This window comes from Photobacterium makurazakiensis, assembly GCF_050336715.1.
GTDB classification, from domain to species: domain Bacteria; phylum Pseudomonadota; class Gammaproteobacteria; order Enterobacterales; family Vibrionaceae; genus Photobacterium; species Photobacterium makurazakiensis.
Map to the genome: position 1 here is coordinate 1 of NZ_JAKJSJ010000015.1, position 57,671 is coordinate 57,671.

Sequence of the window (57,671 nt, forward strand, 5' to 3'; positions counted from 1 at the left end):
TCTTAGGTAATATAACGTTTGAGTCACAAGAAGAAATACCAATTCGTGAAAATCGCGTACTCAACGAAGATGAGTTTGTGTGGGCGAATACGGCATGGACATATTTTGAAAATAATTATCAAGAAAATACAGGGCTAGTTAACTCGGTTGATGGTTACCCTTCTACTACGATGTGGGATACCGCATCATATTTAATGGGGCTCTTAGCAGCCGAAAAATTAAATGTGATCAGTAAATCTCAATTTGAGTTACGGATGGAAAAGGCACTTCATACCTTGGCTAGATTACCGCTTATTGATGGTAAGCTTCCTAATAAAGCGTACAACACCCAAACGTTACAAATGGTAGATTATGCTAACCAACCTGTGGAAAATGGTATTGGTTGGTCTGCGATTGATATTGGACGTATTCTTGTACCTCTAAATATTATGGTCTGGCAGTATCCTCAGTTTAATAAACATGTGAACGATGTACTGAACCACTGGGATGTAAGTGTCATGATTAAAGATGGCTACTTATATGGTTCCCGTCCTTCAAAGAAAGATGACGGCATGGAGTTGGTTCAAGAAGGGCGTATCGGCTATGAGGAGTATGCATCTAAAGCTATGTCTTTGATGGGGCGTGATGTATTTAATGCAATGAAATATATCGATTACCTTGAATTGGTGGAAATTGATGGTGTTGATATTCCTACGGATTTACGTGACCCTGCAAGGTTCCATGCACATAACTATGTGGTGAGTGAGTCTTATATTCTTGATAGCTTAGAATTTGGTGCAGATAGCGTGTCGAAAATATTTTCACACCGAGTTTATAAAGCGCAAGAGAATCGCTATAACCGTACTGGCATATTAACCGCAGTGAGTGAGGATAATGTCGATGAAGCTCCTTACTTCGTATACAACACGGTTTTCTCTGATGGTAAAGCGTGGAATGCGATTTCAGATCAGGGCGACGATGCCTCGCATTTGAAAACACTATCGACTAAAGCAGCATTTGGTTGGTATGCACTTTATGATACACCATATACAGGCTTACTTATTGATGATGCAAAAGAATTGTTTTCTGAAGATAAGGGGTGGTATTCAGGTCGTTACGAAGTTGATGGACGAATAAATAAAGCAGTTACAGCAAATACAAATGGTATTGTTCTTGAGTCTTTGGCTTATATCGAAAACGGAGCATTGCTGAGTGTTGGTGATAAGTAAACCGCAACTGTGATAGGGAGTGTCGTATGCGTTATATCATTGTTTGCCTTTTAGGGGTGTTGGCTACCGGTTGCGGTAATAAATACAATAGTTTTTCTGAGGATGTTGTAGAGCGAAAGAATCATTGGTCGACGCCTAAACCTCGTCAGGGGCCATTGACAGAAAAAGAAATGGATATGGCTCGAATTGCCTGGAAGTATTTTGAAAATAACTATCAGGAATCAACCGGGTTAGTAAATGCGGTAAATAACTATCCGTCTGTTACATTGTGGGATACAGCTTCTTATTTAGCTGGCATGGTTAGTGTCTACGAACTAGGCATTATTGAAAAAGAGGAATTTGACCGACGATTTATTCGTCTGTTAACAACCTTAAATACATTGGACTTGTTCCAAAATGAGCTTCCTAACAAGGCTTACAATACTCAGACGGCAGCGAAAGTAGACTATGGTAACCAGCCTGGTGAGATTGGCTATTCAGCCTTAGACCTTGGTCGCTTACTTATTTGGCTTCATATCATAAAGCACCGCTATCCTGAGTATGCAACAGGCATTGATTCTGTCATGCTGCGCTGGAACTATTGTAATGTCATCGATGAAAATGGCACGATGTTTGGGGCGCTGCTTGAAAAAGACAAACCCGTACAGTACTTGCAAGAAGGGCGCTTAGGCTACGAAGAGTATGCGGCGAAAGGCTTTCAACTTTGGGGGTTTGATACAACGCAAGCTTCATTAGCTGAACCTTATAGCACCATTAACTTATATGGCTATGATATTCCTTATGACACTCGTGACCCACGAAAGCTAAAAGCACACAGCTATGTCGTAACAGAAAGCTATGTTCTTGATGGTATTGAACTTGGTTGGGATGAGTTTGACGACCGTTCTCCCCATGATTATAACTATTCGAGTGATTGGATTGCTGAATTTGGCTTGCAAATATACCGCGTACAAGAAGAGCGTTATAAGCGAACGGGTATCATTACTGCGCGTACTGAGCACCAGTTAGCGGGACCACCATATTTCGTGTATGACACTATTTATACTGATGGTTTTGCTTGGAATACCATTTCTGAAACCGGTGATTATTTGCCTCAATTCTCGGCTGTTGCCATTAAAGGTGCAATGGGGATGTGGGTACTATGGGAGACCGAATATACCGATTTATTGTTTGACCACATTTCGCATTTGTATGACCGCGAGAAAGGCTTTTATGAAGGGATCTTCGAAAATGGCACAGGTTTAATTGAGACCTTTACGTCGAACAATAACGGTATTACATTAGAAATTCTATTGTATAAAGCTCAGGGGAAGCTTCTGCAATATCAGGATAACGTAGCGCCAAGCTTATGGGAGAAAGCGTTGGAGTCACCATTTGGCTATGAAGGCCAATGTTTACCGCGGAAAAAACGACAGCAATAAGCTGTTTCTTCTCAGTTAAAAGGATGTAGATGTTGAGAAAAGCGGTAATTGTAGGTTCTGTATTCTACCTCGCATCATGCGGGGTAGTTTATCAGGGGGTACAAAGTGGCATGACAAGCATGAATGAATCGCAAGTTATTCGTCAAGGACGCTATGGCGAGCTGACAGAGCAAGAGCTGGAATGGGCTGAAATTGCGTGGACGTATGTTGAAAACAACACTGATCTTACTACTGGATTAGTGAATTCGATCGACAATTACCCGACAACAAATTTATCTAACCTCGCTGACTACCTTATGGCCTTAATGGCCGCTCAAGAATTTCAATTTATTACCAGCAAAGAGCACGATGAACGCTTGACGCTGATATTAAGCTTTCTAAATGAAATGCCTCTTGGTTTAACAGGGGTTCCGAATAAGGTCTATAGCACAGGTACTGGCCAGATGGTGGATTATACCAATCAACCAGGAGAGCTTGGTTGGTCATCAATAGACATTGGTCGACTATTAATTGTATTGGCAATGACCAAGCAACGAAATCCAGAATTTTCAGAGTATATAGATAAAGCGGTATTACGCTGGAACTTCTGTGAATTAGTGACTGAAGAAGGTGAATTATATGGGGGAGCAATCAATGACGGGCAAGTCCATCGTTTTAAGGAAGGACGCTTAGGCATTGAAGAATATACCGCATATGGTTATCTAGATTGGAAAATCGTACCAGAGAAAGCCATGATGCTTGACCCTTATGAAGTGATCACAATCAATGGTATCGATTTGCTGTTTGATGGACGAGACCCTCGTCATTACGATGTACTCCGGCCAGTTTATAGCACGCCGTATTTGTTGCTGGGTATGGAGTTTAACTGGGACAAAATAAACGATAAGTCGTCCAGTGACTCAGTTCATAGTAATGAGGTGCTTGCCGCTATGGCGGATTCAGTTTATCGCATACAGGAATCACGCTGGGATCAAGACAGAATATATACCGCCCGAGGCGAGCATGTTGTTACGGGAGAACCGTATTTTGTATACGATAGCATTTATGCGCTAGGGACGCCGTGGATCACTATTGCTGAAGATGGTAGCGATCATGACGAAAAAGCACTTGTATCAACACGAGTTGCGTTTCAGATGTGGGCTCTGTGGAAGACAGATTACACTACGCGGTTAATGACTCTAGTCAGAGAGCTCTATGATCCTGATCGTGGTTGGTATGAAGGGCGCTATGAATTAACCAGTAGTTATGAAAAGAGTATTACCCTTCAAACGAATGCAGGGGTGATGGAAGCATTATTGTATAAAGCTAATGGTAAGCTTTATAAACCGCGTGGGGAAAGAGAGTTTCGTGATGTACAGTTCGACTCTCGCTTTTACCACCCAGGAAGGTGCTTAGTGGAGACGTTCCGATGAGAGCAATATGCAGATTTATAATAATCATCGCTTTTGCTTGGCTGCCGGCAATAATCAGCCATGCCGCAACGGTTGATGTGGCTCTGTCGCACTATAGTAAGGCCACTCATTTGGCGAGCCTTGGACGTTATGAGCAAGCATCAGAACAATGGCATCGATTAACCATTATTTTCTTGAGTTCAGAAGCGAAGCTCGGCCGTAAACGGATGTGGCAATATGCGGGTTTATCAGAAGCCTTGGCAGCTGTTGCTGCGGATAAAGCCAATAATGCCGATGCTTATCAATACTGGGCGGATAGTACACGTTATTTGATGACTGGCGGTACGAACTGGGATCAAATGCGCAAGAAACTGCATCGTCGATATGAAAGGGCAAACACCTTGCTATCGACTCAACTACAGGTGGCTGATTTAGCATCAAGTATTGATGCCGAGTGGCAACAAGAACTAACAACATTACAAATTTGGGATGAAAAACTCGGTTTGTACCGATTTAAAAGCCCTAAGCTTGGCCTACAAGATGCAAGAGATTACCAAGTACCATCAAACACCCAATCTGCACCTATACAAAAACCTGTGAATGTTTATCAACCAAGGGCTGGAGGAAAAAAGCTCAGCGGGCTAAATAAAACCTTCAGTAATGAGCAACAATTTGTGCCGGTTGTTGAGCCCACTCTAGAAGCCGTTCCTGACAAAGTAAAAGAGAAAAACTTAGAGCTGACCCAAGGCGCTGAAGCTGAAACACAGAAATTAAGCACTGAGAAAGTGGAGGTAATTGATACGGAGTCTTCTGTTACTCGGCACTTAATTGTAACGGATGCTGGTAGTAAGCTTGATACGGTCCCTGTGATGAGTAAAGGCATTATTATTGCCCCAGATGCTAGGTTAGCAGCAGATGAACAATTAAAGAAAGGCCCGGTTAAAATAGTGAAGGTTGAAGAGGCGGTCATCGAAATAGATGCTATAGAAGTCGGTGCTGAAGACGCTGTCATTGCCACACCGATTGAAGCATTAGAGTTTGACGAACAGGCAGTTGTTCCAGTAACGACGGCTGAGGCAATTGCTGATCCTTTAGATGAAAAAGAAACTACAAAGCTTAATGAATCCAATACAACCATTATCCCTCGGGCAAACCTTGATAGCTCAGATAGCCGTGGTGTTGAAGCGATACAAAGAAGAAGTTTTGCACCAGTTACAGAAGGCCAGAATTAAAAGGTATCAAGTTTATATTCCCCCCTTAACGCATAGATTATATACCTCTACTTTTATTAGTCCTGTATATACCGCTACTTTATGATCTCATATAACACAAGCAGTGTGATGCAGGTATAAACATATGAAATCTGTTGTGTAATTTTTTTGTCTTTATTACCCCTATTACTATGATTAACTTAAGCCCCGTTGTTGTTGTGGGCGAGTGTTTAAAGGAGTTAGTCAGAAGGAATAGGCAATGACAGCATCAGAGAAAATTGTACAAAAGGCTTTGACTGAAGCAAGTGATTACTTTGATTTAACCGATTCAAGTCATCAAAAAAGGCTGCTAGCGTTAGCCAATACGCTTTATTGCCTAAAGGATATCCCAACCAGTTTTTATCAAGAGTTACTTTCATCTAAGCCCCAGCCTCTAGAGTTTCGTCTTGCGGTAAAATTAGTGGAGTCTCGCCGCTATATTTTGAAGTTGAATCAACCATTAACGGTTGGTGTTGTCTTCGCTATGTGGGGCGAACATAATCGACTAAATGAAAAAACAGTTTCGAATCCAAATGGTGAAGATTCATTAAAGGCCAAAATTAACCAGTTAAATTGGGTTACTCAAGGAACTGCCGTTGATTGGCATTTATATCCTGTTGATGACGGCTGCCCGCATGGTAGTGCTGAAATTTCTGAAAGTATTTTAAGTGATCACCCCGATAAGGATAAAGTAACAGTATTGCGTTTGGCTGATGCTTTACCCACTCAAGTTGGCCCTTTAGCTAATTTAGCTAATGCTGATGAATCCCGTAAGGGTGGCGCAATTATTTATGGTTGTCAGAAAGCCCTTGAAGATCGTGTCGACTGTGTCGCTTATACCGATGCTGATAACTCAGTTCACCTTGGTCAATTAGGGTTACTACTCAAACCGTATGTTAATGATAATGCAAAGGTTGTCCTCGGTAATCGTAAACACCCAGATTCAATTTTAATTAAGCAGGAAGAGCGTTGGGGGGTTGGAATTAAAACATTACGACATATGCAGCGAATGCTAGGTCGAGCGATTTTTTCTAATGGTATTAAAGACACCCAAGCTGCATTCAAGCTTTATGATAAAGAGGTAATTAAAGCCATTCTTGCTGCACCATCGGTATATGACTTTTCTTTTGATACCGATTGGATTTTTGCTGCAATGAAAGGTGATTTTGAATTGCAGACGGTGCCTTTTGCTTTTATTGACTCTGCGGCAGAATCCGCATCGATTGTTCAAGGCCCAATGACTACGTGGTATACCTTGCTAAGTGGGTTAGCAAAAGCCGCGCAAGACCGCGACATTGATCATAATGCGCATATGGCAACGGTTTTCGAGAAGCAAATCAAAAGCCATGAAGACTTGGAGCTAATCATCAATACTTTGCCGCCAGAGTTGGTTGATGTTGAAGATGCCCAATTAGGCGATCCGCTAATATTGTCACCCACACAACTAGAAACGTGGTTAATAGAAATGAAACAGCTGCAAGCAGAAACAGTTTAATAGCTTTTCCACGATAAAGTTAAAATGACAATGTAGGAAAAAGATAAAGATGATAAAACGCGTAGATATTCTCTACGCGTTTTTGCTCTGAGTGATAACTATAATCGATAAATTAATCTGGAAATAAAAGATCATTATATTCTGTAGCTTCAATGTCAGAAAAACGGTCTTCAAGGCACTGCCTTTGTTCTGAATCACAGTAAACTTTATTGCTTAACGAGTAACGTGTAGTGTCAAAATTATCACTGCCTACATCATTGATGATTTTCATCATTTTATCTTGCGCCTCTTGGCCTAAGTACTCTTTAGTAAATGCCATAGAAATACCATAACTATCGACACAAAACCCTGCTTTATCGTCGCAAATAACACCATCATCAGGTGAGTATACATGTTCAGATAATGAAACTTGTGCTTGCACAAGGCCATAACTGAGAAAAAATAACACGTGCAAGATAAGCAGTAAGGCAATTCTCATAATGTAACCAGTTAGCCGATTGTTGATGCTGTTAAGGATAGTGTTTCTTTGACAAGCGAATGTAACCTTTCAGAGAAAAGATGATCGTATTTGGGCTATTCAGATAGGGATTCAGGTGTTTGCTCGATAGTGAGCCAATTCCAAAATCGAACATCATATAAGCTTAGTAATATCAAAAGAAAGGATAGAGCAATGAACTGGTATTTATATGTACTTAAAAAGTACGCGGTGTTTACTGGGCGGGCGCGCAGACAAGAGTATTGGTACTTTATATTAATTAATATGCTTATTAGCTTTGCGCTTCAGATGATAAATCAATGGTTTATTAATCCAGCAGATTCAGGTGGGGGTGTGTTGGGGGTTATCTATTCGCTAGCAGTATTAGTACCGACACTGGCTGTTAGTGTTCGACGTTTGCATGATACAGGCAAGAAGGGCTGGTGGTTATTATTGGGCTTAATTCCGGTTATTGGTGTGCTGGTTTTGATTTTCTTTTTTATACAAGACAGTGAAGTGAGTAGTAATGCGTATGGTCCAAACCCTAAACATGAAGGATCAGTACACATGAGCATTTAGTATTCCTTGCCAGTGAAGTTACTTGGATAACATTCTGAGTATTTAAAATAAGAAAGCATTCTTATTTATGAGAATAGAGACAGATTCTTTCATCTAATAATGACATCCATCAGTTCATTATACTCTTACCAAACATAGGCATACACTTTATATCTGCATAATCCCACATAAAAAGACATATCATTCACTCTTCTACACTTAATCAGGTAATTATACATATGTGCCTTATCGGTGATGCTATACCGAGATTAAGGCTGTTTTAAGTTGGCTAATAAAATTTATAAGATGCTACAGATTGTCTTGGAGTATCAGAATGAAAATTAACAAGATAACACTTACCTTGCTAGCTGTGTTTATTGGCTTTTCCACTCAAGGCTTAGCTTCTGGTAAATACGACAAAGATGACGATGAGTCGTATTACAGTGGGCAGGGTACTAACAGTGGCAAAGGTAACAGCGGTAAAGGTCATAAGTACGGCTATGGCTCGTATGATGAGTATGAGAATGATGATAGCTACGGTGATAGTAGTGATTCTGATTATTCAAGCTCAGGTGGTGATGGCTACGGCAACAGTGGTGGCTCGGATTATTCACAGTCAGATGATGGCTATGGCTACGGTAACAGCGGTGGCTCGGATTATTCAAGTTCAGGTGGTGATGGCTACGGTAACAGTGGTGGTTCGGGTTATTCACACTCAGGTGGTGGTGGCTACGGTGATAGTGGTGACTCGGATTATTCACACTCAGGTGGTGGCTACGGTGATAGTGGTGGCTCGGATTATTCACACTCAGGTGGTGGCTACGGGAATAGTGACGATTCAGATTACTCTCACTCAGACGATAGCTATGGCGATGAAGAAGATACCAGTAAACGTCTGGCAGTAAGGCTTATTGGTTCTGGTGATATGTATGAAGGAGAAGTGCCAGATATTGATGGTGATAAATACCCTGATCCCGCGATTTGTTTTGATGTTGATGTACAGAACATTGCTGATGGTGAGGTGATTGGTAGCGCAACGGACTGTTTATCAGAAGTCACCCCCGATGGCGAGGGACTAAAGTTAATTGGTACAACTTTCTTTTACTTACCTGATGGTCTAGTCGTGACTAGAGGCTTAACGACGGTTCAGCCTGTATTGCAAGATACGGTTACCCCTGAGGGTCAGAGTATTACTCATATTACAGGTGCTTCAAGTGATCAAAACAGTGTAATTAAAACCAGTGGTGATTATTGGTGGCATAAAGGGACAGCACGACTATCAGGTATGGTAGATATGTCAGGCTTTGGTGGTGGAGTCGGTGATCCTATTTACTTCGACTGCTTGTTCATTATTGATCTGGAGAAAATGAAAAAGCCAACCTATTGGAAAAATTGGTATCGTCATCATTACTATAAAGACCGTCGTTATGATGACAGAAAAGATGACAACAAACAGTACGATAGATATGAAAGTTATTCATCGAAATCTGATGACGGGCATTCCTATCAATCGTCTACTAGCACCCACTACTACTCTAGCTCTTCAAACTCTTCGGGTTACTAGTCTCTGAAATGTTAAAAATAAAACCCAGAGGATACCTCTGGGTTTTATTGTTTTAATAGTAATTAGTTAAGCTTTTGCAAACTTATAAGTACGGTAGCCACCAATGAGGTTACGCGCCTTATAGCCATTATTGACTAACTGGCGATAGGCTACGTTACCGCGTAATCCAACCTGGCAGTAAATAACAATTTCTTTGTCTTTAGGTAGCTCGTTCATACGATCACGTAGCTGATCGACTGGGATGTTGATAGCACCTTCGAGATAGCCGACAGTTTTTAGTTCACCGGGGTTACGAACATCAAGCAGTAACTGATTGTCGGTTAAGTCATCAATTTCATCGAAATGAATGGGGGTTGAGTCGCCTTTGATGATGTTATTTGCCACAAATGCAGCTTGGTTTATTACATCTTTAGCACTACCGAAAGGCGGTGCATAGGTTAGCTCAAGATGCTGAAGCTGTTCGATGGTCATTCCTGCGCGCTGGGCCACAGCCATGATATCAATTCGTTTATCGACACCGTCTTTACCTGCTGCTTGTGCACCTAAAATTTTGCCGCTCTCAGGATCAAACAGCAACTTGAAAGAGACGACTTCAGCGCCTGGGTAGTAACTTGCGTGGCTCGCAGTATGCACGTATGCCTTTTCATAGCGGATATTGTCGCGTTTTAGCTGCTTTTCGTTTTTACCGGTTGAGGCAATGGCAAAATCAAATACTTTGCATATTGCTGTACCCTGAGTGCCTTGGTAGCTTTCGCTGCGCCCCAACATATTATCAGCAGCCATCCGGCCCTGGCGGTTAGCTGGGCCAGCTAACGGTACCAGTGTTTGCTCACCTGTAACGAAGTCTTTTTCTTCAATCGCATCACCAACAGCATAGATTGAAGGATCATTGGTTTGCATGAATTCGTTGGTTTGAATCCCCCCAAGCTCACCAATTTTTAAACCTGCTTCAACGGCAAGTTTTGTTTCAGGGCGAACACCAATCGCCATGATAAGCATTCCTGTATCTAATGTGTCGCCGTTATTGAGCGTTAGAGTCAAGCTTTGTTGATCTGAGTTATGCAGCACAGACTCTAGAGCAATATTTAAATGAAGATCAACACCTTTGTCTTTGATCTCTTGATGGATAAAGCCTGCCATCTCACGATCAACCGGAGTCATGATTTGATCCGCCATTTCAATCAGTGACGTATTGATCCCCAGCTGGTGGAATGCTTCCATCATTTCGAGCCCAATAAAACCGCCACCAACCACTGTGACATGTTTGGGTTTATTGATCTCAATGGTTTTGATGATCTTGTCCATATCCGGAATGTTGCGCAGGGAATGGGTTAACGGGTTGTTGATGCCTGCAATATTAGGAATGATTGGCGCAGCGCCAGGGCTTAGCAGTAGAAAGTCATAGCTTTCTTGGTATTCACTGTTATCGAGCGTATTTCTTACAGTGACACTTTTCTTTTCACGGTCAACCCCTATAACTTCATTCATTACACGAACGTCGACGTTAAATCGAGCAAGAAAGCTGGCTGGGGTCTGTAGAAGTAACTTACTGCGATCCTGAATATCGCCACCAATGTGGTATGGCAGTCCGCAGTTGGCAAATGACACAAATTCACCACGCTCAAACATGATAATTTCAGCATCTTCGCTTAAACGTCTCGCTCTTGCTGCCGCAGACGCTCCACCTGCCACGCCACCAACTATCAGAATCTTTGTCATCATTATCTCCATTAACCTCAGAAAAGAGGGATTCCACGATTTGTAATCTCAGCATTGTATCTGAATACGATAAAAGATTAAATTAGAGTAAGCTAATTTAATCTTTGCTTAATTAGTGTTGACTAAATTTTATTATTTAGTAACCTCTAATATATAGACAGTTGAACGGGTAAAGGAAATGATGAGTTTTAGTATTCCATGGGATGCATTATTTGGTGGGATGCTGCTGGGTATTTCAGCGGTTTTATTATTGGTGATGAATGGGCGAATTGCGGGGATAAGCGGCATCGTATCGGGCTTACTCACACCGAAGAACGGCGAGACAAACTGGCGGGTTTTGTTTGTGATAGGCATGGTGATTAGTGGTGCTATCGCGCCATTTATCGGCTTTGATGTACCAGAAATACTGCCTGTTTCGTCTTGGTTTTGGGTCGCAATTGCTGGTTTGTTGGTTGGGATAGGGAGCAAACTTGGTAATGGTTGCACAAGTGGGCATGGGATCTGCGGCATGGGAAGGCTATCAACGCGTTCTATTGCTGCAACTTGTACCTTTATGGCTGTTGCAATGCTAACGGTTTTTGTTCGTTTACATTTAATTTAAAAAGGCAAAAACATCATGGCATCAAAAATTATTGCACTGATTTCTGGATTACTTTTTGGTTTAGGAATGATGGTGTCAGGCATGGTTGACCCACATCGCGTGATTGGCTTTCTTGATATTGCAGGCAATTGGGACMCAAGCTTGGCGTTTGTAATGGGTGGAGCGTTAGCCGTATTTATGCCTTCCTATTTTCTTTTTATCAAACCGAGGGAAAAGCCTATCTGTGAAGCTGAATTCAAAGTGGCGACCCATAGTTTAATTGATAAACCGTTAGTGATTGGTGCTGGGCTTTTCGGTTTGGGCTGGGGCATTGCTGGTATTTGCCCTGGACCTGCTGTTACCTCGGTATCTGGATTGAATCCTTCAATGCTCGTATTTATTGTTGCAATGCTTATAGGTATGTTTGCTGCAGACATGATTAAAAAGAAACGAGAATAAGCATTTAGCATTAATTGTTGTGACAGTAACAAGGGCACGTAATGTGCCCATTGCTTGATTTAATATTGTGACTATTAATTAAACCACTGTAATGAGTGGCTTAACGTTGTCACGCTGCCGATAACTATCAATGCAGGGCTAGCCGCAGTACTGGCGAGTTCTGGTAGTGTTGCTAAGTTACCCGTTAATACACGTTGTTCTGGGCGGGTACCATTTTCTATAATTGCGCATGGAGTATCGGGCGCTAAACCATGCGTGATGAGTTTGTCACTGATGTGGCCGCTCTGCTTAAGCCCCATGTAGAACACTAGCGTATTATTTGATTGTGCTAGAGAAGTCCACTCGATTTCGCGTCCGTCTTTTTGGACGTGACCAGTAATAAATTGTACGCTTTGTGCGTGGTCGCGATGTGTTAGAGGGATACCAGCATAAGCCGTTGCCCCAGCAGCTGCAGTTATACCCGGAACGACGTCGAATTTAATTCCGTGCTTAGCTAGCTCTTCTAGTTCTTCGCCGCCACGGCCAAAAATAAATGAGTCGCCACCTTTTAGGCGAACAACACGTTTCCCTTCTTTTGCTTTATCGACAAGAATTTGGTTAATTTGCTCTTGCGGCACGCAGTGAAAGTCTAATTTTTTTCCGACATAAATCATCTCAGCCGACTTATCTGCCAGTGCTAATATGTCTTTAGAAACCAGTCGGTCGTAGACCACAACGTTAGCAGCTTGGATAACTTTTAAGCCCTTTACTGTCAATAAATCTGGGTCACCAGGGCCGGCACCGACAAGTGAAACAAAGCCGTTGTTTAACGATGTGTGATTGGTAGTCATGGCAACGCCTATTTATTCAAATTTGGATATAAAGAGTCAAACTGAGCAAACTATCTTAATGAGTTATCACTTTTTATAGCCAAAAAATACCATAGCTGGTGAATGTGAAATTGGCCCCCACACATAGTGTATGGGGCCCAAAAGGTGATTAATTTGTGCTTAATGCTGGTTCTGCATTAACGTCGATATCATTTTCTACGTCAATAGCAGGGGCTGTTTTGGCGTGAGTTAGGTACAAAGGAACACACGTAAATAAAAGACCACCAACGAGGTTACCAAGGATGGTTGGAATAAGATTAAAATTCAACCAAGTTGCGATACTGAAATCAGCGCCTAGCATCATACCAAGTGGGAATAGGAACATGTTGACGACAGCATGTTCAAAAACAAGTGCGAAGAAAATGAAGATTGGTAACCACATAGCAGCAATTTTCCCAGCGACACTGCGTGCAGTCATGTTACCAATAACACCTAAACAAACCATCAGGTTACAAAGAATGCCTTTAACGAAGACTGTGATCCAGCCATTCATCCCATGCTCAGCGTAACCTACTGTACGTGCTGTTGCGGCTTTAATAAATGTTTGGCCTACAGCCCCTGGCTCAGCACTGAAGTTCATCGTGAATGTTAGTGCAACAAGGAAAGCAACAATGAGAGAGCCAATAAGATTACCTAAACCGACATAGCCCCAGCAACGTAGGATTCGGCCCCAAGTAATGCCTTTGCGGTTTTCAAATTTAGCCAGCGGTGCAAGGCCGAAAACGCCTGTAACAAGGTCGTAACCCATCAGGCTTAGAATGCAAAACCCGACAGGGAAGACGAGTGCACCAGCAATGCCGACACCAGTTTGTGTGATTGTTGTAATCGCTACTACTACGGCTAGAGAAAGAATAATACCCGCCATCGTGCCACGTAAAATTAGGTCACGCGTAGATGTACGTACTTTCGCTTCGCCGGTATTTATCATCGTCTGGACGAATTCAGCAGGTTTGGAGTAAGACATAATGATCCTTATTGTCTAAAGTTTAAAATTAAAAGTTAAGATTAAATAGTCAAAGGCTCCCTGAGCGTCACCTTCTTTCCCCTACAAAAATCCAGTGCAGGACAGGAAGCCTTTTAGCTATTAAATCTCGTGCCTAATTATCTTAAACAGCCACTTCCACTTGTTCGCCAGTAACGCGCACTTTGAAAGCTTTGATATTGAAACGCTCATCTTCCATGCATACACCTGTCGTTAGGTTAAAGCGTTGTTTTTTTAGCGGGCTGGCGACCCAAAGCTCACCTTGATGCTCGCAGATCATGCCACGTGATAACACATTCGAACGGGCAAATGGGTCCATATTGTTAATCGCAAAAAGCACTTCATTTGCAGAAGGGCGGAATATTGCGACTTGTTCGCCATTTACAAGTGCACATACGCCTGTACCTGGAATGATGTCATCGAGTTGACAAACTGAAGTCCACTGACTCATACGGTTTCCTCCAGTGAGATATTGTAGATAGGGGCTTTTTCGTCAGCTGTCGCCGGACGGTGCTGGTCTCGTTCAGAGACAAAGACGACGTTATTATCACGTTGATCTGAGTTGATGAAGTGACTGAAACGCTTCAACTGTGCTTCGCTATCAAGTGTGGTTGTCCACTCACACTGGTAGCTTGCGATCAGTTTGTTGATATCCGTTTCTAGTTGCTGGTTAATACCCAGTTTATCGCTGACAATCACCTCACGGAGGTAGTCGATACCACCGTCTAGGTTCTCAAGCCATACAGAAGTACGCTGAAGCTTATCTGCAGTACGCACATAGAACATTAGGTAACGGTCGATGTATTTGATAAGCGTCGCTTTATCAAGATCGGCTGCAAGCAGTTCGGCATGACGAGGTTTCATACCACCGTTGCCACCCACATACATATTCCAACCAGCATCTGTTGCAATGATACCTAAATCTTTGCCTTGTGCCTCGGCGCACTCGCGCGTACAGCCCGACACACCGAATTTCATTTTGTGTGGAGTACGAATGCCTTTATAGCGGTTTTCAAGCTCGACACCCAAGCCAACACTGTCTTGAACACCGTATCGACACCAAGTGCTGCCGACACAGGTTTTTGCCATTCGTAGTGCTTTCGCATAGGCTTGGCCCGTTTCGAAACCAGCATTGATAAGCTTGTTCCAAATCGCTGGAAGATCATCTTTTTGTGCACCAAATAAACCAATACGCTGGGCACCGGTGATTTTAGTGTAAAGATTATAATCACTTGCCACTTCAGCGACGGCTTTTAAGCCTTCCGGCGTAACTTCACCGCCAGCCATACGTGGAATCACAGAGTAGGTGCCGTCTTTTTGCATATTGCCAAGGAAGATATCATTGGTATCTTGCAACGGTGTATTCTGAGGCGTTAATACGTAATCGTTCCAGCTCGAAGCAAGTACAGAGCCGACAGCGGGTTTACACACTTCACAGCCGTATCCTTTCCCGTATTTTTCTAATAACTCGTCGAAAGATTTAATTTCCTCTACACGAATTAAATGGAAAAGCTCCTGACGAGAGTACTCGAAGTGCTCACAAAGGTGGTTATTAACCTCAATTCCAGCTTTTGCCAACTCGGCATTCAGTACTTGCGTAATAAGAGGTAGACAACCACCACAACCAGTACCAGCACCTGTTATTGATTTAATTTCGCCCAGTGTTGTGTTGCCATCTGCAACCGCGGTGGCAATTTTTCCTTTAGTCACATCAAAACAGGAACAGATCACAGCAGTGTCAGGCAGTGAATCTGCGCCCATGGCTGGTTTTTCGGCTCCAGCATGAGCAGGTAAAATTAGCGTATCTGGGTGCTTTGGTAGCTCAATATTGTTGAGTTTTAGCTGAAGCAGATTACCGTAGTCAGACGTGTCGCCAACTAGCACTGCGCCAAGTAGCTGCTTACCGTCTTCTGATACGATAATACGCTTATAGACTTCTTCGTTTTCATCGAGGTACACATAACTTTTACAGTTTGGGGTACGACCATTGGCATCACCGATACTCCCCACTTTAACGCCAAGCAGTTTCAGCTTAGCGCTCATATCAGCCCCTTCAAATTGGTTTTGCTCACCAATCAAATGGCTAACGGCAACTTGTGCCATCTTGTAACCTGGAGCGACAAGGCCATAGAACATTTCATTCCAAGACGCACACTCACCAATGGCATAGACATCAGGATCAGAAGTGATGCAGCTATTATTAATTGCGATACCGCCACGTCGGCCTGTGGCTAGGCCACATTGCATTGCTAACTTGTCTTGCGGACGAATGCCAGTAGAAAATACGATGAAGTCGACTTCAAGTGATGTGCCATCAGTAAAGTTCATGGTATTACGCGCTGTTTCACCAGAAGCGACAATTTCCGTGGTGTTTTTGCTGGTGTGAACTTTAACACCGAGTGTTTCTATTTTTTTTCTAAGCTGCTCGCCACCTTGAGGGTCAAGCTGTTCAGCCATTAATACGGGGGCAAACTCAATAACATGGGTTTCAACACCAAGGGCTTTCAGAGCACCGGCTGCTTCAAGGCCGAGCAGACCACCACCAACGACAACACCACTTTTGCTACGTTTTGCTGTTGCTTCAATGGCTTTTAAATCTTCGATGGTACGGTAAACAAAACAGTCTTTGCCTTCATTACCTTTGATTGGTGGGACCCAAGGGTATGAGCCAGTTGCCATGATGAGTTTATCGTAATGAACTTCACGGCCAGAGCTAGAGTGGATAATCTTTTGTGCTCTGTTAATGGTAATGGCACGTTCGCCGAGGAGGACATTAATACCGTGTTTTTCATAGAAGCCTTCTTTTACTAGAGAAAGCTCATCAGCAGTATGGTGGGAGAAGTAGGAAGAGAGGTGAACACGGTCATAGGCGACCCTAGGTTCTTCACAAAAAACGGTGACTTCGAAATTATCTAAGTCAGCTCTATCGACAAGTTCCTCGAGATAGCGATGACCCACCATGCCGTTGCCAATTACAGCCAATCTGACTTTGCTCATAAGATCCTCTAGTAACAAAGCGGTAATTATTTCGAGCAGTGTAATAATTCAGAATGTAATTAAATATGATGTAAATCAATTGCCACTTTAAATACCACCTAAGTGGTACCCAATAAAATAATCAATAGCTTAGGCTGGATCTTGTTAATAACCACTGGTTTCATATGAAGAAATATTACAAAGAGATGAATGGCTTGTATAAATGTATGCGATTGGTTTGAGGGGGATAAATGCTTAACTTAACAATATTTATATTCTTCGTGCTGCCTATAAATCTAAAAATATAAATAATATGTTAAATCAGTTGTTTACGGGCGGTATTTTACATTGCTCTGACATTGGGATTTTAGGGTAACCGGGCGTCTGAACGTTGTTGAATAAACCTACGGAACCCATAATGAATAAAAATAAATTATCTCTATGTTTCATTCCTGTGCTTGCAGGAGCACTTACCGCTTGTATTGATGAAGATGAGTCGACATCGGATACAAGTCAGTATGTTTTATATAACCTTAGTGATGTGACTTATCCTAATGACCTATTACTTAGCGATAGTGACGGAACATTAGAGCTGCCAGTCGAATCACTCGGTGAAACTATTGACTATCGTGATTATGAAAATGTGTATGGCGCACTTGATGGGTGGTCAACAGGTTATCCAATTGTAATACCGCTATCAGGGCCCGAAGGGGGAGTGAATACGGCAACACTGACTGAAAAAACATATATCTTAAATGTTGATTCTGGTGAGTTGCTTATTCCAAATGAAGACTTTGTTGTTGATGTAACAGAAGAGGGCGATATCCGTGTTTTACCAAAGAAGGTATTACCCGAATCCACCACTTTTATCCTAGCGCTGTCTAACGGCATTACAGATAGTGCCGGTACACCGCTTAAACGTTCAATTAGCTACCAAAGCATATTGAATGGTGACAACCTCAACCATGCATTAGGTGACAATGCTGTTAGCCAAATTCAGAGCAACCATTCATTGCTTGAAGTGGCAGGTGTGGCTGATGAAATTGTATATAGTACGCGCTTTACGACTCAGAGTATTTATCCGGTGATGGATGCTGCAATGAACAACATCCCTGAGCAAGCGTTGGAAAATGTTGAGGTTCTTCTTGATGATGCTGGCGCTGATGTTTGGACCTATAAAGCAACGATTACAGTACCGTATTACCTTGAAATGCCTAATAGTTCAAATTGTGAAGTAGCTGCTTTATATACCGAAAACTCAGAAGATTACCGAGTGATAGAGGCGGATAAAATTGACTACTGTGAACCGTTATACAGCTGGTGGCAAGATGGTAGCGGACAGTTTGTTCATGGCTCAAATCCTGAGCCGATAGCGCAAAGTGAGCAAGATATCCCTGTTATTATCTATGCACCCAATGGTTGGGATCCTAGTCAATTTAGGAAATTACCTGCATCAATTTTTGTACATGGTATTACGGGGTGGAAAGAATCGGCGCAAACCATGGCGAAAAGTGTTACAGACACAAACCGTTTAGTCATTGCAATTGATCAGCCGCTTCATGGCGAACGTGGCGTTGATTTAAATGGTGATGGGATACTTGATATTACAACGACAAGTACCGAAGAGAATGAAGATAAATCGGTTTATTTAAACCTATTAAGTCCGTTGACCCTGCGAGATAACCAGCGTCAGGCAGTGATTGATCAGCTTAGCCTACGTAAGGCATTGAACAGCACAGGTTACGTTGACAGTTCAGATATTAGTTTGATTGGGCATTCACTAGGGGGAATCATATCAACCATGGTCAGTGATTTATCACAAAAGGATGCAGAGTTTGAATTTTCTACTGTGAGCCTTGTTGTACCCGGAATGCACTTAACTGATCTTGTAATGAATTCGCCTCTACTTGGTGGTGACGTTGCTAATGAGATCAAGAAATCAAGTGATATCCAGCTTGCGGTTGCTGGTATTATCGGAGTGTATGATGATGAGCTACATACTAAGGTAGAGGGTTTGAATGCCCTGTTCCAATATAAGCTTGAAAGTGAAGCAAACCGTCAGCAAGTTAATGAGCTAGAAACGATGTTCTATGAAATGGTGACCAAAGACATGTTCCCAGCAGTCCAAACTGCGGTGGATGCGGGTGATCCAGCAAACTTTATTCAGCGTCAATTTGAAAATAAAGAGCAGCCAATCTTATTGATTGAAGCGGCTGGGACTTGTGACTATTACAAGCCAGAGACTTGCGAAGAAGGCGTGGATTACATACCTGATAATGTTGTGGTAAATACTGTTCCAGATAAACCATTAGTTGGCACTGAGCCATTGATTGAGCATTTGGCGCTAACAGGTATTTCTACTAATACGGTAGTTCCTGAAGATGAAGTGATACGTGGCGTTGTTCGAGCTAAACATGGCGGCCATGGTACTTATCTGTTCCCGTATGAAGGGCCAGTAATTTACACAGATCCGCTTTACCCTGAAGGTCGACCAATGACATTGGGTGATGTCGGTTTTATGAAACATATTGGTGATATTGAAGATTCGATGAGAATGCAACAAAAGGCAATTGTCAGCTTCATTTCTTCTGGTGGTAAAACGGTTGAAATTGAAGACAGTAGTATTGTGCATTAATCACAAAATTCACTAAAACTGTTTAGCGATAGGGCTTGAAGTAATCAAGTTAATGATTATCTCTTGCAACTCATCATTATTTTGGTAAAACAAGATAATGATGAGTTCAATGGAGGCAGGGATGACTGCAACAGCAAAGTCAGTGGCCGAAAAGCTTTTAAGCCCAGCAATTTTAGAGCAAGTAAAGAAACAAGGTGCCTTAAATGCACTTGAAGCTGTTTATAGTAAAGCACGCTCTGCGCGATTCACTCGAGTGAAGTGGGGTGTGAATTTTTATGACGGCATTCAATTTGATGATGGCAGTACCATAAGCGTCTATCCTTCTTCGTTTAACAAGCTCACATTAATGGCGTCAAAAATAGATTTTGCATAAGTTATCGATATAAGCCCCATATCGTTATCAACAAGTTATCTCGCTTACATACCTAATTAAAGCCCTTTGAACTTTACTCCACCGAGTTCAAAGGGCTTACTTTTTTCTGATGGAATACTTACAGAAATATAACCCAATAAAAATGGAATCATACATTTCATTTTTGGTTGTTGATGTAAGGGCTCTTGCCATATAAGTTGCTCCATGACCAAACAAAATCAGGGCAATCAATGGATGTTTGCTTTACTAACAGGGAAATATCGTTTTTTGGAGTACGATAAATGAACATTCAACTTGTCGGGCATAACCAGCCTGCTCAAAATGATGTGCGAATGCACGTCAGTGCAACCCCGCACCTGCAAACTCAGTTTTCTCGCTTCCAGTCTTTCGGCTTTATTGCTGCATATCGATTTAGTACCTCTCGCGATTAATTGCGCTATTGCCCCTTGCGGTGATATGGCATTGAAATAAGAACTAAATACTTTTTATCTATTGGCTACTAGCTTAGCTAGCTGCGGATAGACACGACCTTTGAGAAAATATTGTGAATTTAAAGCTACTTGGAAGCTCTCTAATTATTGCAGGTACAGCACTTGGTGCTGGTATGTTGGCTATTCCTATGGTGTTAGCGCAGTTTGGCCTTATGTGGGGCACGCTGCTAATGCTGGTGATTTGGTTAGGCACTACCTATGCCGCGTTGCTATTACTTGAAGCAAGTATAAAAGCCGGTGGCGGCCTTGGTATGAACACCATTGCGAGAAAGACTCTAGGCAAAGGCGGGCAGATTGTTACGAATGGCCTCTTGTACGCATTACTTGTTTGTTTACTGATGGCTTATATCATTGGTGCTGGCGACTTAGTGATGAAGATGCTATCAAGCATCGGCCTTGAGTTAAGTATGATGCAAAGCCAAATTGCCTTTACATTGCTCGCAGGCCTTGTGGTCGCGGCTGGTACTGCCGTTATTGATAAGTTGAATCGCGCACTCTTTGCGGTAATGGTTGTGATGCTGTTACTTACGTTAGTGTCTCTTGTTCCAACGATTACGATGGACAACCTGTTGGTTGCGACAAGTGACAGTAAAATTGATTTGATTAAAACGAGTTCGGTATTATTTACTAGCTTTGGTTTTATGGTCGTTATTCCCTCACTTGTTACCTACAACAAAGAAGCGACACATAAGCAATTACGCAACATGGTTGTCGTAGGCTCATTAATCCCATTATTTAGCTACCTATTATGGTTATATGCTGCGATGGGGAATTTGAGTGCAGAGCAAATGGTTGATTTCTCAAGTGTTTCTGACCTTATTGCGGTTCTAGGTGCAAACCACAGCATGATCAATGTAGTCTTGTCTGTGTTTACGGGCTTAGCACTACTGACCTCATTCTTGGGTGTGGCAATGGCACTCTTCGACCAAAACGCTGATACGTTTAAACAAAAGCGTGCTGTAACGTATTGTTTGACCTTTATTTTACCGTTAGTTGGAGCGCTTGCTGCTGCAGACCAATTTCTTTCAGTATTGGGCTACGCTGGTATTATTCTTGTGTTCTTGGCTGTGTTTATTCCGATGGCGATGATCATGAAGCTACGTGGTGATAAGCAATATGATGATAATGCTGTTGTTGATGTAACAGGTGCGGTATATCAAGCAGGCGGTGGACAATTAGCAATGGGGCTAAGCTTTTTGTTTGGTTGCTTCTTGCTGGCTGCAGAGCTTATCTAAGGCGTAATATTAGATACAGAAAAAGGCGTTTACCAGTAAAGGTGAACGCCTTTTTTTATGCCTAAGCATATCGGAGCTAGGCTCCTGTGGTTTGGAGTTGCAACTTGCGACCAAACAAAATTGCGGGAGAAATCTTATGCGACCAAACAAAGATCTCAAACTGCTCTGGAGTACTATTAGCGTACTTGTTTAAAGTACGTAGGGAATAGAATGAAGCAGTGTTTCCAATGGCATTGATAATACAAAGTTTCTTTTCTATGAGCTAGCATAGGGCGAAATACGGTGACTCGTGAAATTGGAGGGGTTGTAAAGTTATATGTACACCTGAGTTTTGATAGGACAATATCATACCTTCTTCGGTAAATAAGCATTCAATAACCGTACTTTTAGCTGTCGCACATCAAGGCGTATAGTTAAGGTAATGGTTCAGCGAGTGGGATGGGATAGCATGTTTTGGGCTACTGCAGAAGAGGTAAGTGAATCTGCGCTGCAAGTAGGCGCGTTGATGCCTATAGCGACAGACGCTGAAGAGGTCGAAGAAGAGGGAGTTTGTTACCTCACTCATGTACTTACTCCTAACGCAAAGAAAAAACCAATTGCAGAACAAACGATCGCCAAAAAAATAATCGCAAGAAATATGAAGGCCAATCCATTTTTACCTTATGAGCAAGCATTGTTCGTTGCAGAGGCCGGTAGCGAGCATGTTTGCTTATTAAATAAGTTTCCTGTGCTTTCTCCGCACTTACTGATATGCAGTAAAGAGTTTGTACCTCAGTCTTCACTATTAAACCAAGCTGATTTTGATTCATGGTTACTAGGATTCACAGAGCCAGATGTATTTGGGTTTTTTAATAGTGGCCCTGTTGCCGGAGCCAGTCAGCTTCATCGTCACATGCAGCTAGTTAGAACACCTATACCGTTGAATACTATCATTAGTGAGGGGAGCTTCCCTTTCAGTCATTGCGTATTTCCGATAGACAATCATCACTTAGCAGCCGAATACCTTTATGACTATTACCATGACGCGATTGATGCCCTCGGACTAGGCAAAGGTAGAGGAGGAGAGCTATCGCCATATAACCTGCTGTTAAGCCGTAACTGGATGGTCGTCATACCTAGAACGAAGAATAATATTCAAGGTGTTTTTTCGAATGGGTTTAATTATAGCGGGCGTTTTTTAGTGAAAAGTGTTGAGCATCAACAATGGTTAATACGGTATGGCTTGATGAACTATTTAAAGGAATGTGCAAGAGGATAGAGGAATAAAAAATAACCCCAACAATTTACATTGTTGGGGTTAGTATCAGTTAAAGGCTAGGGAAGAATTACTTCTTCTCGTTAGCTGCTTTAACGTCTGCAATAACCTGCTCAGAAACGTTAGCAGGACATGGTGCGTAGTGTGCGAACTCCATAGAGAACTGACCACGACCAGAAGTCATTGTACGTAGGTGACCGATGTAACCAAACATTTCTGAAAGTGGTACGTCAGCTTTAATACGTGAACCAGTTAGACCAGCCATCTGATCTTTGATCATGCCACGACGACGGTTAAGGTCACCGATAACATCACCAACGTGATCTTCAGGAGTGAACACGTCTACAGCCATGATAGGCTCAAGAAGTTGTGCACCCGCTTTAGGCATAGACTGACGGAATGCGCCTTTCGCTGCGATTTCAAATGCTACTGCAGATGAATCGACTGCGTGGAAGCCACCGTCTAGAAGTTCGATTTCAACGTCAAGAACAGGGAAACCAGCAAGAACACCAGTATCCATCATGCCCTTGAAGCCTTTCTCGATTGCAGGCCAGAATTCTTTAGGAACGTTACCGCCCACAACAGAAGACTTGAATGAGAAACCAGAACCAACTTCGCCCGGCTTCATCACGTAGTCGATCTTACCGAATTGACCAGAACCACCAGACTGTTTCTTGTGCGTGTAGCTATCTTCAACAGGCTTAGTGATAGTTTCACGGTAAGCAACTTGAGGAGCACCAACAACTAGGTCAACACCGTAAGTACGCTTAAGGATGTCAACTTTGATGTCTAGGTGAAGCTCACCCATACCTTTAAGGATGGTTTCGCCAGTTTCTTCGTCAGTTTCAACTTGGAAAGATGGATCTTCTGCAACCATTTTACCGATCGCGATACCCATTTTCTCAGAACCGCCTTTGTCTTTCGGCGTAACAGCAATCGAGATTACTGGAGTTGGGAAGATCATTGCTTCAAGCGTACATTCGTGTTTCTGATCACATAGCGTGTGACCAGTCTGAACGTTCTTCATACCTACAACAGCGATGATGTCACCAGCTTGTGCAGATGTTAGTTCGTTACGCTCATCAGCTTGCATCTCAACCATACGGCCGATACGTTCAGTCTTACCAGTTGCACTGTTAAGAATGGTATCGCCTTTGTTCAGTTTACCTGAGTAGATACGGATGAAAGTAAGTGCACCGAAACGGTCGTCCATAATTTTGAACGCAAGCGCTTTTAGTGGCTCATCAACAGATACAGTAGCAACGTCGCCAGTTGGCTCGCCAGTTTCTGGATCAGTTAGTGGCTGTGGGTCAACTTCTGTTGGAGACGGTAGGTAGTCAACAACAGCGTCAAGGATAAGCTGCATACCTTTGTTTTTGAATGCAGAACCACAGTAAGTAGGGAAGAAATCACAAGTACGAGTACCTTTACGGATACAAGCTTTGATTTGTTCGATGGTAGGCTCTTCACCTTCCATGTACGATTCCATTAGGTCATCGTCTTGCTCAACAGCAGTTTCGATCAACTCTTCACGGTACGCTTCTACGTCATCAACCATATCCGCAGGGATTTCTTTGATTTCGTAGTTTTCAGGAAGACCAGTGTCATCCCAAACGTATGCTTGACGGCTTAGTACGTCAACAACACCAACGAAGTCATCTTCGCGACCGATTGGAAGAGTCATAACTAGAGGTACAGCACCTAGTACTTTTTTGATTTGATCAACAACGCTGAAGAAATCTGCACCCATACGGTCTAGTTTGTTTACGAAAATGATTCGAGCTACTTCTGAATCATTCGCGTAACGCCAGTTAGTTTCTGACTGAGGCTCAACACCACCAGAACCACAGAATACACCGATACCGCCATCAAGTACTTTAAGAGAACGGTAAACTTCTACTGTGAAGTCAACGTGTCCCGGAGTATCGATAACGTTAAAACGGTGGTTGTCCCAGAAACAGCTTACTGCTGCTGACTGGATAGTTATTCCGCGCTCAGCTTCCTGTTCCATGAAGTCAGTCGTAGACTCACCATCGTGAACTTCACCAGTTTTGTGGATTTTACCAGTAAGCTTAAGGATACGCTCAGTAGTTGTGGTTTTACCCGCATCAACGTGCGCGAAAATACCAATGTTTCTGTATTTAGATAAATCTGTCATTGTTTTTCTCTATCAACAATTACGGTCACATGTTAGGGCGGGAGTATATCACTGATTCAAACAAAGATTACATAGCCCATGCACTATAAAATACACATTTGCCTGTTTTTGCTTCGCCTTTTCTTCATTTCCATACCAAATGCTCAATAAAACCACAGGGGCATCAGGCTATTAAGAGAATTTACGGAAAAATAGCGAGTACATGGACGTTTATTTGCACAGCTAATTTTCATCTTTTCTACTTTAAGCCTTCAGATCTTGAGGATTCGATTAACGTTTAACAAAAAGGAAGACTGAAATCGGACTAAGTCTAGTCTGCTTAAAGAGCTCATTCCACCGATGACGGCAATTTTCCCATCGCAGCGGTGGCAACTATTACCGCTATCGCAAAATATGGTAAAGGCAGAGTGTACACTTTGTTTAAGCCAAGGATAAATCACGTTGCCATTGGGGTGAAGATGCAGGAATGTTTGGTATGCATATGTTCACTGTACATATAGATAAGGATATTTATAACGGATTAGATTGAACTGTATGAGTAGCGATCATGTGCAACATGTTAACTACTATTAATAGAGAGGCAAATGAACTGAGCGTTAGTCGTCGGTTCTAAACGGAATAATGCGGCATGTTGCGTATTATCCCGTTCTATTTGGGAAAGAGCGAGGTATGGTCGTGCCACTATTTGTGGTTAGAAAAATTTTCACCCTTCGCCATGCGATCATAAAGAATAACATTCACAGCCGCTGCAAGGTTCATACAACCTGTGGTCGGCACATAAATGGTTTCACGGCAAAACTCGGTGATCTCTTTTTTCAGCGTGTTGTCTTCTGGGCCAAAAATATAGAAAGCGCGTTTAGGGTGCTTGTAATCGGGTAATGGTTTAGCCCCTTCAATCAAGTCCACGGCTACTGGCACACAGTCATGGGGAATAATGTCTTTCAGGTCTTGCACACCAATTAATGGAATATCGAGGCAAACATTTTTAGTATCGGTACAGAATTTTTTGGCAAGGTCGTAGCGAGTCCCTGTGTAAAAAACAGAATTAACGCCATAACAGCCAGCTGCGCGCATTACCGAACCGACGTTCTCAGGGGTTTTGGGATTGAAAAGCCCCACACAGGAGTAACCTTTGCTCATATCGTGTACATCTTGAAAGTTAAAAATGAAGCGGGATTATACGGATTTTTATGGGGATTTGCAGAGATTTGTCAACCTAATAAGTCGGAAGGCAAACCCTCTCTATTATCGAAAGGGTTTTGCTGGTGTTGTTGCGTATTATTTACCGCAGCACTTCTTGAATTTTTTACCGCTGTCACATGAACATGGGTCATTTCGGTTTGGCGTTTTTTTAAATACCGTTGTTTTTGGCTTGTTAATTATGGTTTCAAGTTCAGCCATGTTTTCCTCGGCTTCACTGTCTACGATGATAACGGCAAACAATTGGTGCTGTTCTAGTAGCGCTTCAACTTCAGCTTTCTTTTCTTCGCTGTTCACCGTCAAAGGAAGAGGGTTAGTTTCAGTTCCTAACTTTGCCGCTCGTTTTGTGTTGTAGCCATAGCTTTCATGCTTAGGTTTTTTTTCGATGCGGCCTTTAAAGAAGAATTTTGACATGTCGTGATCCTGTATCGCGAAGTAGTGCTAAAAGGTGTTCGCTAGCGCGAAAGGTCGCGATATTAGCTCCTTACTTACACCGCTGCAAGTCTGTGACGGTGAGAAATCACGTCATCAACCTCTAAGTTATTCATTATAAGCATCATAACAATGGTACTGATGAAGATTTAGGCACAATCGCGATAGATAACGGATTAAGGATCACAGGTTCGTTACCACACTATTGAGTGGTTGTTGAATCATGATTACTGTCCTATCGTAGAATAATGAAAAGCTTAAATTTTCTTGATGAGTTATTGCAGGGAGGCGTAGATGATAAAGCGCATGTCATCAACCATGATGATGTTATTGGTAACAGGCTCTATACATGCAACAGAGGTGATAGAGACAACATCATTAGTCGGTTTCGGTGAAGCAAAGTACGCTAGCGATTTTACCCATTTTGATTATGTTAACCCCGAAGCACCAAAAGGTGGCCAAGTTACCTACGCGCAAGTCGGGACGTTTGATAGTTTTAACCGCTATGCGTCTCGCGGGGTGTCGGCAGCAGGTAGCGATACGATTTACGATACGCTGTTTGTGCCATCCAGTGATGAAATTGATAGCTTTTACCCGCTAATAGCCGAGAAAGTCCGCTATGCAGATGATTATAGCTGGATGGAAGTTGATATTAACCCTAAAGCTCGCTTCCATGATGGTGAACCCATAACAGCGAGCGATGTTGCTTTTACCTTCGATAAGTTTATGGCTCAAGGGGTTGCGCAATATAAAGTCTATTTTAAAGATGTGAAATCAGTGAGCGTTAAATCAGCGCTGACAGCCCGCATTGAAATGGCAACGCCTAATCGCGAAGTATTACTCGCGATGGTACAGGGCATGAATGTATTACCCGAGCACTATTGGAAAGACAAAGACTTAAGCCAACCATTAAACACGCCTCCTGTTGGCAGTAGTGCTTATAAGATCTCCTCTTATAAAGCAGGCCAAAGTGTCACTTATTCATTGGTTGATGATTACTGGGCTAAAGACTTAGCCGTGAATGTTGGCCGTAATAACTTTAAAACGATTCAATATGACTATTACCGTGATGAAACGGTCACCTTAGAGGCATTTAAGGCGGGTGAGTATGATATTCGTGAAGAAAATGTCGCCAAGTTTTGGGCAACTATGTACCAAGGTAATAACTTTGATAAAGGTTACATTGTAAAAGAAGAAATCTCCCACCAGATACCGCAGTCAATGCAAGCCTTTGTGTTCAATACGGAAAGTCCATATTTTAGTGACCCTAAAGTGCGTGAAGCGTTGTCATATGCCATGGATTTTGAATGGATGAACAAAAGTCTGTTCTATAACCAATACAACCGTACTCGCAGTTACTTCCAAAACACAGAATATGAAGCGACAGGTTTACCTTCGAAAGGTGAACTCGAGGTTTTGGAGCCAATAAAAGATAAAGTGCCAGCGCGAGTGTTTACAGAAAGCTATGAGCCACCAGTGACTGATGGTAGTGGCCGTATTCGGGTTCAGCTACGTAAAGCCTTAGCGTTAATGAAAGAGGCGGGGTGGGAAGTACAAAATAAAGTTATGACGAATGTCGAAACAGGCGAAACCTTTAGCTTTGAACTTCTTATGTATAGCCCAACTACAGAGCGTTTAGCGATACCGGTACAGAAGAACTTGAAGTTATTGGGTATCGACATGAAGTTAAGAACGGTTGATACCACACAGTATATTAAGCGTCTACGAGACCGTGATTTTGAAATGGTTTCTGCGGGATACAGTGCAAACTCCTATCCGAGCCCGAACCTGTTAATTGCTTGGAATAGCCAGTTTATTGATAGCACTTACAATACTGCTGGAGTGAAAGACCCATCTATTGATTATCTAACAGAGCAAATCGTTAAAAATCAGGAAAACCCAGAAAAGTTATTAGAGCTTGGCCGAGCGCTTGACCGAGTATTACAGTGGAACTTTTTTGTGATCCCACAATGGCACATCAGTAAGTTCCGTGTAGCAAGTTGGGATAAATTCTCGCGTCCTGAGTTACGCCCTAAGTACAACTTGGGTAAAGATACGTGGTGGATTGATCCTGTGAAGGCAGCCAAATTACCAGAGAAACGCCGTTGAGTTGTGCGCTATACCAGATGTATAGCGTAAGAAAGAAGTTGATGGTCGGTCTGTTATTGAGTTAGCTGATTCGACCTTCTATTGTTGCGGTTTGATGTTTGTTTTTGATGTTTGTTATTGATGCTTTTTATTAATATTTAAGCAAGGGAATTATGTCCGCCTATATTATTYGCCGATTGTTACTGGTTATTCCCACACTGTGGGCAATTATCACGATTAACTTTTTCGTGATTCAAATTGCCCCTGGTGGGCCAGTTGAACAAGCGGTTGCTCAGCTGGAAGGCCATGGGTCTGGCATCATGGAGCGATTTACCGGAGGTGGGCAAGAAGTTGGCAGTTTAGAGCCTTCAGATAACGGCTCTGGCTATCGAGGCTCGCGAGGCTTAGACCCTGAAGTTGTTGAGGCAATTAAGAAACAATTTGGTTTTGATAAACCAATGCATGAACGCTACTTCGACATGCTCAAGAACTACGCAACATTTAACTTTGGTGAAAGTTTGTTTAAAGGCGGCAATGTTATTGATTTAATCATTGAGCGTTTGCCTGTCTCTATTTCATTAGGGTTATGGAGCACGTTAATTATTTACCTTGTATCTATCCCCCTTGGTGTAGCAAAAGCAATTAAGCATGGTTCACGTTTCGACGTTTGGAGTAGTGCGATTGTTATTATTGGCTACGCCATTCCAGGCTTTCTATTTGCGATCATCCTTATTATCTTCTTTGCGAGTGGCAACTATTTCAGCTGGTTCCCATTGCGAGGCTTAGTCTCATCTGGCTTTGACCAAATGAATTTATTCCAGCAAGTCGTGGACTATTTTTGGCATTTAACGTTACCGATCATTGCCATGGTCATTGGCGGTTTTGCCACACTTACAATGCTGACTAAAAACTCATTCCTTGATGAAATTAACAAACAGTATGTCGTAACAGCACGTGCAAAGGGCTTGGATGAACGTAATATTCTTTATCGGCACGTATTTAGAAATGCAATGCTGATTATTATTGCGGGTTTTCCTGCTGCGTTTATCAGTATCTTTTTCACGGGTGCAATGCTGATTGAAGTCATGTTTTCACTGGAAGGTATCGGCTTGTTAGGATTTGAATCGACCATTCAACGTGATTACCCTGTGGTGTTTAGCTCTTTATACATCATGACGTTACTGGGGTTGTTATTAAATATTATTTCGGATATTACCTACACATTGGTCGATCCACGCATTGATTTTGAGGCTCGTTAGTGAAAATGAATCCATTAACCAAGGAACGTTGGAGTCGATTTAGAGCCCATAAAAGAGGCTATTGGTCGCTTTGGATCTTTGCTTTCTTATTTGTGATCACGTTATTTGCAGAGATCATCGCCAATGATAAGCCCCTGGTGATCAATTTTCAGTCAGATTGGTATTTCCCAATTATTGAACAGTACTCAGAAACAGAATTTGGCGGAGAATTCGATGCTGAAGCGGATTATACCGATCCTTATGTCGCTGAGTTGATCGAGGCGGATGGCTACATGATCTGGCCGATCATCCGTTTTAGTTACGACACCATTAATTATGACTTAACAGGACCAGCCCCTTCGGCACCAGACAGTGTTAACTGGTTAGGAACAGATGATAAAGGACGTGATGTCTTAGCTCGGATAATTTATGGCTTTCGAGTCTCGGTACTATTTGGTTTCGCGTTAACAGTAATATCAACCGTCATTGGCGTTATTGTTGGGGCTTGTCAGGGTTACTACGGTGGCTGGGTAGATCTATTTGGACAGCGATTTATCGAGGTGTGGTCTGGCATGCCGACCTTATTCTTGCTGATTATTTTATCGAGTTTTGTTGAACCTAATTTCTGGTGGCTGCTTGGTATTATGGTGCTTTTTAGCTGGATGGGGTTAGTCGGTGTGGTAAGGGCTGAGTTTTTACGTTGCCGTAATCTTGATTATGTCCGTGCGGCGCAAGCACTTGGTGTTGGTGATGGTCGCATTATGTTACGCCATATGCTGCCAAATGCCATGGTTGCGTCGCTGACTATGATGCCGTTTATTTTAAGTGGTTCGGTAACGACATTAACCTCGTTAGATTTCCTTGGCTTTGGTTTGCCAGCAGGCTCTCCGTCATTAGGCGAGCTGCTCGCTCAAGGTAAAACAAACCTGCAAGCGCCTTGGCTGGGCTTATCGGCTTTTGTTGTTCTTTCTATTATGTTGAGCTTACTGGTGTTTGTCGGTGAAGCCGTACGTGATGCATTTGATCCCCACCATCAGAGATAAATTATGTCGAAACCAATACTGACAATCGAGAACCTCTCGGTGGGTTTTCAAAGTGGAAAAAGCATTAACCAAGTCACTCAAGACGTCAGCCTTGCTATCCATAAGGGAGAAACCCTCGCGCTGGTGGGCGAAAGTGGTTCAGGTAAATCGGTAACGGCAAATGCGATCCTTCGCTTACTGCCTAAATCATCAGCCCGTTACCTTGATGGGCATGTTAAGTATGATCAGACTGATATGATGACTTGCAGCGAGCGGGAGATGCGGCGTATGCGGGGTGATCGGATCGGGATGATATTCCAAGAGCCGATGATGTCACTGAACCCACTACACAAAGTCGGACGTCAGTTATGTGAAACTCTGGCGATTCATCGGGGTACACGGCAGCGTGAAGCGCAAAAAAAAGCACTTGAGTGGCTTAAAAAAGTCGGCATTCGTAATCCAGAGAAAAGATTAGAGTCGTACCCCCATGAACTATCAGGTGGTGAAAGGCAGCGGGTAATGATTGCGATGGCGTTGATTAATGAGCCAGAGTTACTGATTGCAGATGAACCGACTACAGCGTTAGATGTCTCTGTGCAAGCGCAGATCCTTGATTTACTCAAAGACCTTCAGCAAGAGCTGGGGATGGCAATGCTGTTTATTACCCATGACTTAAGCATTGTTCGAAAAATTGCCGATAGGGTAGCGGTAATGCAACTTGGGAGAGTGGTTGAAACTAACACCAAAGACGAGGTGTTTAATAACCCACAAGATCCGTACACCATTAAGTTGATCAATTCAGATCCTACGGGGGAGCCAGTACCTGTTGATATGAATGCTAAGCCAGTGTTTAACGTGAACGATTTATGTGTGTGGTTCCCGATTAAAGGCGGGATATTAAAACGCGTTCAAGGGCATATCAAAGCCGTAACTGATGTGAGTTTCTTACTTCGAAAAGGCCACAGTGTTGGGCTCGTTGGGGAAAGCGGGTCAGGCAAGTCGACGACAGGTATGGCAATTCTAAAGCTGTTAGACAGTGAAGGTCATATTGAGTTTGATGGCCAGGATATTTCTCGGTTAAGCCGTAAAGAAATGCTCCCGTTTCGTAGTAAGCTGCAAGTTGTTTTTCAAGACCCATTTTCGGCACTAAACCCGCGCATGTCTGTGGCTCAAATTATTGGTGAGGGACTAAAAATTCATAAGTCGCTCACACCAGAGCAAGAAGAGCAGGTGATTTGCGATGCAATGAAGGAAGTAGAGCTTGATCCTGCCACCCGGCATCGATACCCAAATGAGTTTTCAGGTGGCCAGCGTCAACGCATTGCGATTGCACGCGCAATTGTACTCAAGCCCGAATTCATTCTTTTGGACGAACCCACATCGTCATTAGATAGAACCGTTCAGTCTCAGGTATTAGATCTATTGAAATCGCTTCAGCATAAACATGGGCTTAGTTATTTGTTTATCAGCCATGATCTTAATGTCGTAAAGTCGTTATGTCATTACACGTTAGTATTGAAACAAGGGCAGGTTGTTGAGCATGGCGATACGGAAACTTTATTCACTCAACCTAAACAAGCATACACACAGCAATTAGTTTCATTAACAGCTGGGTAGCTGGTAATACCACTTTTAAATGGTTAATTATTGTGTCAGGGGTGGGTGTTTTTAGAGCGATTTTTTCGTGCTTGACTATTATTTCAGCATTCCGATGTTTTACCTATCAATCCTATAGGTAAAACCTACTATCACTTTTGTTAGTTAGTGATAGTATCGTGCGAAATTAATAAAATGAATAACTTGCCCTGATGGAATCAGGTGAGTGGGAAAGCATTATGGTCAAGCCTGAAAATAATTGTATTGTCATCTTCGGTGCGTCGGGTGATTTAACCCATCGCAAGTTGATTCCAGCCTTCTATCATCTTTATGCCAACGGATTACTCTCAGAAGAGTTCGCCATTTTAGGGGTTAGCCGAACGCATTATTCTGATGAAGAGTTTCAGCAGAAGCTGAAAGCGTCATTAACCGAAAACGAAAAGGTCGACTCTGACACTCTTGAAGCCTTTTGTCAGCGGCTTCATTATCAAGCGATTGATACATCAGATGTTGAAGATTACGCAAAGTTAAAACATCGCCTTGATGAAATAGAAACGGTTTATCAAACTCAAGGTAATACCACCTTCTATCTAGCAACTCCCCCAAGTCTTTACAGCGTTATCCCTCAGAGTCTAGCGGCTCACGGCCTGAATACCGAACAGAATGGTTGGAAGCGTTTAATCGTTGAAAAGCCATTCGGTTATGATCTTGCCACTGCGGAGCAGCTAGATAAAGATCTCCATGCTCATTTCCAAGAACACCAAATCTACCGTATCGACCACTACCTAGGTAAAGAAACAGTCCAAAACCTTCTGGTTTTCCGTTTTGCCAATGGTATGTTTGAACCTCTTTGGAATCGTAATTTCATTGATTATGTTGAAATTACCGCAGCGGAATTCCTTGGGGTAGAAGAGCGTGGTGGTTACTACGATGGTGCTGGCGCGGTTCGTGACATGTTCCAGAACCACCTGCTTCAAGTATTAGCCATGGTTGGTATGGAGCCACCTGCAGCAATCAATGCTGATACGATGCGTGACGAGGTGATGAAAGTTTTCCAGAGCTTGAAACCGTTATCTGACAACGATTTAAAAAATAACCTCGTCTTGGGGCAATATACGGAGTCTGATGTACGTAATGATCATCTAGTCGGCTATCGTGAAGAACCTGGTGTAGCAGAAGATTCTCGTACCGAGACGTATGTCGGCTTGAAGATGTTTATCGACAACTGGCGTTGGAATGGTGTGCCGTTCTATGTACGTACTGGTAAGCGTCTACCTACTCGGGTAACGGAAGTTGTTATTCACTTCAAGAAAACACCACATCCCGTATTTGGTGCTAATGCGCCTGAAAATAAACTGATTATTCGTATTCAGCCTGATGAAGGCATTTTAATGAGTTTCGGTCTTAAAAAGCCGGGTGCGGGCTTTGAAGCTAAAGAAGTGTCGATGGACTTTCATTATGAAAGCCTAGAAGAAACCCATATGCTTACCGCTTACGAGCGTTTGTTGCTAGATTCGATGAAAGGTGACGCTACGTTATTTGCCCGTACCGATGCGGTGAAAGCGTGTTGGAAGTTCGTTGAACCGATCCTGCAATACAAGCAAAACCCAGAGCACCTATATGGATACGCTGCGGGTACATGGGGCCCTAAAGAAGCCGATGAATTGCTGTCTGGCGATAATCGTGAATGGCGTTTCCCATGTAAAAACCTGACGAATACAGATTACTGCGAGCTATAAGTAAATGAATTACCAAGTATTTGAAAGCTCAGCAAACGTTGTTGAAGCGCTTGCTGAAAGCCTAAAGGAATATAGCCAGCTAGGCCGTCCTGTACATATCTCATTATCTGGTGGTAGTACACCATCACAGTTATTCTCATTTCTAGCTGGTTCAGACTATGCGACGAGTATTGAGTGGGCGAATTTACACTTCTGGTGGGGTGATGAGCGTTGCGTAGCACCTGACAACGAACAAAGTAATTACGGTCAGGCAAAAGCGCTTTTATTTGACCATATTGCTATACCTGCGGAGAACATCCACCGTATTCGCGGTGAAGAGTTCGCGGCAATGGAAGTAATTCGCTTTGCAGAAGAAATGCAATCCGTTATACCGGAAGAAAACGGTGCACCAGCGTTTGATTGGGTGTTGTTAGGGATGGGCACAGACGGTCATACAGCATCGTTATTCCCTGGGCAAACTGATTATAAAACAACAGATATTGCTGCCATTGCTGCACATCCAGAATCACGTCAAATTCGTGTTACCAAAACGGCACATTTGCTTGAAAACGCAAAACGCATCACATACTTAGTACTTGGTGCTAGTAAAGCTGATGTTTTAAAAGAAATTGTCGAACAAGCCCCAGCCGCTGATTTATATCCAGCAGCGAAAGTGAAAGCCAAAACGGGCATCACAGAATGGTATTTAGATTCAGAAGCAGCCAAAGAGCTGGCATAAGGAGAAGTAAATGAAAGCTGATATTGGTGTTATCGGACTAGCTGTAATGGGTCAGAACTTGATCCTTAATATGAACGATAACGGATTCAAAGTTGTGGCTCATAACCGTACTGCTGCTAAAGTAGACGAGTTCCTAGAAGGCCCAGCTAAAGGGACCAACATTGTTGGTGCTTACTCTCTAGAAGAGCTCGTTGAGAAGCTAGAAGCGCCACGTAAAGTGATGCTAATGGTTCGTGCTGGTGACGTTGTAGACACGTTCATCGACAAGCTTGTACCACTTCTGGACAAAGGCGACATCATCATTGATGGCGGTAACACTAACTTCCCAGACACAAACCGTCGTGTTGAAGCGCTACGTGAGAAAGGTATCCACTTTATCGGTACTGGTGTTTCTGGTGGTGAAGAAGGCGCTCGTTTCGGTCCTTCAATCATGCCTGGTGGTTCCCCTGATGCATGGCCACATGTTAAACCTATTTTCCAAGGTATTGCAGCGAAAACTGACGCTGGTGAGCCTTGCTGTGACTGGGTTGGCAACGACGGTGCTGGTCACTTCGTTAAGATGGTTCACAATGGCATCGAATACGGTGACATGCAGCTGATCACTGAAGCATACCAGTTCATGAAAGATGGCCTAGGTATGAACCACGACGAAATGCAGGCTGTATTTGCTGACTGGAACAAAACTGAGCTAGACAGCTACCTAGTAGAAATCACTGCTGACATCCTTGGCTACAAAGATGAAGATGGTGAAGCGCTAGTAGAGAAGATCCTAGATACTGCTGGCCAAAAAGGCACAGGTAAGTGGACGGGCATCAACGCATTAGACATGGGTATCCCACTAACGCTAATCACTGAGTCTGTATTCTCTCGCTGCCTGTCTGCACTTAAAGACCAACGTGTTGAAGCTGAGCAACTGTTCGGTAAGACAGTCTCTCCAGTTGAAGGCGACAAGCAAGAGTGGGTTGATGCAATCCGTCAAGCGCTACTCGCTTCTAAGATCATTTCTTACGCTCAAGGTTTCATGCTAATGCGCGAAGCGTCGAACGAAAATGGTTGGGATCTAAACTACGGTAATGTTGCACTAATGTGGCGTGGTGGTTGTATCATCCGCTCTGCGTTCCTAGGCAACATTCGTGATGCTTATGAAGCAAACCCAGAGATCGCATTCCTAGGTTCAGATGCTTACTTCAAGGGCATTCTAGACAACTGTATGGTTGCATGGCGTAAAGTGGCTGCTAAGTCAATGGAATCGGGTATCCCAATGCCGTGTATGACGTCTGCACTAACGTTCCTAGACGGTTATACGACAGCTCGTCTTCCTGCTAACCTACTTCAAGCTCAACGTGACTACTTCGGTGCTCACACTTATGAGCGTACTGACCGTCCACGTGGTGAGTTTTTCCATACGAATTGGACAGGTACAGGCGGCGATATTTCATCAACAACTTATGATGTGTAACGTTTAACTGTATTAGGTTATTCATAATAAAACGCAGGCTTCGGCCTGCGTTTTTTATTTATAAAATAAAAATGTCATATCTTATTTCAAGCTCAAGTATATTATGCTGGTAGCTTCATATGATCGATAATTTAACACTATGTCTATAACTCGCGAGTCTCTTCTAGAAAAACGTAAAAGTAGATTTATGTCTCTAATTTTAGTTAGTGTTAGGTGAAAATTGTGATGCTCTAAAGGTTTTTAGGTTTGTTTGCTTGTTTATTGTGCAATTTTCCTGGCTGAATTTTCCTGAAAAATGGTCATATAGGCCAATAATTTCATTATATCCAGTTTAAATATCAGTTTGTTGTTTAAATGTTGCTGTATCGTGCTGGTAATCACGTTGAATTGAGTGACAAAATAAAATCCTTAACAAAACACTTACAATTTGCTTATTATACTGACGAAGCATTAGCCAAGCAGACAGGGAGTTATTAATGCAGTCGTTAGTAGATTTTTTAAATGGAATAATTTGGAGTCCGGTACTGATTTATTTGTGCCTAGGCGCCGGTTTGTTTTACTCCATCACAACACGTTTCGTGCAAATTCGTCACTTCAGAGAGATGTGGCGACTATTGTTATCAGGTAAAAGTTCAGCACAGGGTATTTCCTCTTTTCAAGCATTAGCCGTTTCCCTTTCTGGACGAGTTGGTACTGGTAATATCGCAGGTGTTGCTGCGGCTATCGGTTTCGGTGGACCAGGTGCAGTCTTTTGGATGTGGGTAGTTGCATTTCTTGGTGCAGCAACTGCATACAGCGAATCTGCTCTGGCTCAGATCTACAAAGAAGAAGATGAAGACGGTCAGTTCCGTGGTGGTCCCGCCTATTACATTGAAAAGGCGATGGGTCAGAAGTGGTATGCATGGGTTTTTGCTATCGCGACTATCTTCGCTTGTGGTGTACTACTTCCAGGTGTTCAATCCAACAGTATCGGTAACGCGGTTGAAGCGGCATTCGGTACTGGCGGTATGATTGAAACAACCATTGGTACGTTTAGCCTTGCAAAAATTGTAACGGGTGCCTTTGTTTCAGTGATTCTGGCATTCATCATTTTTGGTGGCGTTAAACGTATTGCAAGTTTCACACAGATTGTTGTGCCATTTATGGCATTGGCTTATATCATTATCGCGTTCATTATTATCCTACTAAACATCAATATGGTTCCAACAGTGTTCGGAATGATTGTTGGTGATGCATTTTCGCCAATGGCTGGTGTTGGTGCTGCAATTGGTTGGGGTGTTAAGCGTGGTATTTACTCTAACGAAGCTGGTCAAGGTACAGGTCCTCATGCAGCAGCTGCTGCAGATGTCCAACACCCTGCACAGCAAGGTTTAGTTCAGTCGTTTTCAATCTATATTGATACATTGCTAGTATGTTCCGCGACGGCCTTTATGATTATTATCACTGGTGCTTATAACGTACACGGTGGTGCTGAAGGTGTGTTCTTGGTTCAGAACCTTGCGTCTGATATTAGTGCTAATGGTCCTGTGTTTACACAGATGGCGATTGAAAGCGCGATGCCAGGTATCGGTAAACCGTTCATTGCATTTGCTTTGTTCTTCTTTGCCTTTACTACCATTCTGGCTTACTACTACATTGCTGAAACCAACATTGCGTATATCCGCCGTACTGTGAAAGTACCGGGTATGATGTTTATTCTGAAAATTATCCTAGTTGCTTCTGTGTTCTACGGTACTGTGAAAGCGGCGAACTTAGCATGGGCAATGGGTGATGTAGGTGTTGGCCTAATGGCATGGCTAAACATTGTCGGTATTTTGATTATCTTCTTCCTATCTAAGCCAGCGCTAAAAGCACTGAAAGATTACGAAGAGCAGCAGAAAGCTGGTGTTAAAGAGTTTACCTTTGACCCTGTTAAGCTAGGCATCAAAAATGCTGACTACTGGGAAAAGAGACTGAAAGGTGGATCTCAGCCAGTTGCTGATAGTGGTGATGAGCAGGGAGAGCCTGTAAAACCAACGGCATAGATTAATAAAGTACATGTTGCAAAGGGTTAGCTTCGGCTAGCCCTTTATTATTTTCTGGGTATAGGGCTTTCTTGGAGTAGACTTTCTCGGAATAGGCTTTCTAGGGATGCATTTTCAAGGAATGTGATGTTCAGCCAGTAAATCACATTGACCTTGGTGTTAGCTCCAACCTTTATGGTTAGTTGGTCAATCACAACCATAAAGGTCATTAGAATGATTAAACGTACACTTGCTGCCCTTGTATTCGCGTCACTTTCAACCACGGCACTTGCTGCCAATGATACAACTGCAACGTCTCTTTTTACTGATGCTGAAAAACAAGAAATTGGTAAAGTGGCAATGGAGTACTTAGTAAACAACCCAGAAGTACTTATCGCTGCAAGTAACGAGTTAAAAGCTCGCGAACAAGCACGAATGAATCAGATGCAAGTTGAGCAAGCTGTGAAGCTTGAAGCGGCATTGCTTGAAAATGAAACCACGCCTTTTGAAGGCAGTAAGGACGCGAAAGTTGCAATCATTAAGTTTTTAGATTACCAATGCTCGTACTGTATTAAAGCATCACCTGTCGTTGAGTCTGTGCTTGAAGCAAACTCTGACGCTAAGCTACTAGTGAAAAACTTCCCCGTTTTAGCCAAGCGTTCTCCGCTATCAAATACTGCAGCGCAAGCGAGTCTTGAAGTCTTTAAGCAGCAGGGAGAAGAAGGGTTTACAGCTTTCCACCATAGCATGATGGAGTCAGCGCAGCAGGGCAATCCATTAACTGAAGAAGTACTTTTAAATTTGGCGTCTGAAGCCGGCGTTGACATGAAAATAGAAGATTTAAGTGCATGGTCAGATGAACTAACTAAGTCTGTAAACTTGGCACAGCAACTTGGTTTCAGTGGTACGCCTGCGTATGTTGTTATGCCGACATCAGGCGCGTCAATTGACAATGTGACAGTACTTGGCGGTTATGTAGAAGCCGATAAGTTGCAGCAAGCGGTAGAGCTAGCACAGCAGTAATATTTATCAGCCTTATAATAATCTGGTGAAGAAATAAAAAGGGCTAGCGTATGCTAGCCCTTTTTTACGACTGATAAAGCGATGAAAGCAAGTTATGCGGTAGCATGTGCTTGGTAAGCCGAACGTTCGCTGTTTAGGCCTTTAATCAGGCTGACACACATTAACAATAAAACAAATGTAAAGGGCAGTGCGGTTGTGACAACACCTGACTGCAGCGCTTGTAGCGCTTCTGCACCACCAATCCAGAGCATAGCGCCAGCGATAGCCCCCTCAACGGTTGCCCAAAAGATTCTTTGCGGAACGGGGGCATCTATCTTACCGCCAGATGTAATACTGTCGATAACCAGCGAGCCAGAATCTGACGAGGTGATGAAGAATATCAACACTAATAGAATTGAAAGAACTGAAAGAACAGAACCAAACGGTAACGCATCATAAACATGGAAAAGCGTCAGCGAAATATCATTTAAACCATTAGCACCAAGTTCGCCAACTTGATTCATTAGTTGGTCAATTGCGATTCCGCCGAAAATTGCCATCCAAACGATAACCACTAATGAAGGAATAAAGATGACGGCAGTCAAAAACTCACGAACTGTTCGACCCTTGGAAATACGGGCAATAAACATGCCTACAAATGGTGACCATGAAATCCACCATGCCCAATAGAATACTGTCCAACCGTGCATCCACGTTGTATCTTCTCGCCCATGTGGGTTACTAAATGCAACAATGTTTTCTACATAGGCCATAAGCGTTGAAGGCACTGAGCTTATAACAATATCAAAGCTAACGTAGGCCACGAAAATGAGCAAAGCAAATGCGAAAAACATATTCACTTTACTCAGCATTTTCACACCGTGATCAATGCCGCGAATAACGGAAAAAACAGCAATTAAAGTAACAAATGCAATCACCGCTAACTGCATGCCAATGCCACCATCAGTACCAAAGACGTGATTAATACCACTTGTCGCTTGCTGAGCGCCTAAACCAAGAGAGGTTGCTAAGCCAAATAGCGTAGCCAACACCGCCATGATATCAATGGTGTGACCCAGCCAGCCCCATGCTCTATCACCAAAAATTGGATAGAAAACAGAACGAATTGATAATGGCAATCCTTTATTATAAGCAAAAAAAGCGAGTGATAATGCAACGATTCCATAGATTGACCAACCGTGAATACCCCAGTGGAAAATCGTCGCGCCCATTGCTAACGCTTTTGCTTCTTCAGTATATGGTTCGACATTGAAAGGCGTTCCCCACCAATCAGTAAAATAAGCTGCTGGCTCGGCGACCCCCCAAAAAAGAAGGCCAATACCCATTCCTGCTGCAAATAGCATCGACAACCAAGATGCTGTGGAGTGTTCTGATTTGGCCTCTTTACCACCAATGCGGATTTTGCCAAATGGAGAGAAAATCAATGCTAGCGTGAAAAGAACAAAGAAGTTGGCTGACCACATGAAGAGTGAATCGAAACTCTCAATGATGCCATTTTTTAAGCTATTTAACGCATCTTTTGCTGTGCCAGGGTCAACAATGATGAGGGTCGTCAGGAAGAAAATGATCAATCCTGCGCTGATGCCGAATACTGGGTTATGTATATCAAAACCCCATTTTTGTATGTTGTCCTGACCAACTTGATAGTCGGTCGTGTCAATACTGTATTTTTTAAATTTACTATCCATAAATAAACGTAAACGTTTTATCCTTAATGGTTTTTTGCTGAAAACTGAGAGGTTTAATGGTTATTATCTAATAATATGATTAGACCTCTAAGCAAATTTTTCGGTGGTATGGTAACAATATAAGGGTGTGATCACAAATACTCTTAATTTTTGCATAGTTGTTACTGTTGAAGTGGGGTGGGGATTTGGTGGGATGTTATGAGGACTAATCAATTGTGGTCTAATGATTTGGCTTGATGACTTGTTGCAGTGATTTGTGTTGTGGTAAACGATATTGATGCATTTCTTTGGTGAAATGTTACCGCTTGGCGGAGGGGAACCCGTGCGTGTATGGCGTTTAACGAAGCGGTAGGCGAAAAGAATTGAAGGGTGTGGGGTACTGTTTTATTGGCTGCAGGTATTATCACCTGCAGCTGTGTTGTTGCTTGAGTATAAACGGAGTCTGATTTTACTTATCAGCAAATCGGGCATCAAAAGGTGATAGTTCGTTCCCGCTTTGCACTGTTAAAGGTTGGTATAAGTCTGGTCGTCGCCCACGGATCCATCGTCGACCAGTACACATCTCTAGCTCCTTTGCTTTAAGATCAGCAATGACCATATCATCTTCAAAGCTGTCTGATTCTGCGATTGTTTCACCATATGGACTTAGGATCATTGCATTGCCAGTACGTACCTCATCTACATCCACGCCAACACCATTGCTGAAAATAAGGAACATTCCGTTGTCGTGTGCTCGTGCTGGCAACCAGCGCATCAACCATTGGCGTCCGTTGCTACCTTGCATCTCTGCACGAATCGCATCAGGGTCAATTTTACGGTTATACCAAAGCTGAGGATCAATCCCTTTCATTGCATTCGGGCTTCGTGATTGGCATCCCCCGGTTTGATGAGGAGCAATGAGGATATCGGCACCTTTCAATGCGGTAATACGTACATTTTCAACCAAGTTGTTATCCCAACAAATAAGAATACCCACACGACAGCCATGAGGGGTGTCGAATACGGTGTAGTCGCTGCCACTATCCATATGTTTACTAACAAAAGTATGGAGTTTACGGTGCTTGGCAATGGTTCCATCTGACATGGCGAATACAAACGTATTATAGAGTTTCCCGTCATCGTTTTTTTCAATCAGGCCAGCGCCGATACTCATCCTAAACTTAGTTGCAAGCGCCTGTAAATATTGAGTGGAATTACCTTGTGGCACCGGCTCTGACAGTGCTTCGATGTCAGCTTTCTCGAGTTTAGACACATGCCAATAGCCTGTTATACACATCTCTGGAAATACGATAATTTCTACACCTTGCTGTGACGCTTTTTCTACATAGTGTTGGATGACAGAGAGGTTATAGTCTTTATCGCCAGCATGGTGGTTAAACTGGACGGAAGCAACGCGTACATCTTTCATTATAAGGCTCCTGATTAACATGAAACGTGATGGAGCCAGTTTAGAAAAAAACACTCATTCCTTATAATGAATAAAATTCTTATTTTAATGAGCTAATGGAATGGATATCGATCAGCTTCGAGCTTTTTGTCAGTTAGCAGAAGATAGTAATTACCGGGTTGCGTCTGAACACCTTTTCATCACGCAGTCTGCATTAACGAAAAAGATTCAACGGCTTGAAGAATATATGGATGCAGCGCTGTTTGAGCGGGGAAGGCATGGTGCTGCGTTAACGCAAGTTGGTAAAACCTTGTTACCTGAGGCGAGGCGTATGGTTACGCACTTTGATAGCTTTAAGTCGTTATCACGTTCTGTTGCAGAGGGGACGCAAGGTTACCTCAATATCGGCTTTGGTATTTCAACATACCATCAGGCACCACAATGTATTGCCGCATTTAAGCAGTGTTACCCGAACGTACATATCACATTGAATGATACGCCATCACWATATCAAATAGATTCATTGCTATCAGGCGATCTTCAACTTAGTTTCAATCGCTTACCTGTTGACCTGCCACTTAAAGGGATACCTCTTTGCACCGATAAGCTTGTCATTGCGGTACATCAGGATGAGTTGGTTGACGAAAACGATTTATGGTCATCACTTTCTCGTCTTGATTATTTGCGGCTCAACCCCGCACGAGGTCCAGGCCTTAGCCAGTATATTGAACGATTTCTATATGAATCAGAACAGACATTGAACGTTGAGCAAGAAGCTGATGACATACTAACGCTTCTTGCACTGGTATCGGCTCGACTGGGTTATACCATCGTGCCCTCAAGCACGAAGGCAATCAGCCCTGTGAATATTCGTTTCATTACGTTAAATGGTGATTATACGGTGTGGGATATAGGGTTGATATGGAACGATAGGTTGTCAGACCCAACGCGTGAGAAGTTTATACAGCTTGTAAAAGACAGCTCCCAATAGGGAGCTGCCGCAAAGTTAACGGTTAAACAACAAACTTATTCAAGACTGAATCTTGCTCTTTCACTTTTTGTGTTTGTGCCTTTAAGGCTTCTTCTGCCCCTTGAGCTGCTGTGGCAACTTCGACGCTGAGTTCCTTGATATTAAGTGTGTTGGTATTAATTTCTTCTGCGACCAAGCTCTGCTCTTCAGCTGCGGAAGCAATTTGCAAATTCATGTCGTTTATCTGTTGAATCGCATCGCTTATTTTAATTAATGCGCCATCGGCTTCTTTAGATTTGTCCACTGTTGTTACCGCAGTGTGCTTACTTTGCTCCATGACGGAAACGGCTGACTGTGCGCCAGATTGCAGCTGTTCAATCATTTGTCGAATTTCAGTGGTTGATTGTTGGGTACGGTGAGCGAGTGTCCGAACTTCATCGGCAACAACGGCAAACCCACGTCCAGACTCTCCCGCACGCGCTGCTTCAATTGCTGCGTTTAAAGCCAGTAAGTTGGTTTGATCGGCAATTTCATTAATTACCTTTAAGATTGATTCAATATTACCAGTCGATCTTTCAAGTTGAAGTACAACCTCAACCGCATCATCAATTTGTTGGGATAGTTCAGAGATAGCTACAGCGGTATGTGAAACAATCTTTCCGCCATCTTGAACGGCGACGTCAGCTTGCTGAGCTGCAGTTGCTGCGCCTTGTGCATTATTGGCAACTTCACCTGATGTGGCGGCCATTTCATGCATTGCCGTGGCAAGCTGGTCGAGCTCTTTTAACTGTGAAGCCATGGCAACTGTAGATTGTTGAGCACCTACAGCATTTTGTTCTGTGCCTGCGAGGATATCATTGCTCAGTGATTTTGACTCAATGATAAGGTTTTGAATTTTCTCGCTGAAAGCATTAAAGCCTTTGGCAAGTGCGGCAAACTCTTCATCGGTATTGGTATCGAGACGGCGGGTTAAGTTCCCTTGACCTGTTGCGACATCTTCAATTGCAGTATTAAGGTTGGTTAATGGTCGCATTAATACTTTAATTAGTAATAACAACGCAATAATACCAGCTAGAAGGGAGACTAAAGAGTAGATAATGGCCTCTGTGCGAAGCTGGTTTACGGCAGCAAATGCGCGCTGTTCATCAAGAATTGCACCAATATACCATTCCTGTCCGGCAATTTTAGTAAAGGATAGCTTGCTTGGTGCGCCGTTTAACTCAATGTTTTTCATTTGTGTGGAAATTGAGTGCTCACCAAGGAATGATGACATCGGTTTTCCATTGTAATCGCTGTTTGGGTGGGCAATAACAGTGCCTTTTTCCGAAACAATGAAGAGATAGCCAGCATCGAATAAATTGATTTGGTTAACTAACTCAGCCAAGCTAGTCAGGGGCATATCAAAGAAGATCGCGCCTTGGAATTGATTATTAGTCATTAAAGGACTGGCAATTGAGACTAGCAACTCATTGGTGACGGCATCGGTATAAGGAGCCGTTATAATGACATCACGTGCTTGTTTACTATCGATGTACCACGGTCGAGCACGAGGCTCCCAATTTTCACCCGGATTCCAGTTAGGATCGTTGCTGGTGAAGCTGCCATCATTTTCAAACCCTAGCCCAGTAAGCACAAATGATTGCTTAACAATCGGCTTGTCAATTACGGAGTGAATGCTCTCCAAGCTCAGATCATCACTCACCATACTTGCAATATAGGTAGCGAGTGATTTACTGCTCGAAAGCTCTGCATTAACCGTATTGCTCACACCGCTGACAATCTCATTCGTGCTTTGGGTGATATGAGATTCGATGTATTTTTTGGTATTGAAATATTGGTTGATGGATAGCAACGACAAGGCTGCTAATAGTATTGCTGATGAAGTAGCAACAACTTTATAACTGAACTTCATACGATCCCTCTAAAGTACAGGTGGTTAGTTTGTATATTGTGTCGGCATGGTAACAAAAGTGTTAATGATAATTCTATAATATTGTGAACTGGCGCATTAATTTTTTGGGACTAGCTAGCAATGCCATAGGGGGGAGTGGATAAATCGAACGAGTCTGCTGTTAATTCGCTAGAACAAAGAGAAAAAAGGTAGCTTACGCTACCTTTTCGTATCAGAGGAGTATCGGGTAAGCCAATTAGTCGATTAGACCGTATTGCTCACGAAGCACTTCGACAATTTCTGCTTTTGGATTTTCGCTAAGAACGATCTTTTGACCCGTTACTTTTTCCGCAATCCCAGTGTAAACCTTCGATACTTCCATCAATGCTTCAACCGGGAGCTCATTTTCGCGTGCTAAGGCGAAACGTTCTTCCATGCGATCTTTATTTAATAGAATGTCTGGATCAGGGAAGTGGTTAAGTAACATCTGGCGAAAACCTTCTTTTGAGTTTTCGACAATCTTGCCGTCACGGTAAGCGGATTCATCCCAGATGCGAGAAGAGTCTGGTGTACCTACTTCGTCCATGTAAATCAGCTTTTCCTGACCTGCAGCATCGGTGACGTAGCCAAACTCAAACTTGGTATCAACAAAGATTTGATTGATATCTTCAAGTTCTTTGCTGATCACATTGAAGCCTTCCTGCAATAGCTTCTCGTAGTGGGCTATATCATCCGTGCTACGGAAATTGAATGCTTCATAGTTCGCTTCAAGATCGTGGCGAGTGACGTTGACATCATCTACTTCAGGTACATTTGGAATACCTTTTAAGATCCCTTTGGTTGAAGGGGTCATGAGTAGTTCAGGTAACTTCTGATCTTTTTTCAGGCCTTCTGGCAGTTCAATACCACAGAAGTTACGCTCACCTTTACTATAAGCACGCCACATTGAGCCAGTAATGTACTGACGACAAATCGCTTCAACCATAACGGGCTTAGCTTTCTGAACAATCCAAACAAATGGGTGGGGAATATCAAGAATATGACTGTCAGCTAATCCGTTTTCACGGAATAACTTGAACCAGTGGTTTGAAATCGCGTTTAAGGCAGCCCCTTTTCCCGGAACACCTTTTAAGCCACCTTCACCGTGCCAGATACAGTCAAATGCAGAAATACGATCACTGATCACCATGATAGCAAGTGGCGCATCAGGTTTGACGTTGTATCCTTTCTCTTCGATTAGGCGGCGGCTGTCGGCCTCAGTTAACCAGTATACAGAACGTACCTTACCACTGTGAACGGGTTTGTCGGTACGGATTGGCAGGTCATCATTTACAGCGAGAACTTGATCAGCAAGGCTCATGGCGAATTCCTATTTCAGAAGATAACGAAGAAAGCATGTTAACGCAGGGTAAGTTGCCCAGTACGCAACGAATTTTAGGCGATAATAGCAGAAGAATCGTAGCCTTTCAGCAAGAAAGGCAAACGATTGCGCAAAATAATRTTACACCGATATGAGAATATGGTTTAACTGCTCGAATTTTCTTCACGAGCAAAGCAAGAACTGTGGCAGAATCACTATCCTGTTTTCTTCCCGTTAGGCCTGTTATGACCCGTTACACCACTGAACAATCAGCATTCATACAACATCAAGATGGCAATGCACTTTGTATCGCAGGGGCGGGGACAGGGAAAACCACCACACTGGTTGGGTTAATTGAACAAAAACTTACCACCATAAATGCTCAAGAAATGCTGGTAATGATGTTTAATCGGGATATTCGTACCGATTTTCAAGCCAAACTACAGACGGCTGGCATAGAGCAGCCTGTACCTGTGCATACATTTCATAGTTTTTGTTTGAAGTTTCTTAACCAAACCGGTTTTTTGCGCGACACAGGTTTTCGTGTCGATTATCAAAGTGGTGAGAGTGATAAGGCGTTAGTGAAGGGGATTCTTCGAGAGATTGCAGGTCTTGAGAAAACCTATCAACGACAGCAGGTTATTAAAGATCCGAAAACCATTGAACTGCTGCTGAGTTTCATTGGCTTGGTGAAGGCATACATGTTGTCGCCTTATGAAGTTTTCAAGTTGGCAGAAATAAACCGTGATTACCTGTTTATCATCGATGGTTATGAAAAGTTTGAAGAGTTGAGAAAGCAGCAGCGTACTTTGTTCTTCGATGACTGGTTGGTTGAAACAGTAAAGCTACTGGAAGGTAACGATGCGATTCGCCAGCATTACCATCAGCACTGCAAGCTGGTGGTTGTTGATGAATTTCAGGATATTAACACGGCGCAATACCGCTTACTCAAACAGTTGTTGGGCGATAACACACAGCTAGTGGCTGTGGGTGATATTGACCAGTGTATCTACAAATGGCGCGGAAGTGCCCCGCAGTTTATGCTGGATTTTGATGAGAGCTTTGCTCCAGCCAAAACCTACACCTTGTCGCAAACCTTCCGTTTTGGCCATAGCCTTGCACTTGCGGCAAGCCATCTTATTGCTAATAACAAGCAGCGCTTCAGCGATTTCTTAACAACATCTTGCGAGGGTGTGAAAGATACTCAAGTCATTGAATGCGGTTCAGCTCGGCAGGTGGGGGAAGTCGCCCAATCTATTCAAGATTACCTTCAAGATGGTGGTAAACCGTCTGAGGTTGCCATTCTGGTCCGTCGTTGGTCTCAAACCCTGTTATTTGAGTTGGCGTTTCTTAGTAAGAAAGTGCCATACCATATGCCAGTGCCTTCGGTATTAGCGAATAGTCGAGAAGTAAAGTTATTGATGGAATTGATGGCGCTAGCAACGGGGCGTTTTCAAGAGCAAGCACCACAACAAAAATCTGCCTTGTTATTCAGTGTTATGGGTTTTCCACATTGTTATGTCCCAAATAAAACCTTGAAGCCATTATGTGAGCAATTAGCGGGTATGGAGCCGACGGCATGGCTGACATTTATTGGCCGTTATGAAAAAGCTAATCCAACGCTTAAGTTGGAAACCTTAACCGAGCGTCTTGAACTGCTGGCGCGGCTTATGCGTAAAGGCAGCCTTAAAGCGGCAGATGTTTATAAACAATATCGAAAAGAAAGTGGCCTCGATACTTGGATTTGGAAAACTGAAGCGACAGCAAGCGAAATAGAAGAAGCAATCGAGCGGTTAGACAGTGTAAGTACCGTGCTCGACAGTATGGATCAAGACTGTGCTAAAGCGCTGCAATATTTCGAGTACTACACCTATCAGTCAGGGCTTCAGAATGGTTCAAGTAAAAATAACGGTCAACAAGGCGAGAATGCACAAGAGAGTGTTCAATTAACCACAATTTTCCGAGCTAAAGGCTGCGAATACGAGCAGGTGCATTTACCGTTCTGGGATAAAGATGCTTTCCCATACATGAACAAATCGTCAGGTAGTATTGGTGCCGATATTGAGGAAGAGCGCCGGTTGGCCTATGTCGGCATGACAAGAGCTAAACAAAAGGCATGTATTTATTATTCAGCGCCAGAAAAGCCGTCAGCGAAAGTAACGAACGCCAGTCGCTTTGTGATGGAGTCAAAGGTGACGATAGCGCAAGAACTTGGGCCGAAGCTGTATAGCGAAGGGGAGCTACCATTTTATCGCAGCCCAGTCGTGGAAGAATATTGTCGACGTTTAGGTCGGGCTGAAGATGTAGTGATACCAAAAACGTCGATTTACAGTGAAGCGCAAAACATTGCTGATAATAACTACAGTTACAAATGGGCATTAATGCAGCCGTTGCCAGATAATGCAGACAAGGTAATTACTGCGATGGTACGAAGCAAAACCGCTAAATATCTTGATACTGAAATTAGCCGGATTATCCGTGAGCTAAAAGCGGCAAGCGAGACTAAGAAGAAGGTATTGGTTAATCGTTTAATAGTTGCATCGAATGCTCGGAGTCGAGTAAGGCGTTAGATAAACAAAAGCCGTTGTTATACAACGGCTTCCTTTTTATACTGACTAGTATTTGTTTCTCTTCCGAGATTAATTATTATTTTTTATTCACTGCTTTGTGTAGCCAATAGTCTGCACTTACATAACGACCACCGCCGTAGAAGAACAAGACAAGTAGCATAACGAAGTAGGTAATTGAGAACTCCATACCGTTATTAAGGATCACTGGGTCACCTAGTTCAGTAATGTAGTTATAACGACCTGGGAAGTTTTCAGCTAGCCAAATGATAAAGTTATTAAAGCGTGCCGCCGATTCCATATCGTTTGAAGCAATGGACAGCCAACCGTGGCTCCAGTGAACCATGGCACTGGCAACAGTCATTACCACCATCATCGGAATCGAAATTAAGCGGGTAAATAGCCCTAACGCAATACAGATTAAACCAGAGACTTCTGTTGCAGTGGCTAAGAATGCTAATAATTCAGGAAAAGGTAAGTTTAAGCCCCCCTCTGCTTTGGACGAGGCAAAAAACTCAACGGTACCGTTGAACCCAAGCACTTTTGAATGAGCACCTTCATATATTACAGGTAATAAAAATAGTCTTACGCCTAATAGTGCAATAAAGTCGAAGCGTTTGCATTTTTCAAAAATGCCATCAAAGAATGAACTGATTTTTTGGATCATGATTGATCTCCTATTAAATATTGATTAGAGCTAATTAGCGAATTTATATATCCGATACTTCTTTGACTCTAATAAGATCTGTTTGGTTAAAGTGTTTAATCCAATTAACGATGCTGTTAATTGGTAAGTAATCATTAACGTCGCTATTTAGTACCTCAAAACGGATAGATTTATATTGGTATAACGATGCCAATATAAGTCGGTCGTTTGTGGTCAACGGCTGCGATAAAACCTGATGCATTGTATTTCGATAAACAGCATAAGCTTGTAGTGGCTCATTTTCATTAATGAAATCAATCTCATTATTTTTAATATGAAATGGCACTTCAATAAGCTGCAATGTTGGGTTTATTTCAATTTCGCAATTAAATAGCCATTCAGCAGAGAATGATTTTGGTAATTGCACTGCTGGTAACGTGACTCTCTCGGCATTAATTTCCGTGTTGAAGACAACCCATTCATATTCCAATACAGTAACGTGCTGTGAGGGCAATGTACGGTTTTCAGATTGCACAAAGCGTACAAACTCAGTCGCAATATGGTGGAACTCAGGCTCTACTGCTTGGCTGCGTAACAGAAAACGAGTGACCCAATCCTCCATAGTAGTTTCAGTTATTAATTGACTGAACAAAGGAAATGTTTGGGTGACAACACTGTGCACATTGCTTCTAATGAACTCATGATATTGCGAAATACTCTTTGCCTGAGGTGTGTGTGTATGACGTACACCGTCAGCGAAAGTTTGCATTAATATCTGCATATTGTTGGGTGGACAATGCATCTGACCTACCTAGGTGTTTTGGCGACTAGAAGTCACTGCGTAATCATAAATATGAGTTAGCTCATCTGTAAGCTCTTCTAAAGAGGGAACGAAATGATCTCGCTCTAATAACATTGCACGCGGGCCGTGGTGATCAATCACCTCTTTAGCGAATTCAATGACATCATTCGTTACTTCTTTTCCATGCGTATCGAGCAAAGAGTTATCATCTTGTTTTAGATGTCCAGCGATATGGAAATAACGGATGGCATCAGATGGTAGCCCCTTTATCATTTCCAATGCGTCATAAGTATGATTGGTTGCATTAACATAGGCGTTATTAATATCAAGCAACAGTTCACAATGTGTATTTTCAACTAACCGTGAAAAGAACTCAGCTTCTGGTATATCACCAGGGTAGTTGTAGTAATACGATATATTCTCTAATACCAATGGACGCTGTAATATATCCTGTACTGTATTGATCCGATCTGATAAATACATAAGGTTTTCTTTATGCCGAGGTATCGGAAGTAAATCATAAAGATAACCATTTTGGTCACGAGAAAAACTTAAATGCTCGCTGTAAATATCAATATTATAACGGTCAAGAAATACACCAACTTGCTTAATAAAGTCTATATTCAAAGGCTGAGTATCACCAATGGATAAACTTAGACCGTGGGCAACCAAAGGGTATTTTTCTGCAATCGCATCGAGTGCTTCTTTTTTCATTCCACCAAGATTCATCCAGTTCTCTGGTGCAAGCTCAAGAAAGTCTATCGATTCGTGACTCGGCTGCTGAGAGAGCACATTCATGTGCTCGCTGCGCAAACCTATCCCTTTGCTAAACGGTGTTATTGCCCGCATAACCCACCTGCACATTTACCTGGTTGTGCCACATTCGCTTTAGCTGGTGCTAAACCTTGGCCAGATATGCCGCATTTACCATCACGTGAACGCACTAATTTGTCTTGTGGGTCTGAATTAAGCTCAACTTTGGCAAAGATTTTTTCAGTACCACATTTACCACTTGCACATTTACCGCCGTTATTGCTGCTCGCTTCTTTTACGACAGGAGCGCTTTCTTGTGGCGAGGCCTGTACAGCAGCGGTGTTAAAAGCCAGTACTGATGTCATTGCGATAGATAGGGCGATTTTATTGTTCATTGCTATGCTCCGTGATTGCACTCATTGGATAACTTGATAGGTCGCGACCAGCGTAAACAGGGCCGTTGTAGTATTTTTTGACAATCTCAATGTCTTCATCTTTTAACACTAAGCCTTTACCCATCCAGTGGTTAAGTACCAACATTTTTGGGTTGACGGCTTGAGCAATTTTGCCAACGGCAGAAGGCGTTGCATGCATGAAGGCTGAGATCGCATCTGCGCTTTCATCAATAGCCATTGGCATGACTAACATGTCAGCGCCTTGGGCAAAGTCGATAAAGCTTTCATCGGTGCCGTTTTGGTCGGCTGAAATAACAATGACACCTTGGTCGGATTCGATACGGTAGGCCACTGTTGGTACATCACCATGAGGAATACCTTTGGCGTAAATGGTCAGGCCGTCTTCTTGGTATACCTTGGTAGGTTCTGTTTTTTGATAGTCAACATCTTGTAGTGATACGGGGAATAGACCATCACTGCCATCGTAGATCCCATTTAGGTAGGCATATGCGCCTTTATCATGGTTAAACAGTGCATCCATGTAATTGGTTAGGCTAGGAAATGGTTGACTTCCTGTTGGCCCAGCAATGGCTAAGGTAGATGTACGGTTAAAGAAGTAGCCGCCTTTAAGAAGGGCGGGTAAGTCAGTGACATGGTCGGTATGAAAGTGGGTAACACCAAGGAAGTCTAACTCTTCCATGCGGGAGCCTGACTGACCTAAACGTAAATACACACCTGCGCCAGCATCAATTAATATTTTAGATTTACCTTTCCACCAAATTACTTCACCAGAAGATGCACGTGCATCATCAGAGATTGGGCCGCCAGAGCCTAGAAGTTGTAAAGTGAAATCGGTATCAACAGGTTTTAATGGAATGGCATAAGACATGCTCGAAGCGATGGATAAGCCTGTCGCAACAAGTATTGTTTTAAGTTTGAATTTCATAGCACATACCTTTCTAGTTCAAGAGAGCTTTGTCGGATGCATGCAATAAACAGGGTTTTATTGATGTCGGTCAAAGCGTGGGGCTAAGATAAGAGATATGTGTATTTAAGTATATTTGATTGTATTTAATTACTCGTTAAAAAACATTTAAACACTGTGTAATGTTAGCCAATAACGATTGGTTTATTAGGGGAGCATGACTTTGGGACAATAAAAAACTCGCCAAGCGGCGAGTTTTATTATTGGTACTCATATCATTAGTGTGTGAGTACTTATTTGCTTTGTCGTTAGCGAGTTTTTATTCAGGGTTGTCTTGCCAAGAACGCTCTTTACGCTCCATTCGCATGCCATTCATAGCCCCACAAAAGCTGGCAAAAAGTAACCCTAAAACCCAGATCAAATACCACATGTTGATTTCCCCTAGTACAAACTTGTTTTGTTTTTTTCAATATATTGTTCATCTAAGCGGCCAAACATCTTGCGGTAACACCATAAGGTGTAAGCAATAATGATTGGTACCATGACCAGTGATATCACTGTAACGATACCCAATGTTTTCTCACTCGATGTGGCATCCCATATGGTGAGGCTTTGAGAGGGATCGAGGCTTGATGGAATAATAAATGGGAATAAGGCTATGCCTGCTGTAAGTATGACACTAGCAACCGTCAGGCTAGACATCAGAAATGCAGTGCCGTCTTTTTTCCCCCTTGTTGCAATCGCTGAAATGCTTGGGGCTATCACAGCTACTGCTGGAATAAGCCACAGTACTGGGAATTGGCCAAAGTTTTTAAATAAGCCGTGTGCAATGATGCTGACCTCTTTATTGAGAGGATTAGCTGCTGCATCGGTGATGATAGGGCTGGTAATCATATAGCCATCTAAGTTGTAAGCCCATATGCCAGCAATAAAAAATAACGTAGACGTGGCGAATGCAGATAATTGACTAAACGAGCTAGCTCGTTGATGCAATGTACCTGTGGTTTTCATTTGAAGCCATGTAGCACCTTGAGTCAAAATCATACAAAGGCTGACTAAGCCGCAAAGTAATGCAAACGGGTTTAATAATTCAAAGAAGCTACCCTTATAAGTTGTTATGAGAAGTTCATTCAACTCAAAAGGAACGCCTTGTAATAGATTGCCGAACGCTACGCCAAAAATAACGGTAGGGATTAAACCGCCGATACATAAAGCCTTGTCACAAGTCGCACGCCAAGTTGGACTATCAATTTTAGAACGGTAATCAAAGCCAAGAGGGCGTAGCCAGAGTGCTGCTAATGCCAATATCATTGCAAAGTAGAACCCTGAAAAAGATACAGCATAGACTAATGGCCAGACCGCAAAAATAGCCCCCCCAGCAGTAACTAACCAAACCTGGTTACCATCCCAGTGAGGTGCGACTGTATTAATCATGATTCGGCGGTCATTTTCACTTTTTCCCAGAATAGGGAGTAGGGCGCTGACGCCCATATCAAAACCATCGGTGATGGCAAATCCGATAAGCAAAAGCCCAATAATAGCCCAGGCAATACATCGAAGTGTTTCATAGTCGAACATAACATCCCGCCTTATTGGTTAACTGCAGTGGTTAGAGACTTTGATTCAGGCGTTGTCTCGAAATGGTAACGGCCAGTTTTGATGGCACTTGGCCCTAAACGGGCAAAGCGGATCATTAGGAATGTTTCAATGACGAAGAACAGCGAGTACAAGACGTATACCATCGCTATCGATACCATGATTTGGCTAGGCTCAAGCTGAGATGCTGCCATGTTAACCGGTAGAATCTCACCAACAGCCCAAGGCTGGCGGCCATATTCAGCAACTATCCAACCAGCTTCACTTGCAATCCACGGTAGTGGAATGGAAATCAGTGCCAGTTTGAGTAGCCAAGGTTGCTTGGTGAGATCACGGCGACAGCTATACCAAAAGGCTGTAACAAATAGGAATACCATGAGCATGCCGCAGGCAACCATGATCCTAAAGCTCCAGAATAGAGGGGCAACTTGTGGAATGGTGTCTTTGGTTGCTTGTTGGATTTGTTCCTCAGTAGCATCGACGACAGTATCGGTGTAAGACTTTAATAGTAAGCCGTAACCTAAGTCTTTTTTGACGGCATCAAAAGCCTGAATGTTCTCCGGTGTTTTGTCACCATTTCGCAGCTTTTCAAGCAGTCCATAGGCAATCATACCGTTACGGATCCTTGCCTCACTAAGTTTCATTAGATCATTAATACCCAGCACTTCCTCGTCGAGTGAGCGGGTGGCAATGATGCCCATCAGGTAAGGGATCTTAATCGCGTAGTCGGTTTCCATGGTTTCTTGGTTCGGAAAACCAAACAGGGTGAAGGATGCTGGTGCTTCTTCGGTATGCCACTCAGCTTCGATAGCCGCGAGTTTAGTTTGTTGTACATCGCCAAGTTCATAGCCAGACTCGTCACCAAGCATCAGTGTGGAAAGTATAGCGGCCAGACCAAATGCAGAGGCAACAGCAAATGAGCGACGAGCAAAAGTGATATCTCGGCCTTTTAATAGGTAATAGGCACTGATGCCCATGACAAAAATGGCACCAGTGGTATAACCGGCAGAGACAGTATGCAAAAACTTCACTTGAGTGACGGGATTGAAGATGACGGCTGAAAAGTCGACCATTTCCATACGCATGGTTTCAAAGTTGAACTCTGCGCCAACAGGATTTTGCATCCAACCATTGGCCATCAAAATCCATAACCCTGAGAAGTTTGAGCCTAACGCAGTTAGCCAAGTAATCGCTAAGTGCTGGCGCTTTGATAAGCGATCCCAGCCAAAGAAGAAAAGGCCAACAAGTGTTGATTCCAAGAAAAAGGCAACAAGGGCTTCAATCGCGAGCGGAGCACCGAAAATATCCCCAACGTAATGCGAATAATATGACCAATTAGTCCCGAATTGGAACTCCATTGTCAGGCCTGTAGCGACACCAATGGCAAAGTTAATACCAAATAGTTTCCCCCAAAACTTGGTCATGTCTTTGTATATTTGCTGATCAGTAATGACGTACAGTGTTTCCATTACTGCGAGCAGAACAACTAACCCTATGGTTAAGGGTACGAATATAAAGTGAAACAGTGCCGTACTGGCAAACTGTAATCGTGATAGTTCAGCTACTTCTGTGAGCATGATTTCCTCCCCGTCAGGCTGATTGACGGAATATTGCTTTATTATTGTGGGTTTGCTCTATGTGTTGAGCGACAGATAGAACGGAGGAATGGTAATGCTGCGATCACGTTAAGGGTAGTCAAACATATATAATCATAAGTTAAGTTAATTTTAACTAGTGATGCTTCATACACCTACAAAACCCAATCCGTCTCACAACTTTATCTACATCAAGCTACTGTGAAACCGTACTTTGGTACACTTTGAAAAGATTTTTTTAATAGTAAACCTGTGTGAAAGTTGCGATGTTGAATCATGATGAGCTAGTGCTAACGCCACTTAAAAATATCCCTTTAATACTTTCAGGTTCATCTGGAGCTGTGGCGAACTGCACCTTGCTAGTAAAGCCGCTAGAGCAATTAAGCCATGAAGTACGTAGCTTCGAACAGGAGTATCACCAAGTCAGGCAATTGGCGTTGGAGTGTCAGCTAGAATCATCGGTTAAGCACCAGACCCCAGGCGAAAACGATGTAGTTTTAGAGCTATACCTTCAAGGCCGTTTAGCCGGTGTTGCGACATTTAGCCGCTATCTTGATGATCCAAAACGATTAGCCAGCCACTCTGACTTATTCTACGAGGTTGTGCTACATACCATCTATGTCAGTGAGTCATTTCGTGAGCAAGGCTTAGCGACATATTTAGCGTTAACCATTGTTGATATTGCCCGTTTGGATTGCGAGCGCCTTCATCGCTGTTTAGCCGCAAAAAATAAAAGCCTGAAGTTGTGGTTTTCAGCGTTGGCTATTTCTGAAGGTGGTGAGGCGATCTGTGATTTTTTGAGCGAAACGTTTGTCGAGATGAGTGATGACTTGATTGATGAGTTACAAGACGATGGCATTGACGTGAAATATCATGAGCCGATGATCTTTGTTGAAAGCTTGCAGTAACTTTTCTATATTTCACCTCTCATAACGTTATTACTCGCTTTGTCAGCAATATGATACAGCTCATATTTTGTCAAAAATATCATCACTTTATTATCATATTTTTTATATCGTTCTAAAATTCTATACATAGATGCCAGGTTAATTATGGTTGAACTATGGATGGAATAAACCGTGACTGAGAATGTAGCAAAAGGCATCATTGAGCCTGATAATATTGATGGGGAAGCGCGTGATAAGGGGCTGCTTGGTCAGGAAGGTAAGCAAGCGTTCACCGATAAGCTAATGGTTGTCATGACAGGGGTCATGCTTACTATTACTGGGCTTGCGTTACCGCTTTCTATGCTGATGCTCTACGATAGAGTCGTCCCTAACCAAACCCGGTCAACACTATATTCAATCTTTATGATTCTGGTAGTTGTCGGCTTATTAGAGCTTCTGATCAAAACGCTGCAAAAGAAAATCATTAATTACGCAGCCGTAAATTTTGAAATGAAGATGCATGAGAGAATGTTCAGTGCCATTCTCAATGCAAATTTATCGCAATATTTTAAGCGGGAGCAAGGTGCTTATTTAGAG

General features: G+C 42.8%; 48 protein-coding genes (1 of these 48 running past the window's edge). 27 read left to right on the forward strand and 21 right to left on the reverse strand.

Features of this window, described 5'->3' with window-relative positions; genetic code table 11:
* From L4D09_RS07265 to L4D09_RS07285, 5 genes are all read left to right on the forward strand, one after another.
* Positions 1-1,208, forward strand: a 1,208-nt coding sequence (locus L4D09_RS07265) for a DUF3131 domain-containing protein (RefSeq protein WP_428456826.1), incomplete at its 5' end; no start/stop codon positions are given.
* 26 nt (positions 1,209-1,234) lie between these two features.
* Complete coding sequence (locus L4D09_RS07270; protein ID WP_428456827.1) at positions 1,235-2,629, forward strand: DUF3131 domain-containing protein; 1,395 nt, start codon at positions 1,235-1,237, stop codon at positions 2,627-2,629.
* A 29-nt stretch (positions 2,630-2,658) separates the two neighbouring features.
* The gene (locus tag L4D09_RS07275; protein WP_428456828.1) at positions 2,659-4,041 is read left to right on the forward strand and encodes a DUF3131 domain-containing protein; all 1,383 of its coding nucleotides are present in this window, start codon (positions 2,659-2,661) and stop codon (positions 4,039-4,041) included.
* On the forward strand, positions 4,038-5,252 hold the full coding sequence (locus L4D09_RS07280; RefSeq protein ID WP_428456829.1) for a hypothetical protein: 1,215 nt from the start codon (positions 4,038-4,040) through the stop codon (positions 5,250-5,252). Before L4D09_RS07275 ends, L4D09_RS07280 begins: the two co-directional genes overlap by 4 nt.
* A gap of 238 nt (positions 5,253-5,490) precedes the next feature.
* Positions 5,491-6,765, forward strand: coding sequence for a glycosyltransferase (locus L4D09_RS07285; RefSeq protein ID WP_428456830.1), 1,275 nt, complete (start codon positions 5,491-5,493; stop codon positions 6,763-6,765).
* Positions 6,766-6,877: 112 nt separating this feature from the next.
* Here L4D09_RS07285 and L4D09_RS07290 read toward each other — a convergent pair whose 3' ends face one another.
* The gene (locus L4D09_RS07290) at positions 6,878-7,243 is read right to left on the reverse strand and encodes a YcgJ family protein (protein WP_428456831.1); all 366 of its coding nucleotides are present in this window, start codon (positions 7,241-7,243) and stop codon (positions 6,878-6,880) included.
* 192 nt (positions 7,244-7,435) lie between these two features.
* On the opposite strand from L4D09_RS07290, the gene L4D09_RS07295 reads away from it, so the two are divergent.
* Positions 7,436-7,819 carry a DUF805 domain-containing protein gene (locus L4D09_RS07295; protein ID WP_428456832.1) on the forward strand — a complete coding sequence of 128 codons (384 nt, stop codon included), beginning with the start codon at positions 7,436-7,438 and terminating at the stop codon, positions 7,817-7,819.
* Between the two features lie 313 nt (positions 7,820-8,132).
* Positions 8,133-9,362 carry a hypothetical protein gene (locus L4D09_RS07300; RefSeq protein WP_428456833.1) on the forward strand — a complete coding sequence of 410 codons (1,230 nt, stop codon included), beginning with the start codon at positions 8,133-8,135 and terminating at the stop codon, positions 9,360-9,362.
* Positions 9,363-9,428: 66 nt separating this feature from the next.
* Here L4D09_RS07300 and L4D09_RS07305 read toward each other — a convergent pair whose 3' ends face one another.
* On the reverse strand, positions 9,429-11,081 hold the full coding sequence (locus L4D09_RS07305) for an FAD-dependent oxidoreductase (protein WP_428456834.1): 1,653 nt from the start codon (positions 11,079-11,081) through the stop codon (positions 9,429-9,431).
* Between the two features lie 181 nt (positions 11,082-11,262).
* Here L4D09_RS07305 and L4D09_RS07310 point away from each other — a divergent pair, with 181 nt between their 5' ends.
* The gene (locus tag L4D09_RS07310) at positions 11,263-11,682 is read left to right on the forward strand and encodes a YeeE/YedE family protein (RefSeq protein WP_428456924.1); all 420 of its coding nucleotides are present in this window, start codon (positions 11,263-11,265) and stop codon (positions 11,680-11,682) included.
* Positions 11,683-11,697: 15 nt separating this feature from the next.
* Positions 11,698-12,120 (forward strand): DUF6691 family protein, encoded by a 423-nt coding sequence (locus L4D09_RS07315; RefSeq protein ID WP_428456835.1) that lies wholly within the window; start codon positions 11,698-11,700, stop codon positions 12,118-12,120.
* Between the two features lie 74 nt (positions 12,121-12,194).
* Here the strand turns inward: L4D09_RS07315 and cobA are convergent, their stop codons facing one another.
* From cobA to nirB, 4 genes are all read right to left on the reverse strand, one after another.
* Entirely contained in the window at positions 12,195-12,950 is a 756-nt protein-coding gene (gene cobA / locus L4D09_RS07320; RefSeq protein ID WP_428456836.1) for a uroporphyrinogen-III C-methyltransferase, read from the reverse strand.
* Between the two features lie 148 nt (positions 12,951-13,098).
* Entirely contained in the window at positions 13,099-13,953 is an 855-nt protein-coding gene (locus L4D09_RS07325) for a formate/nitrite transporter family protein (RefSeq protein WP_428456837.1), read from the reverse strand.
* Between the two features lie 142 nt (positions 13,954-14,095).
* Positions 14,096-14,422, reverse strand: coding sequence for a nitrite reductase small subunit NirD (gene nirD, locus L4D09_RS07330; protein ID WP_428456838.1), 327 nt, complete (start codon positions 14,420-14,422; stop codon positions 14,096-14,098).
* Positions 14,419-16,968 (reverse strand): nitrite reductase large subunit NirB, encoded by a 2,550-nt coding sequence (gene nirB / locus L4D09_RS07335; RefSeq protein ID WP_428456839.1) that lies wholly within the window; start codon positions 16,966-16,968, stop codon positions 14,419-14,421. The genes nirD and nirB overlap by 4 nt, the downstream gene beginning before the upstream one ends.
* A gap of 397 nt (positions 16,969-17,365) precedes the next feature.
* Between nirB and L4D09_RS07340 the strand changes: the two genes are divergently transcribed.
* The 5 genes from L4D09_RS07340 (at position 17,366) to L4D09_RS07360 (ending at position 22,939) form a co-directional block, all read left to right on the forward strand.
* Positions 17,366-19,582 (forward strand): hypothetical protein, encoded by a 2,217-nt coding sequence (locus tag L4D09_RS07340; protein ID WP_428456840.1) that lies wholly within the window; start codon positions 17,366-17,368, stop codon positions 19,580-19,582.
* Positions 19,583-19,703: 121 nt separating this feature from the next.
* A complete protein-coding gene (locus L4D09_RS07345; protein ID WP_428456841.1) occupies positions 19,704-19,955 on the forward strand; it encodes a hypothetical protein in 252 nt (83 codons plus the stop codon).
* A gap of 281 nt (positions 19,956-20,236) precedes the next feature.
* Positions 20,237-20,386: a hypothetical protein gene (locus L4D09_RS07350; protein WP_428456842.1), complete on the forward strand. Its 150-nt coding sequence runs from the start codon at positions 20,237-20,239 to the stop codon at positions 20,384-20,386.
* Positions 20,387-20,499: 113 nt separating this feature from the next.
* Positions 20,500-21,681 carry an amino acid permease gene (locus tag L4D09_RS07355; protein WP_428456843.1) on the forward strand — a complete coding sequence of 394 codons (1,182 nt, stop codon included), beginning with the start codon at positions 20,500-20,502 and terminating at the stop codon, positions 21,679-21,681.
* Between the two features lie 448 nt (positions 21,682-22,129).
* On the forward strand, positions 22,130-22,939 hold the full coding sequence (locus tag L4D09_RS07360; RefSeq protein ID WP_428456844.1) for an ATP adenylyltransferase family protein: 810 nt from the start codon (positions 22,130-22,132) through the stop codon (positions 22,937-22,939).
* Between the two features lie 67 nt (positions 22,940-23,006).
* Here the strand turns inward: L4D09_RS07360 and fusA are convergent, their stop codons facing one another.
* From fusA to L4D09_RS07375, 3 genes are all read right to left on the reverse strand, one after another.
* A complete protein-coding gene (gene fusA / locus L4D09_RS07365) occupies positions 23,007-25,094 on the reverse strand; it encodes an elongation factor G (RefSeq protein ID WP_428456845.1) in 2,088 nt (695 codons plus the stop codon).
* 681 nt (positions 25,095-25,775) lie between these two features.
* On the reverse strand, positions 25,776-26,234 hold the full coding sequence (locus L4D09_RS07370; protein ID WP_428456846.1) for an RNA methyltransferase: 459 nt from the start codon (positions 26,232-26,234) through the stop codon (positions 25,776-25,778).
* 138 nt (positions 26,235-26,372) lie between these two features.
* Entirely contained in the window at positions 26,373-26,708 is a 336-nt protein-coding gene (locus L4D09_RS07375; protein ID WP_428456847.1) for a PBPRA1643 family SWIM/SEC-C metal-binding motif protein, read from the reverse strand.
* A gap of 324 nt (positions 26,709-27,032) precedes the next feature.
* Between L4D09_RS07375 and L4D09_RS07380 the strand changes: the two genes are divergently transcribed.
* From L4D09_RS07380 to L4D09_RS07420, 9 genes are all read left to right on the forward strand, one after another.
* Entirely contained in the window at positions 27,033-28,835 is a 1,803-nt protein-coding gene (locus L4D09_RS07380; RefSeq protein ID WP_428456925.1) for an extracellular solute-binding protein, read from the forward strand.
* Positions 28,836-28,987: 152 nt separating this feature from the next.
* Positions 28,988-30,073 carry a microcin C ABC transporter permease YejB gene (locus tag L4D09_RS07385; protein WP_428456848.1) on the forward strand — a complete coding sequence of 362 codons (1,086 nt, stop codon included), beginning with the start codon at positions 28,988-28,990 and terminating at the stop codon, positions 30,071-30,073.
* 5 nt (positions 30,074-30,078) lie between these two features.
* Positions 30,079-31,095: an ABC transporter permease gene (locus tag L4D09_RS07390; RefSeq protein WP_428456926.1), complete on the forward strand. Its 1,017-nt coding sequence runs from the start codon at positions 30,079-30,081 to the stop codon at positions 31,093-31,095.
* 3 nt (positions 31,096-31,098) lie between these two features.
* Positions 31,099-32,691 carry an ABC transporter ATP-binding protein gene (locus L4D09_RS07395; RefSeq protein ID WP_428456849.1) on the forward strand — a complete coding sequence of 531 codons (1,593 nt, stop codon included), beginning with the start codon at positions 31,099-31,101 and terminating at the stop codon, positions 32,689-32,691.
* Between the two features lie 218 nt (positions 32,692-32,909).
* Entirely contained in the window at positions 32,910-34,409 is a 1,500-nt protein-coding gene (zwf, locus tag L4D09_RS07400; RefSeq protein ID WP_428456850.1) for a glucose-6-phosphate dehydrogenase, read from the forward strand.
* A 4-nt stretch (positions 34,410-34,413) separates the two neighbouring features.
* Positions 34,414-35,127, forward strand: a complete 714-nt coding sequence (gene pgl, locus L4D09_RS07405; protein ID WP_428456851.1) for a 6-phosphogluconolactonase — start codon at positions 34,414-34,416, stop codon at positions 35,125-35,127.
* 10 nt (positions 35,128-35,137) lie between these two features.
* Positions 35,138-36,586, forward strand: coding sequence for a decarboxylating NADP(+)-dependent phosphogluconate dehydrogenase (gene gnd / locus L4D09_RS07410; protein WP_428456852.1), 1,449 nt, complete (start codon positions 35,138-35,140; stop codon positions 36,584-36,586).
* A 476-nt stretch (positions 36,587-37,062) separates the two neighbouring features.
* Positions 37,063-38,610 carry an alanine/glycine:cation symporter family protein gene (locus tag L4D09_RS07415; protein WP_428456853.1) on the forward strand — a complete coding sequence of 516 codons (1,548 nt, stop codon included), beginning with the start codon at positions 37,063-37,065 and terminating at the stop codon, positions 38,608-38,610.
* A gap of 213 nt (positions 38,611-38,823) precedes the next feature.
* On the forward strand, positions 38,824-39,612 hold the full coding sequence (locus L4D09_RS07420) for a DsbA family protein (protein ID WP_428456854.1): 789 nt from the start codon (positions 38,824-38,826) through the stop codon (positions 39,610-39,612).
* Between the two features lie 92 nt (positions 39,613-39,704).
* Here the strand turns inward: L4D09_RS07420 and L4D09_RS07425 are convergent, their stop codons facing one another.
* Entirely contained in the window at positions 39,705-41,300 is a 1,596-nt protein-coding gene (locus L4D09_RS07425; RefSeq protein WP_428456855.1) for a BCCT family transporter, read from the reverse strand.
* 448 nt (positions 41,301-41,748) lie between these two features.
* Positions 41,749-42,708: a nitrilase family protein gene (locus L4D09_RS07430; protein ID WP_428456856.1), complete on the reverse strand. Its 960-nt coding sequence runs from the start codon at positions 42,706-42,708 to the stop codon at positions 41,749-41,751.
* Positions 42,709-42,808: 100 nt separating this feature from the next.
* Between L4D09_RS07430 and L4D09_RS07435 the strand changes: the two genes are divergently transcribed.
* Positions 42,809-43,678: a LysR family transcriptional regulator gene (locus tag L4D09_RS07435; RefSeq protein WP_428456857.1), complete on the forward strand. Its 870-nt coding sequence runs from the start codon at positions 42,809-42,811 to the stop codon at positions 43,676-43,678.
* A gap of 22 nt (positions 43,679-43,700) precedes the next feature.
* Here the strand turns inward: L4D09_RS07435 and L4D09_RS07440 are convergent, their stop codons facing one another.
* Both L4D09_RS07440 and L4D09_RS07445 read right to left on the reverse strand, forming a co-directional pair.
* Complete coding sequence (locus L4D09_RS07440; protein ID WP_428456858.1) at positions 43,701-45,569, reverse strand: methyl-accepting chemotaxis protein; 1,869 nt, start codon at positions 45,567-45,569, stop codon at positions 43,701-43,703.
* A 235-nt stretch (positions 45,570-45,804) separates the two neighbouring features.
* A complete protein-coding gene (locus L4D09_RS07445; RefSeq protein ID WP_428456859.1) occupies positions 45,805-46,908 on the reverse strand; it encodes a phosphoribosylaminoimidazolesuccinocarboxamide synthase in 1,104 nt (367 codons plus the stop codon).
* 203 nt (positions 46,909-47,111) lie between these two features.
* Between L4D09_RS07445 and L4D09_RS07450 the strand changes: the two genes are divergently transcribed.
* Positions 47,112-49,478 carry an ATP-dependent helicase gene (locus L4D09_RS07450; RefSeq protein ID WP_428456860.1) on the forward strand — a complete coding sequence of 789 codons (2,367 nt, stop codon included), beginning with the start codon at positions 47,112-47,114 and terminating at the stop codon, positions 49,476-49,478.
* Between the two features lie 76 nt (positions 49,479-49,554).
* Here the strand turns inward: L4D09_RS07450 and L4D09_RS07455 are convergent, their stop codons facing one another.
* The 8 genes from L4D09_RS07455 to L4D09_RS07490 form a co-directional block, all read right to left on the reverse strand.
* On the reverse strand, positions 49,555-50,142 hold the full coding sequence (locus tag L4D09_RS07455) for an HvfX family Cu-binding RiPP maturation protein (RefSeq protein WP_428456861.1): 588 nt from the start codon (positions 50,140-50,142) through the stop codon (positions 49,555-49,557).
* 43 nt (positions 50,143-50,185) lie between these two features.
* Positions 50,186-50,890: an HvfC/BufC family peptide modification chaperone gene (locus L4D09_RS07460; RefSeq protein ID WP_428456862.1), complete on the reverse strand. Its 705-nt coding sequence runs from the start codon at positions 50,888-50,890 to the stop codon at positions 50,186-50,188.
* Positions 50,891-50,932: 42 nt separating this feature from the next.
* Positions 50,933-51,772, reverse strand: a complete 840-nt coding sequence (locus L4D09_RS07465) for an MbnB/TglH/ChrH family RiPP precursor modification enzyme (protein ID WP_428456863.1) — start codon at positions 51,770-51,772, stop codon at positions 50,933-50,935.
* A complete protein-coding gene (locus L4D09_RS07470) occupies positions 51,760-52,071 on the reverse strand; it encodes a hypothetical protein (RefSeq protein WP_428456864.1) in 312 nt (103 codons plus the stop codon). The genes L4D09_RS07465 and L4D09_RS07470 overlap by 13 nt, the downstream gene beginning before the upstream one ends.
* Positions 52,061-53,017: an MBL fold metallo-hydrolase gene (locus L4D09_RS07475; RefSeq protein WP_428456865.1), complete on the reverse strand. Its 957-nt coding sequence runs from the start codon at positions 53,015-53,017 to the stop codon at positions 52,061-52,063. The genes L4D09_RS07470 and L4D09_RS07475 overlap by 11 nt, the downstream gene beginning before the upstream one ends.
* A gap of 298 nt (positions 53,018-53,315) precedes the next feature.
* Entirely contained in the window at positions 53,316-53,426 is a 111-nt protein-coding gene (locus L4D09_RS07480; RefSeq protein WP_428456866.1) for a CydX/CbdX family cytochrome bd oxidase small subunit, read from the reverse strand.
* Between the two features lie 11 nt (positions 53,427-53,437).
* The gene (gene cydB / locus L4D09_RS07485) at positions 53,438-54,574 is read right to left on the reverse strand and encodes a cytochrome d ubiquinol oxidase subunit II (RefSeq protein ID WP_428456867.1); all 1,137 of its coding nucleotides are present in this window, start codon (positions 54,572-54,574) and stop codon (positions 53,438-53,440) included.
* An 11-nt stretch (positions 54,575-54,585) separates the two neighbouring features.
* Positions 54,586-56,169 carry a cytochrome ubiquinol oxidase subunit I gene (locus L4D09_RS07490; RefSeq protein WP_428456868.1) on the reverse strand — a complete coding sequence of 528 codons (1,584 nt, stop codon included), beginning with the start codon at positions 56,167-56,169 and terminating at the stop codon, positions 54,586-54,588.
* 272 nt (positions 56,170-56,441) lie between these two features.
* On the opposite strand from L4D09_RS07490, the gene L4D09_RS07495 reads away from it, so the two are divergent.
* A complete protein-coding gene (locus tag L4D09_RS07495; protein WP_428456869.1) occupies positions 56,442-57,095 on the forward strand; it encodes a GNAT family N-acetyltransferase in 654 nt (217 codons plus the stop codon).
* A 171-nt stretch (positions 57,096-57,266) separates the two neighbouring features.
* Positions 57,267-57,671: the 5' portion of an ABC transporter transmembrane domain-containing protein gene (locus L4D09_RS07500; RefSeq protein WP_428456870.1), read on the forward strand. The gene runs 1,251 nt beyond the window's last position; the window shows 405 of its 1,656 coding nt (coding positions 1-405); its start codon is at positions 57,267-57,269; its stop codon lies beyond the right edge, outside the window.

Coding starts and splice junctions, on each gene's coding strand:
- pgl (WP_428456851.1), top strand. CDS start 34,414: ATGAATTACCAAGTATTTGAAAGCTCAGCAAACGTTGTTGAAGCGCTT.
- L4D09_RS07375 (WP_428456847.1), bottom strand. CDS start 26,708: ATGTCAAAATTCTTCTTTAAAGGCCGCATCGAAAAAAAACCTAAGCAT.
- gnd (WP_428456852.1), top strand. CDS start 35,138: ATGAAAGCTGATATTGGTGTTATCGGACTAGCTGTAATGGGTCAGAAC.
- L4D09_RS07470 (WP_428456864.1), bottom strand. CDS start 52,071: ATGAACAATAAAATCGCCCTATCTATCGCAATGACATCAGTACTGGCT.
- L4D09_RS07360 (WP_428456844.1), top strand. CDS start 22,130: ATGTTTTGGGCTACTGCAGAAGAGGTAAGTGAATCTGCGCTGCAAGTA.
- L4D09_RS07475 (WP_428456865.1), bottom strand. CDS start 53,017: ATGAAATTCAAACTTAAAACAATACTTGTTGCGACAGGCTTATCCATC.
- L4D09_RS07430 (WP_428456856.1), bottom strand. CDS start 42,708: ATGAAAGATGTACGCGTTGCTTCCGTCCAGTTTAACCACCATGCTGGC.
- L4D09_RS07415 (WP_428456853.1), top strand. CDS start 37,063: ATGCAGTCGTTAGTAGATTTTTTAAATGGAATAATTTGGAGTCCGGTA.
- L4D09_RS07305 (WP_428456834.1), bottom strand. CDS start 11,081: ATGACAAAGATTCTGATAGTTGGTGGCGTGGCAGGTGGAGCGTCTGCG.
- L4D09_RS07300 (WP_428456833.1), top strand. CDS start 8,133: ATGAAAATTAACAAGATAACACTTACCTTGCTAGCTGTGTTTATTGGC.
- L4D09_RS07480 (WP_428456866.1), bottom strand. CDS start 53,426: ATGTGGTATTTGATCTGGGTTTTAGGGTTACTTTTTGCCAGCTTTTGT.
- L4D09_RS07275 (WP_428456828.1), top strand. CDS start 2,659: ATGTTGAGAAAAGCGGTAATTGTAGGTTCTGTATTCTACCTCGCATCA.
- zwf (WP_428456850.1), top strand. CDS start 32,910: ATGGTCAAGCCTGAAAATAATTGTATTGTCATCTTCGGTGCGTCGGGT.
- L4D09_RS07310 (WP_428456924.1), top strand. CDS start 11,263: ATGAGTTTTAGTATTCCATGGGATGCATTATTTGGTGGGATGCTGCTG.
- L4D09_RS07345 (WP_428456841.1), top strand. CDS start 19,704: ATGACTGCAACAGCAAAGTCAGTGGCCGAAAAGCTTTTAAGCCCAGCA.
- L4D09_RS07295 (WP_428456832.1), top strand. CDS start 7,436: ATGAACTGGTATTTATATGTACTTAAAAAGTACGCGGTGTTTACTGGG.
- L4D09_RS07425 (WP_428456855.1), bottom strand. CDS start 41,300: ATGGATAGTAAATTTAAAAAATACAGTATTGACACGACCGACTATCAA.
- L4D09_RS07445 (WP_428456859.1), bottom strand. CDS start 46,908: ATGAGCCTTGCTGATCAAGTTCTCGCTGTAAATGATGACCTGCCAATC.
- L4D09_RS07280 (WP_428456829.1), top strand. CDS start 4,038: ATGAGAGCAATATGCAGATTTATAATAATCATCGCTTTTGCTTGGCTG.
- fusA (WP_428456845.1), bottom strand. CDS start 25,094: ATGACAGATTTATCTAAATACAGAAACATTGGTATTTTCGCGCACGTT.
- L4D09_RS07290 (WP_428456831.1), bottom strand. CDS start 7,243: ATGAGAATTGCCTTACTGCTTATCTTGCACGTGTTATTTTTTCTCAGT.
- nirB (WP_428456839.1), bottom strand. CDS start 16,968: ATGAGCAAAGTCAGATTGGCTGTAATTGGCAACGGCATGGTGGGTCAT.
- nirD (WP_428456838.1), bottom strand. CDS start 14,422: ATGAGTCAGTGGACTTCAGTTTGTCAACTCGATGACATCATTCCAGGT.
- cydB (WP_428456867.1), bottom strand. CDS start 54,574: ATGTTCGACTATGAAACACTTCGATGTATTGCCTGGGCTATTATTGGG.
- L4D09_RS07465 (WP_428456863.1), bottom strand. CDS start 51,772: ATGCGGGCAATAACACCGTTTAGCAAAGGGATAGGTTTGCGCAGCGAG.
- L4D09_RS07420 (WP_428456854.1), top strand. CDS start 38,824: ATGATTAAACGTACACTTGCTGCCCTTGTATTCGCGTCACTTTCAACC.
- L4D09_RS07440 (WP_428456858.1), bottom strand. CDS start 45,569: ATGAAGTTCAGTTATAAAGTTGTTGCTACTTCATCAGCAATACTATTA.
- L4D09_RS07340 (WP_428456840.1), top strand. CDS start 17,366: ATGAATAAAAATAAATTATCTCTATGTTTCATTCCTGTGCTTGCAGGA.
- L4D09_RS07325 (WP_428456837.1), bottom strand. CDS start 13,953: ATGTCTTACTCCAAACCTGCTGAATTCGTCCAGACGATGATAAATACC.
- cobA (WP_428456836.1), bottom strand. CDS start 12,950: ATGACTACCAATCACACATCGTTAAACAACGGCTTTGTTTCACTTGTC.
- L4D09_RS07285 (WP_428456830.1), top strand. CDS start 5,491: ATGACAGCATCAGAGAAAATTGTACAAAAGGCTTTGACTGAAGCAAGT.
- L4D09_RS07380 (WP_428456925.1), top strand. CDS start 27,033: ATGTCATCAACCATGATGATGTTATTGGTAACAGGCTCTATACATGCA.
- L4D09_RS07370 (WP_428456846.1), bottom strand. CDS start 26,234: ATGAGCAAAGGTTACTCCTGTGTGGGGCTTTTCAATCCCAAAACCCCT.
- L4D09_RS07390 (WP_428456926.1), top strand. CDS start 30,079: ATGAATCCATTAACCAAGGAACGTTGGAGTCGATTTAGAGCCCATAAA.
- L4D09_RS07455 (WP_428456861.1), bottom strand. CDS start 50,142: ATGATCCAAAAAATCAGTTCATTCTTTGATGGCATTTTTGAAAAATGC.
- L4D09_RS07350 (WP_428456842.1), top strand. CDS start 20,237: ATGAACATTCAACTTGTCGGGCATAACCAGCCTGCTCAAAATGATGTG.
- L4D09_RS07395 (WP_428456849.1), top strand. CDS start 31,099: ATGTCGAAACCAATACTGACAATCGAGAACCTCTCGGTGGGTTTTCAA.
- L4D09_RS07490 (WP_428456868.1), bottom strand. CDS start 56,169: ATGCTCACAGAAGTAGCTGAACTATCACGATTACAGTTTGCCAGTACG.
- L4D09_RS07460 (WP_428456862.1), bottom strand. CDS start 50,890: ATGCAAACTTTCGCTGACGGTGTACGTCATACACACACACCTCAGGCA.
- L4D09_RS07270 (WP_428456827.1), top strand. CDS start 1,235: ATGCGTTATATCATTGTTTGCCTTTTAGGGGTGTTGGCTACCGGTTGC.